At 34.7% G+C, this 45,837-nt stretch carries 51 protein-coding genes and 3 pseudogenes; 44 read left to right on the top strand and 10 right to left on the bottom strand.

What is annotated here, in order from left to right; genetic code table 11:
• The 3 genes and pseudogenes from U860_RS34340 to U860_RS0126810 all read left to right on the top strand — a co-directional run.
• A pseudogene (locus tag U860_RS34340) lies at positions 1–157 on the top strand (RpiR family transcriptional regulator); the annotation flags it as partial.
• 549 nt (positions 158–706) lie between these two features.
• Positions 707–1,750, top strand: coding sequence for an alcohol dehydrogenase AdhP (adhP, locus tag U860_RS0126815; protein WP_025150942.1), 1,044 nt, complete (start codon positions 707–709; stop codon positions 1,748–1,750).
• Positions 1,751–1,773: 23 nt separating this feature from the next.
• Positions 1,774–2,304 (top strand): annotated as a pseudogene (locus tag U860_RS0126810) (6-phosphogluconate dehydrogenase (decarboxylating)); the annotation flags it as partial.
• Positions 2,305–2,393: 89 nt separating this feature from the next.
• Here U860_RS0126810 and U860_RS0126805 read toward each other — a convergent pair.
• Positions 2,394–3,068: a DUF2711 family protein gene (locus tag U860_RS0126805; RefSeq protein ID WP_025150941.1), complete on the bottom strand. Its 675-nt coding sequence runs from the start codon at positions 3,066–3,068 to the stop codon at positions 2,394–2,396.
• Between the two features lie 273 nt (positions 3,069–3,341).
• Between U860_RS0126805 and U860_RS0126800 the strand changes: the two genes are divergently transcribed.
• From U860_RS0126800 to U860_RS0126745, 12 genes and pseudogenes are all read left to right on the top strand, one after another.
• Positions 3,342–4,508 carry a glycosyltransferase gene (locus U860_RS0126800; RefSeq protein WP_081806942.1) on the top strand — a complete coding sequence of 389 codons (1,167 nt, stop codon included), beginning with the start codon at positions 3,342–3,344 and terminating at the stop codon, positions 4,506–4,508.
• Positions 4,509–4,542: 34 nt separating this feature from the next.
• A pseudogene (locus tag U860_RS32075) lies at positions 4,543–5,696 on the top strand (glycosyltransferase family 1 protein).
• A 144-nt stretch (positions 5,697–5,840) separates the two neighbouring features.
• Positions 5,841–6,377 (top strand): NADPH-dependent FMN reductase, encoded by a 537-nt coding sequence (locus U860_RS0126790; protein ID WP_025150939.1) that lies wholly within the window; start codon positions 5,841–5,843, stop codon positions 6,375–6,377.
• Between the two features lies 1 nt (position 6,378).
• Entirely contained in the window at positions 6,379–7,608 is a 1,230-nt protein-coding gene (locus U860_RS0126785; RefSeq protein WP_025150938.1) for an MFS transporter, read from the top strand.
• 63 nt (positions 7,609–7,671) lie between these two features.
• A complete protein-coding gene (locus U860_RS0126780; protein ID WP_025150937.1) occupies positions 7,672–8,229 on the top strand; it encodes a YdcF family protein in 558 nt (185 codons plus the stop codon).
• Positions 8,230–8,332: 103 nt separating this feature from the next.
• Positions 8,333–9,280 carry an ABC transporter ATP-binding protein gene (locus U860_RS0126775; protein ID WP_025150936.1) on the top strand — a complete coding sequence of 316 codons (948 nt, stop codon included), beginning with the start codon at positions 8,333–8,335 and terminating at the stop codon, positions 9,278–9,280.
• A gap of 3 nt (positions 9,281–9,283) precedes the next feature.
• Entirely contained in the window at positions 9,284–10,795 is a 1,512-nt protein-coding gene (locus U860_RS0126770; protein WP_025150935.1) for an ABC transporter permease/substrate-binding protein, read from the top strand.
• Positions 10,796–11,008: 213 nt separating this feature from the next.
• Positions 11,009–12,436: a basic amino acid/polyamine antiporter gene (locus U860_RS0126765; RefSeq protein ID WP_025150934.1), complete on the top strand. Its 1,428-nt coding sequence runs from the start codon at positions 11,009–11,011 to the stop codon at positions 12,434–12,436.
• A 76-nt stretch (positions 12,437–12,512) separates the two neighbouring features.
• Positions 12,513–12,773, top strand: coding sequence for a hypothetical protein (locus U860_RS0126760; protein WP_002171799.1), 261 nt, complete (start codon positions 12,513–12,515; stop codon positions 12,771–12,773).
• 105 nt (positions 12,774–12,878) lie between these two features.
• Positions 12,879–14,696 (top strand): AAA family ATPase, encoded by a 1,818-nt coding sequence (locus U860_RS0126755; RefSeq protein WP_025150933.1) that lies wholly within the window; start codon positions 12,879–12,881, stop codon positions 14,694–14,696.
• Positions 14,686–16,536 (top strand): hypothetical protein, encoded by a 1,851-nt coding sequence (locus U860_RS0126750; protein ID WP_025150932.1) that lies wholly within the window; start codon positions 14,686–14,688, stop codon positions 16,534–16,536. Before U860_RS0126755 ends, U860_RS0126750 begins: the two co-directional genes overlap by 11 nt.
• 317 nt (positions 16,537–16,853) lie before the next feature.
• The gene (locus tag U860_RS0126745; RefSeq protein ID WP_002171802.1) at positions 16,854–17,450 is read left to right on the top strand and encodes a hypothetical protein; all 597 of its coding nucleotides are present in this window, start codon (positions 16,854–16,856) and stop codon (positions 17,448–17,450) included.
• 102 nt (positions 17,451–17,552) lie between these two features.
• Here the strand turns inward: U860_RS0126745 and U860_RS0126740 are convergent, their stop codons facing one another.
• Entirely contained in the window at positions 17,553–18,038 is a 486-nt protein-coding gene (locus tag U860_RS0126740; protein WP_025150931.1) for a chromosome segregation protein, read from the bottom strand.
• Positions 18,039–18,403: 365 nt separating this feature from the next.
• Here U860_RS0126740 and U860_RS0126735 point away from each other — a divergent pair, with 365 nt between their 5' ends.
• Entirely contained in the window at positions 18,404–19,759 is a 1,356-nt protein-coding gene (locus tag U860_RS0126735) for a hemolysin family protein (protein ID WP_025150930.1), read from the top strand.
• A gap of 144 nt (positions 19,760–19,903) precedes the next feature.
• A complete protein-coding gene (locus U860_RS0126730) occupies positions 19,904–21,328 on the top strand; it encodes an aldehyde dehydrogenase family protein (protein WP_025150929.1) in 1,425 nt (474 codons plus the stop codon).
• Positions 21,329–21,368: 40 nt separating this feature from the next.
• Here U860_RS0126730 and U860_RS0126725 read toward each other — a convergent pair whose 3' ends face one another.
• Positions 21,369–21,764, bottom strand: a complete 396-nt coding sequence (locus tag U860_RS0126725) for a YueI family protein (RefSeq protein ID WP_002171806.1) — start codon at positions 21,762–21,764, stop codon at positions 21,369–21,371.
• 577 nt (positions 21,765–22,341) lie between these two features.
• Between U860_RS0126725 and U860_RS0126720 the strand changes: the two genes are divergently transcribed.
• Positions 22,342–23,475, top strand: a complete 1,134-nt coding sequence (locus U860_RS0126720; RefSeq protein WP_081806938.1) for a BA2291 family sporulation histidine kinase — start codon at positions 22,342–22,344, stop codon at positions 23,473–23,475.
• Positions 23,476–23,508: 33 nt separating this feature from the next.
• On the opposite strand, the gene U860_RS0126715 is transcribed toward U860_RS0126720, so the two are convergent.
• On the bottom strand, positions 23,509–24,258 hold the full coding sequence (locus U860_RS0126715) for a DUF4397 domain-containing protein (RefSeq protein ID WP_025150927.1): 750 nt from the start codon (positions 24,256–24,258) through the stop codon (positions 23,509–23,511).
• Positions 24,259–25,066: 808 nt separating this feature from the next.
• Here U860_RS0126715 and U860_RS0126710 point away from each other — a divergent pair.
• From U860_RS0126710 to U860_RS0126665, 10 genes are all read left to right on the top strand, one after another.
• The gene (locus U860_RS0126710) at positions 25,067–26,377 is read left to right on the top strand and encodes an aspartate aminotransferase family protein (protein WP_002171809.1); all 1,311 of its coding nucleotides are present in this window, start codon (positions 25,067–25,069) and stop codon (positions 26,375–26,377) included.
• Positions 26,374–27,072 (top strand): acetate CoA-transferase subunit alpha, encoded by a 699-nt coding sequence (atoD, locus tag U860_RS0126705; protein ID WP_025150926.1) that lies wholly within the window; start codon positions 26,374–26,376, stop codon positions 27,070–27,072. The genes U860_RS0126710 and atoD overlap by 4 nt, the downstream gene beginning before the upstream one ends.
• The gene (locus tag U860_RS0126700; protein ID WP_002171811.1) at positions 27,057–27,719 is read left to right on the top strand and encodes a CoA transferase subunit B; all 663 of its coding nucleotides are present in this window, start codon (positions 27,057–27,059) and stop codon (positions 27,717–27,719) included. The genes atoD and U860_RS0126700 overlap by 16 nt, the downstream gene beginning before the upstream one ends.
• Before the next feature lie 15 nt (positions 27,720–27,734).
• On the top strand, positions 27,735–29,003 hold the full coding sequence (locus U860_RS0126695; RefSeq protein WP_002171812.1) for a peptidase: 1,269 nt from the start codon (positions 27,735–27,737) through the stop codon (positions 29,001–29,003).
• Entirely contained in the window at positions 29,000–29,857 is an 858-nt protein-coding gene (gene ablB / locus U860_RS0126690; protein ID WP_025150925.1) for a putative beta-lysine N-acetyltransferase, read from the top strand. Before U860_RS0126695 ends, ablB begins: the two co-directional genes overlap by 4 nt.
• A 264-nt stretch (positions 29,858–30,121) precedes the next feature.
• Positions 30,122–31,507, top strand: coding sequence for an arginine utilization transcriptional regulator RocR (rocR, locus tag U860_RS0126685; RefSeq protein ID WP_081806937.1), 1,386 nt, complete (start codon positions 30,122–30,124; stop codon positions 31,505–31,507).
• A 210-nt stretch (positions 31,508–31,717) separates the two neighbouring features.
• Positions 31,718–33,136: a lysine 2,3-aminomutase gene (ablA, locus tag U860_RS0126680; RefSeq protein WP_025150923.1), complete on the top strand. Its 1,419-nt coding sequence runs from the start codon at positions 31,718–31,720 to the stop codon at positions 33,134–33,136.
• The gene (locus U860_RS0126675; protein ID WP_000995763.1) at positions 33,133–33,405 is read left to right on the top strand and encodes a YokU family protein; all 273 of its coding nucleotides are present in this window, start codon (positions 33,133–33,135) and stop codon (positions 33,403–33,405) included. The genes ablA and U860_RS0126675 overlap by 4 nt, the downstream gene beginning before the upstream one ends.
• Before the next feature lie 72 nt (positions 33,406–33,477).
• Positions 33,478–33,693, top strand: a complete 216-nt coding sequence (locus U860_RS0126670; protein ID WP_025150922.1) for a YozE family protein — start codon at positions 33,478–33,480, stop codon at positions 33,691–33,693.
• Positions 33,694–33,976: 283 nt separating this feature from the next.
• Positions 33,977–34,639 (top strand): hypothetical protein, encoded by a 663-nt coding sequence (locus tag U860_RS0126665; RefSeq protein ID WP_002171817.1) that lies wholly within the window; start codon positions 33,977–33,979, stop codon positions 34,637–34,639.
• 4 nt (positions 34,640–34,643) lie between these two features.
• Here U860_RS0126665 and U860_RS34330 read toward each other — a convergent pair whose 3' ends face one another.
• Positions 34,644–34,799, bottom strand: coding sequence for a DUF3930 family protein (locus U860_RS34330; RefSeq protein WP_081806936.1), 156 nt, complete (start codon positions 34,797–34,799; stop codon positions 34,644–34,646).
• 148 nt (positions 34,800–34,947) lie between these two features.
• On the opposite strand from U860_RS34330, the gene U860_RS0126655 reads away from it, so the two are divergent.
• The 5 genes from U860_RS0126655 to U860_RS0126635 all read left to right on the top strand — a co-directional run bounded on the left by U860_RS0126655 (position 34,948) and on the right by U860_RS0126635 (position 37,690).
• Positions 34,948–35,127 (top strand): YozD family protein, encoded by a 180-nt coding sequence (locus tag U860_RS0126655; RefSeq protein ID WP_000658452.1) that lies wholly within the window; start codon positions 34,948–34,950, stop codon positions 35,125–35,127.
• Positions 35,128–35,236: 109 nt separating this feature from the next.
• Positions 35,237–35,419, top strand: a complete 183-nt coding sequence (locus U860_RS0126650) for a hypothetical protein (protein ID WP_025150921.1) — start codon at positions 35,237–35,239, stop codon at positions 35,417–35,419.
• Positions 35,419–36,240, top strand: a complete 822-nt coding sequence (locus U860_RS0126645; RefSeq protein ID WP_025150920.1) for a protein kinase — start codon at positions 35,419–35,421, stop codon at positions 36,238–36,240. The genes U860_RS0126650 and U860_RS0126645 overlap by 1 nt, the downstream gene beginning before the upstream one ends.
• Positions 36,222–36,977, top strand: coding sequence for a sporulation protein (locus U860_RS0126640; RefSeq protein ID WP_025150919.1), 756 nt, complete (start codon positions 36,222–36,224; stop codon positions 36,975–36,977). The genes U860_RS0126645 and U860_RS0126640 overlap by 19 nt, the downstream gene beginning before the upstream one ends.
• Before the next feature lie 77 nt (positions 36,978–37,054).
• Entirely contained in the window at positions 37,055–37,690 is a 636-nt protein-coding gene (locus U860_RS0126635; RefSeq protein WP_025150918.1) for a phosphatase PAP2 family protein, read from the top strand.
• On the opposite strand, the gene U860_RS0126630 is transcribed toward U860_RS0126635, so the two are convergent.
• The 5 genes from U860_RS0126630 to U860_RS0126610 all read right to left on the bottom strand — a co-directional run bounded on the left by U860_RS0126630 (position 37,680) and on the right by U860_RS0126610 (position 41,501).
• Positions 37,680–38,561, bottom strand: coding sequence for a cation diffusion facilitator family transporter (locus U860_RS0126630; RefSeq protein WP_025150917.1), 882 nt, complete (start codon positions 38,559–38,561; stop codon positions 37,680–37,682). The genes U860_RS0126635 and U860_RS0126630 overlap by 11 nt on opposite strands.
• A 429-nt stretch (positions 38,562–38,990) precedes the next feature.
• On the bottom strand, positions 38,991–39,305 hold the full coding sequence (locus tag U860_RS0126625; protein ID WP_025150916.1) for a thioredoxin family protein: 315 nt from the start codon (positions 39,303–39,305) through the stop codon (positions 38,991–38,993).
• Between the two features lie 79 nt (positions 39,306–39,384).
• Entirely contained in the window at positions 39,385–40,497 is a 1,113-nt protein-coding gene (locus tag U860_RS0126620; protein ID WP_025150915.1) for a site-specific integrase, read from the bottom strand.
• On the bottom strand, positions 40,494–40,979 hold the full coding sequence (locus U860_RS0126615) for an ImmA/IrrE family metallo-endopeptidase (RefSeq protein ID WP_025150914.1): 486 nt from the start codon (positions 40,977–40,979) through the stop codon (positions 40,494–40,496). Before U860_RS0126615 ends, U860_RS0126620 begins: the two co-directional genes overlap by 4 nt.
• 120 nt (positions 40,980–41,099) lie before the next feature.
• Positions 41,100–41,501, bottom strand: coding sequence for a helix-turn-helix transcriptional regulator (locus U860_RS0126610; protein WP_025150913.1), 402 nt, complete (start codon positions 41,499–41,501; stop codon positions 41,100–41,102).
• Between the two features lie 132 nt (positions 41,502–41,633).
• On the opposite strand from U860_RS0126610, the gene U860_RS0126605 reads away from it, so the two are divergent.
• From U860_RS0126605 to U860_RS0126555, 11 genes are all read left to right on the top strand, one after another.
• The gene (locus U860_RS0126605) at positions 41,634–41,843 is read left to right on the top strand and encodes a helix-turn-helix transcriptional regulator (protein WP_050447505.1); all 210 of its coding nucleotides are present in this window, start codon (positions 41,634–41,636) and stop codon (positions 41,841–41,843) included.
• Between the two features lie 219 nt (positions 41,844–42,062).
• Positions 42,063–42,338, top strand: coding sequence for a helix-turn-helix domain-containing protein (locus U860_RS0126600; RefSeq protein ID WP_025150911.1), 276 nt, complete (start codon positions 42,063–42,065; stop codon positions 42,336–42,338).
• Positions 42,339–42,348: 10 nt separating this feature from the next.
• The gene (locus tag U860_RS0126595) at positions 42,349–42,615 is read left to right on the top strand and encodes a helix-turn-helix domain-containing protein (RefSeq protein ID WP_025150910.1); all 267 of its coding nucleotides are present in this window, start codon (positions 42,349–42,351) and stop codon (positions 42,613–42,615) included.
• Positions 42,615–42,779 carry a hypothetical protein gene (locus U860_RS36085; RefSeq protein WP_033795492.1) on the top strand — a complete coding sequence of 55 codons (165 nt, stop codon included), beginning with the start codon at positions 42,615–42,617 and terminating at the stop codon, positions 42,777–42,779. Before U860_RS0126595 ends, U860_RS36085 begins: the two co-directional genes overlap by 1 nt.
• A gap of 29 nt (positions 42,780–42,808) precedes the next feature.
• Positions 42,809–42,985, top strand: a complete 177-nt coding sequence (locus tag U860_RS36080) for a hypothetical protein (RefSeq protein ID WP_033795491.1) — start codon at positions 42,809–42,811, stop codon at positions 42,983–42,985.
• Positions 42,986–42,989: 4 nt separating this feature from the next.
• The gene (locus U860_RS0126580; protein WP_025150909.1) at positions 42,990–43,916 is read left to right on the top strand and encodes a DnaD domain protein; all 927 of its coding nucleotides are present in this window, start codon (positions 42,990–42,992) and stop codon (positions 43,914–43,916) included.
• A gap of 3 nt (positions 43,917–43,919) precedes the next feature.
• Entirely contained in the window at positions 43,920–44,198 is a 279-nt protein-coding gene (locus U860_RS0126575) for an AbrB/MazE/SpoVT family DNA-binding domain-containing protein (protein ID WP_025150908.1), read from the top strand.
• Complete coding sequence (locus U860_RS0126570) at positions 44,191–44,550, top strand: hypothetical protein (protein WP_025150907.1); 360 nt, start codon at positions 44,191–44,193, stop codon at positions 44,548–44,550. The genes U860_RS0126575 and U860_RS0126570 overlap by 8 nt, the downstream gene beginning before the upstream one ends.
• A gap of 8 nt (positions 44,551–44,558) precedes the next feature.
• Complete coding sequence (locus U860_RS32060) at positions 44,559–44,726, top strand: DUF3954 domain-containing protein (protein ID WP_033795493.1); 168 nt, start codon at positions 44,559–44,561, stop codon at positions 44,724–44,726.
• Between the two features lie 25 nt (positions 44,727–44,751).
• Entirely contained in the window at positions 44,752–45,003 is a 252-nt protein-coding gene (locus tag U860_RS0126560) for a hypothetical protein (protein WP_025150906.1), read from the top strand.
• A gap of 19 nt (positions 45,004–45,022) precedes the next feature.
• Positions 45,023–45,478 (top strand): nucleoside triphosphate pyrophosphohydrolase family protein, encoded by a 456-nt coding sequence (locus tag U860_RS0126555; protein WP_025150905.1) that lies wholly within the window; start codon positions 45,023–45,025, stop codon positions 45,476–45,478.
• The last annotated feature ends 359 nt before the right edge of the window (positions 45,479–45,837 follow it).

Raw genomic sequence — 45,837 nt, 5'->3', positions numbered from 1 at the left:
AGTTTTTCAGTGCCCTCGTACAGAAGCGAGCTCATCACGATTAGCACAGTTAAGTTTATTAGATACTTTGTATGTAGGATTTTCGTTGCAGCGACAAGAGGAAACACTACAAAATTTACAAAGCATACGTGAAACAATTTCGATGAAGCGAATATAAAAAGCTCTTCAAATGAAGAGCTTTTTATATTGGTGAATAGTCAGTTGATATATCCTCTAGATCTACTTGTAATAATTGCACGTAGAAATATGCCACATGTTTATCTATAGCTTCTCCTTTAGTTTTATCGGTGATATCAAATCACAATTAAGCTAAGAAAAGTAAATACCCCAAGATGAACTACAAAAAATTTATTTAAAATATTTTTCTTATAGTCATAATCTCCCATCTTTAAAACCATTTATTTTTTTAACCTCAATATACTTCGCATTTGAAATCCTAAGAATAGCCTGCTAAATCCCAATGTGGATATGATAAAATTCTGAATAAAAATTTCAGTTTTTTTTAAAAAATACATCAAAAACGATTTATGTAATAATTCAAATATTGTTCAATATTTCAAAATGTGTTTGTAAAATTAAATGTTATGATGAACATGTAATGATGATTGAACACTTAAATTTGGTACAATAATTAGCCAAAACAGTGAAGACAGAAGTTGTGAGATGAACTCATTAAAACTCTAAAACACTAAAGGGGAGATCACATATGAAAGCAGTAGTGGTTAATAAAAACAGCAAAGCAAACATTGAAGTTATTGAAAAAGAATTACGTCCGTTACGCTCAGGTGAAGCGTTAGTAGATGTAGAGTATTGTGGAGTTTGCCACACTGACTTACACGTTGCGAATCATGATTTTGGTAATACAGATGGCCGCATCCTTGGTCATGAGGGTGTAGGTATTGTTACTAAAATTGCTGATGATGTTACTTCACTTAAGGTTGGTGACCGTGTAAGTATTGCATGGATGTTCCAATCTTGTGGACGTTGTGAATATTGCGTAACTGGTAGAGAAACATTCTGTCGTGAAGTTAAGAATGCTGGTTATACAGTAGATGGTGGTATGGCTGAACAATGTATTGTTACAGCTGATTATGCGGTGAAAGTGCCAGAAGGATTAGATCCTGCTCAAGCATCATCAATTACATGTGCAGGTGTAACTACATATAAAGCTATTAAAGTATCAGACATTAAACCTGGTCAACCTATTGTAATCTATGGTTGTGGTGGATTAGGTAACCTAGCTATCCAATATGCTAAGAATGTATTTGGTGCAAAGGTAATTGCAGTAGATATCAATGACGACAAATTAGCCTTAGCAAAAGAGGTTGGTGCCGATATGACTATCAATCCAATTACTCAAGGTCCTGCTGATCAGATTGTTCAAGAGGTGTTTGGTGGCGCTTATGCTGCTGTAGTAACAGCAGTTTCTAAAGTAGCCTTCAACTCAGCAGTTGATGCAGTACGTGCTTGCGGTAAAGTAGTTGCGGTAGGTTTACCAGTAGAAACTATGGACTTAAACATTCCACGACTTGTACTAGACGGAATTGAAGTAGTTGGTTCTCTAGTTGGTACTCGTAAGGACCTAGAGGAGGCATTTATGTTCGGTGCAGAAGGCAAAGTAGTGCCGGTTGTTCAAACTTGTCCACTAGATGAAGTACAAGATGTATTCGAAGAAATGGAACAAGGTAGGATTCAGGGGCGTATGGTAATCGATTTTAAACAGCATAAGTGTAATTGCGATTGTAAATAATTTAATTTGTTTAAATCATCGTCGGTGTAGAAGGAGCAAGATACGGTGCTTGCTTAATGGTTGGTGGAGAAAAAGAAATTTATGATCAATTAGAACCTTTACTTAAAGATTTAGCAGTAGAGAACGGTTATTCTTATGCAGGCCGCGAGGGAAGTGGTCATTTCTTAAAAATGGTTCATAACGGTATTGAATATGGAATGATGCAAGCGATTGCTGAAGGATTTGAAGTTTTAGATAAAAGTGATTTTGATTTTAATTATGAAGATGTTGCGAAAGTGTGGGCAAATGGATCAGTTATCCGTGGTTGGTTAATGGACTTAACTGAAAAAGCATTTGCAGATGACCTGAAACTTGATGGTATTAAAGGTGTAATGAACTCTTCAGGAGAAGGGAAATGGACTGTTGAAACTGCGCTTGAACTACAAGCAGCGGCACCAGTTATCGCAATGTCATTATTTATGCGCTACCGTTCTCAAGAAGATGATACATTCCATGGGAAAGTTGTTTCAGCTCTTCGTAATCAATTCGGTGGACATGAGGTTGTTAAAAAATAGGGAATGGTTTTAATGAAGAAACTTGTGCTTATGTACAAGTTTCTTTTTTATTTTAGATTTTATAAAACATAGTTTAAGATATTCCTAATTTAAAAATACCAATCAACACACGTTTTTGGGTCGCATATGACAGCTTCAACGTTCATCGATTGAACAATGTATTCTATATTTTCGTCTTTAGCTAATAACAAAGTTGTAAAGGATTCATAAATACTCATAAATGCATAATCCTTGTTTTCGTCAGTAATAATTAACTCATTATAGCTAAGGTCCCAAATATCTAAGGGGGTAGTATCATTTACCTGTAATAATCCGTTGTTATCAAGGGTTAGTTCAGAGAAATATAGATTTTTTGCACCTTTAGAACCGAGGAGCTTAAGTAAAGTATTTAATAAAAATATAGACGTATGATCTTCTGTTGGATAATAAAGATCTTGTTTAAAGCTTGAATTTAGCTTTTCAGCTAAGTCCTCTCTTTTATATTCTTCTGTAAAGGCACTAATGGAGGTTAACAAGGCTATAGCTAGTTCTGCGTATGAATTTAATCCACTATGAGACATAATTTCCTTCCAAGAAGCGGATTTCCCATCATGAATGATTTCTTCAGCACTTGGATATATGTGTTGATAGTGTCTTTTTCTCACTGACTTTTCCCACCCTGAAGGCATTTGGACAAAAGAGTGAAGCAATATCGCTGCAGATTTAAAGTTGCTTGGTAGTTGTTCTAAAATTGTAGAGTTGTCATCTAACCAAATGTAATCCAACAAAATAAAACCTCCTCTCAAACAATGAAATATAATGAGTTCCATTTTATACGGATTGTATCAAATATACAGTGAAGCATCAAAGATGTCCCAACATAAAAATAAGAATAAATAAAATGAAGTTTTCATAAATAGTAAAAGGGTGATTACGTCATGAGTATAGTTAAGCGATGGTGTTACATATGAAAAGAGCGTGTTATTAAAATATGAGGTGGTCAAGTGGTAAATGCGAAGGAGAACAATGAAAGAACAGACAAAAAATTATGCCTTTGTATGATTGTGAAAAATGAATCGAGGATAATGGAGAGGTGTTTAAATGCAACAAAATCCATTGTAGACTTTGTTTCTATTTGTGATACCGGATCGACAGATAATACACCTGAAATTATTGAAAATTGGTGTAAAGAAAGTAGGATACCAGGGACGGTCCATCATGAACCATTCAAGAACTTTGGTTATAATAGAAGTTTAGCAGTTTCGTTAGCTCAAAAAGCATATCCAGAAGCAGATTATTTATTAATACTTGATGCGGACATGATTTTAGAAGTTGAACCAACTTTTGATAAAAGTAGTTTAACTGAAGATCATTATCTTACACTGCAATATGATATTCATATTAAATATTGGCTTACACGTCTTTTAAAGGCTTCTTTACCGTGGAAATCTGTAGGAGTTACTCATGAGTACTGGGATATTGATCGTTCTAAAGTTGGAGCGGGTTACAATATAAGAGTAGCTAGGTTAGATACTCTTATCGTTAATGATCCTGGAGATGGTGGAAGTAAAAGTGATAAATTTGAAAGAGATGAGAGATTGTTGTTACAAGGGATAAATGATCCAGAAACGACTCCAGATTTGCACATAAGATATTTATTTTATTTAGCTCAAACTTATTATCATTTAAATCAATTTGAAGATTCGATTAAGTGGTATAAAAAAAGAGTGGAAGCAGGAGGATGGACTGAAGAGGTATTCTATTCGCTATTGCGAATAGGATTTTGTTATGAATATTTAGCGAATGGTTCATCATACAAAAAACATGAATTAACAGATAGTGAGGAAAAAGAACATGCCAAGGAGCAAGAAGAACAATATTTAGCGTTAGCTATTTTTTATTTTCAAAAAGCATGGGAATACAGACCAACTCGAGCCGAACCTTTATACCAACTTGCAAAATTGTATCGACTACGATCACAAAATAATATCGCTTTGATGTATGCACTACAAGGGAAAGAAATTCCTTTTCCAACAGAGGATCTTTTATTTGTAGATTACCATGTATATGATTACTTATTTGACTATGAAATTTCTATAAGTGGTTACTATATACCTCATAAAAAACATTTAGGTGCACAATCACAAAAGTATCTTGAATCGAAAAAAGAAGAGTTACCAGTGCATATAGCGGGTATGGTAGAGAATAATGCGAAATTTTATTAAATAAATTTTGGATTAAAGGAGTAGTGGAGTAATCATGGAATTAATACGATGGGCGATTGAACTAGGGGAAGCGGTGCATGGTAATACGTCAGAAGAATTAATCCCACTACTAGATTATTATTACGATCGTGATCATTTAAAAGCGTATTTTATCGCAAACCTTCTATTAGACATGGATATATCGAAAGAACATCGGGAAAGAGTTGAATTAAAAAGATGCATAGCTGCTTATTATGCCGGATTGCATAAAGCATCAAAAAAATATGCGAATCAGTTGTTAGCTGAACATCCTGAAGTAGAGTTATATAAAAATAATTTAAGATTAATGGAAGCTTATTTGAATAAAGAATATGATTATTGCCTATTTATATGTCCGAATACGTATGGTAGTTTCATAGATGTTGTACGAGCTTTGAAATGGCGATTGGAGCAGGAGGGAAATACCGTTATTCTATCAGAAACAATATTAGAAAATGCAAAGAAGACGATTGTTTTCGGAGCGCATACATATGCATTTAACCCGAATGCCCTTCCGAAAGACGCAATAATTTATAATTTAGAGCAGCTATATGAAGGAAGCCCTTATGCACATCCGCTTTATTTAATATTATTAAAAGATAGGGAGATTTGGGATTACAGTAAACAAAATATAGAATGGTTAATACAAAAAGGGTAGGAAAAGAGATTAAATATGTAGGAATGAACTACGCCCCAACTTTGGAAATAAAGAAAGATGCATTTGAAGATGAAATTTCTGAAGATATTGATATCCTGTTTATAGGTGCTCTTAATCTGAGACGGCAAGTTATTTTCGATCAATTAAAAGTAGTTGCTCCACATTTAAATATTGTTTTTAAAAATAACGCATGGGGAATTGTTAGAAATGAGTTGATTGCAAGGTCTAAAATAATATTAAATATTCATTTTTATTTATCAGGAATTCTTGAAACACCCCGGGTTTCTTATGCTGTTGCAAATAAGAAGTTTATTATTTCGGAAAATAGTAATCCAGAGGACGAGATAGAGTGGCCTGGAATTGTATTCACACCATACGAAAAAATTGTAGAAAACGTAATGAAATATATAGAATTGCCAGAAGAGCGAACAAAATTAGCTGAAAAAGCGTTTAATCATTTTGAAGCTAAAGAAAGCATACTTACACTAAATCATAAAGGTGAAAAAAACTAATTTTGTGAGGCTCATACGAAAGTATGAGTTCTTTTTTATTTCTCATACTATTTTATGAAAGTTTTTCCCTCTTTTTGCTGTATTTTGTATAGAAATTTCTGATAATATATAAGTATAACTTGAAAACAAAGGGGAGAAATAATTATGAAGCTAGTCGTAATTAACGGTACACCAAGAAAATTTGGAAGAACGCGTGTTATTGCAAGATATATCGCAGAGCAATTTGAAGGGGAGTTATACGATTTAGCAGTAGAGGAATTGCCTTTATATAATGGAGAAGAATCACAACGTGAATTAGAAGCAGTAAAAAAATTAAAAGCTTTAGTGAAAGCAGCAGACGGTGTAGTACTATGTACACCAGAATATCATAATGCGATGAGCGGAGCACTGAAAAATTCGTTAGATTACTTAAGTAGCAGTGAATTCATCCATAAACCGGTGGCATTACTAGCGGTTGCAGGAGGCGGTAAAGGAGGAATTAACGCATTAAATAGTATGCGCACTGTTGCTAGAGGTGTTTACGCAAATGCAATACCAAAACAAGTTGTACTTGATGGATTACATGTACAAGATGGTGAACTTGGAGAAGATGCAAAACCATTAATTCATGATTTAGTTAAAGAATTAAAAGCATATATGGGCGTATATAAAGAGGTGAAAAAACAACTAGGAGTTGAGTGATATGTCATCTCTTTATAAAGATTCTCGTTTGTATTACATTCTAGGGGCCAATAGTTTATCTGCTATTGGTTCCGGGATTGTAATGATAACGATCCCATGGTTGTTAATTAAAGAGAGTGGAGGAGAGACAACATTCGGTTATGTTTCGATCATTTCAACTCTTATTATGTTTTTATTAACACCGTTTATCGGGCAAAGTATTGATCGTTTTTCAAGAAAATCTTTATTGTTATGTAACGAAGGTATCGGGATAGCCGTTATAGGAATGATGGCTATATGGGGATTTGCTGGGCAACCTTATCATTCTATTCACTATATTCTTATTTATATAGCAGGGTCATTCTACTATCTATTATTTTATCCAACAATATTTGCGTTTAACCAAGAGATATTTCAAGCAGAACATTATAAAAGTTTAAGTGGAACGATGGAAATACAAGGACAGTTAACACAAGTTATTTCAGGAGCGGCTGCTAGCTTTCTAATTGAGATCATTTCTTTGAAATGGATCTTGTTAGTAGATATGTTAACTTTTGCAGGAGCATTCTTCCTTTTCTTATGTATACCGTACGTAAAGAAAAAAGAAGTAAAAAGGAAAGTAACATTTAAGAAGCAATTGTTCGAAGGGATTCACTTTATGAAAAAACGTCCTAAGCTCTTTTGGTTTTTACTTGCGACTTATATGCCGTTTATCGGTGTCATGATGGCAAATTATTTAATCCCGGTATATATTTCAGATATACTAAAAGCCAGTGCCTCTGTATACGCAATAGAAGGTATGATGTACGGTGTCGGAGCGGTTCTTGCAGGAATAAGTATTCCAATTATGATGAAATATATAAAGACAGAAGTTTCAATCGTCATGACGATGCTCATATATGTAATTTCAATTACCGCAATGATTATTGAACCGTCCATTATGTTAGTATATGGAATTGCCATTTTTCATGCAATTGGAAACGCTGGTACAAGAGTGGCGAGAAATGTATTGATGATGGAGGAAATCCCAAATGAAGTAATGGGCCGTGTAGATAGCTTATTTCGCTTAATTGGTACAGGAATACGAATTGTATTATTAATGCTGTTTACAGTCGGTGTATCTAAAGCTGGGGTAATGCTCTCGTTTTACGTATTAAGCTGTATATTGATTCTTTCATTAGGAATCGCTATTTATTATGTGCTATCACAACGTAAAGTAGGGACGAATGTTCCTAATAAATCAATCGTTTAAAAAGTACTTCTGCCTCCCTTTCTTTTTTTATATAATAAAAAGAAAGGGAGTGCAAACTTATTTATGAACAAATGGATCTTGCTTATAATTTTAATACTACCGCCGCTATACATCATTTATATGACGTTTCGAATGAATAAAGTTGCTCGTGAAAAATTGAGTAATCACTCTCCATACGTTCTTATATTAGGTGCAAAGTTATTTGGAGATAGACCGTCTTTATCACTCCAAAACCGTTTAGATGTAGCGTTGGAGTATTTATATTCTCATCCTGAGGTGAAAGTAATTGTTTCAGGTGGTCAAGGGGAGGATGAAGATATACCGGAAGCTCACAGTATGAGAAACTATTTAATGGTACACGGTATAGATGAGAGTCGTATTTTTATGGAAGACCACTCTACAAATACGTATGAAAATTTAAAGTTTAGTATGGATTTATTTGATGTAAAACATGCGGTAGTTGTAAGTAATACGTATCATTTATATCGAACGAAAATAATTGCAAAGCGTTTAGGCATGAAGATGGAGGCATTAGCTGCTGAAACACCGAGACGTTCTAAGAAAAAAATGTATGTGCGTGAATATGTTGCTATTATGAAAACAATATTGTTCGACCGTTAGAGCTCAAATATGAGCTCTTTTTTTTATAGAATAATGCGTATCATTTGAAAAGAGTTCCATATTCCATCAAAATAAAGAAAACAACAATAAAGGAGTTGTGTTTGTGATTCAGTTTAATCATGTGTCAAAATCGTATGAAGATGGCGCAAAAGCAGTGGATTCATTGCATATAGAAATTAAAAAGGGAGAATTTTTTGTTCTCATTGGTCCGAGTGGTTGTGGGAAAACAACGACAATGAAGATGATTAATCGTTTAATTGAAACGACGGAAGGGTCAATTTTAATCGATGGAAAAGATATTCAACAATATAATATAAACGAACTGCGTTGGAATATTGGGTATGTGTTGCAGCAGATTGCTTTGTTTCCACATATGACAATTGCCGAAAATATTGCAGTTGTCCCTGAAATGAGAAAATGGAGCAAAAAGAAAATACAAGAGCGTGTCGATGAACTGCTACATATGGTTGGATTAGATCCGGATGTATATCGCGACCGTATGCCCGATGAATTATCAGGAGGGCAAAAGCAGCGTGTTGGTGTTGTTAGGGCATTAGCTGCTAATCCCAAAATCGTTCTTATGGATGAACCATTTAGTGCGTTAGATCCATTAAGCAGGGAACAACTCCAGAAGGATATTGTACAATTGCAAAAAAAGATTCAAAAAACGATAGTGTTTGTAACTCATGATATGCAAGAGGCATTATCACTGGGTGATCGCATTTGTATTATGAGAGAAGGAAAAGTTGTTCAATTAGATACACCAGAAGGTATTATACATAATCCGAAAAATGAGTTTGTAGAGGAGTTCATTGGAAATCGTGGACGCACTTGGTATGAGGGGAAGCATGTAGAAGATATATTGCCGCTAGACAATAGCATACGAGTAGAAGGGAATGCTTTATCTTTAAATTCTCCTTTACAAGAAGCACTAGTTCGCTTACAAGTTGAAGAGTCAGTGTCAGTTGAAGAAAATGGTGAATATGTTGGTGCGTTAACAAGCCGCCATATAATAAATTACATAGTTGAACAAATGAAGGAGAGAGGCTAAACAGTGACTGACTTTATTCAAACGTTCCAAGAACGAAAAGTAGAATTGCTAAGTGCGTTAAGTGAGCATTTACAAATATCGCTTATTTCATTATTTTTTGCAGTAATCATTGCGGTTCCGCTTGGTATTTTATTAACGAGAAAAGAACGAATGGCTGAATTTATAATAGGGACTTCTGCTGTTATGCAGACAGTGCCATCACTTGCTTTACTTGGACTTTTAATTCCATTAGTAGGAATCGGAAAACTACCAGCTATTATCGCATTAGTTGTGTATGCACTATTACCTATTCTACGAAATACATATACAGGAATACGGGAATTAGATGAATCTCTTATAGAAGCGGCGAGAGCTATGGGGATGAATAGCTGGAGAAGATTATGGAAGGTAGAGCTTCCTCTTGCATTACCAATTATTATGGCTGGTATTCGTACAGCGATGGTCTTAATTGTTGGAACGGCTACATTAGCAGCTTTAATAGGTGCTGGTGGACTCGGTAAGCTCATACTACTCGGTATCGACCGGAATGATCATGCACTTATCATTTTAGGGGCCTTACCAGCTGCGTTACTCGCTTTATTCTTTGATATAGTACTTCGTATGCTTGAAAGTCCAAAACGCTCTCCTAAGCGTGTTATATTGACGATATGTATCGTAATCGTAGTTGTCGTTTCACCATTTCTTTGGAATACACAAAAGAAAGATATTGTTATTGCTGGTAAACTAGGATCTGAACCAGAAATTTTAATTCAAATGTATAAGCAGCTAATTGAACAGGATACAGATTTACACGTAGAATTAAAACCAGGTCTTGGGAAAACAGCATTTGTATTTGAAGCGTTAAAGTCAGGAGAAGTAGATATATACCCTGAATTTTCGGGAACAGCTTTATCTACTTTTGTGAAAGAAGAACCGAAAAGTACAAATCGCGATGAAGTATATGAACAGGCTCGCATCGGAATGGAAAAGAAATATAATATGGTCATGTTACAACCGATGGAGTATAACAATACATACGCACTAGCAATGCCGAAAAAAATGGCAGATCAATATAATATAAATACAATTTCTGATTTAGGAAATATTGCACAGGATGCGAAAGCGGGATTTACATTAGAATTTGCTGATCGTGAAGATGGTTATAAAGGCATGCAAAAATTATATGATTATAAGTTTTCAAATATTAAAACGATGGAACCGAAATTACGTTATAGTGCAATTCAATCGGGTGATGTGAACGTAATCGATGCATATTCAACTGATAGTGAATTGGAGCAATATGGACTTAAAGTACTAAAAGATGATAAAGGATTATTCCCGCCTTATCAAGGAGCACCATTATTAAGAAAAGAGACGTTACAGAAATATCCGGAACTTGAAAATGTATTGAATAAATTAGCTGGAAAGATTACAGATGAAGAAATGCGAAAAATGAATTATGAAGTAAATGTGAATGGAAAAAGTAGTGAAGGAGTAGCAAAACAATTTTTACAAAAAGAGAATTTACTTCGTTAATTTTACAAGAAATATACAATTTTATATGTTTGAAATGACCGTTCATTACAAAATGAGCGGTTTTTTTGTGCATACTTATACATTTTTTCAAAAAAGTATTCCATTTTTCTTCATTTTCTTTTAGAATAAGTAATGTTTTCCTGAAAAAATATAAGAGAAACGTCTATTAGAGAAAAAGGTGACTTTAATAGTTGAACGAACATAACACCTAGAATGACAGATGGGGTGGTACAAATAGAAAAGAAGTTAGGATTTTTTCCGTTAATCGCATTAGTAGTTGGAACGATGGTTGGTGGTGGTGTTTTTAGTTTACCGCATGATTTAGCAGTAGGAGCAAATAGTGGTGCAACGATAATTGGTTGGTGTATTACAGCGATGGGAATGATTCCACTTGCGCTCGTATATCAAACGTTAGCAAGACAAAAACCGGAGCTTGAGGGCGGAATTTATAGTTATGCACGAACTGGATTCGGTGAATATATTGGTTTTAACAGTGCGTGGGGCTACTGGCTGGCAGGAATTTTAGGAAATGTCGCAACAATTATGTTATTGTTTAGCACATTAGGTTATTTCTTCCCAATTTTTAAAGGAGGAAATAATATTGCGTCCATCGTTGGTGCCTCCCTTTTATTATGGACACTTCATTTTCTTATTTTATTTGGAATTCGTGAAGCTTCCATTATGAATGTTATCGCAACAATTGGGAAATTAGTTCCGATCTTGTTATTTATTGTTGTGATGGTAACGGCATTTCGCTGGGATACATTTACACATGACTTTTGGGGAGAAGGAACAATCTCAGTTTCCTCTGTACTTGGTCAAGTGAAAAATACAATGCTTGTAACTCTTTGGGTATTCATTGGGGTTGAAGGAGCAGTTGTATTATCAGGAAGAGCTAAAAATAGCAGAGACGTTGGAAAAGCGACAGTACTTGGATTGATTTTAGTTATGTCTATTTATATTTTAATTTCTGTACTATCAATGGGAGCCATGACGAGAAATGAACTTTCTGTTTTAGAAACTCCTTCAATGGGACATGTATTAGAACATGTTGTTGGACCATGGGGGGCAGTTGCGATTAACATCGGATTAGTTGCTTCACTTGTAGGCACATTAATTGGTTGGCTTTTACTTGTTTCTGAAATTTCTCACGTAGCAGGAAAAGACGGAGTGTTTCCGAAAGTCTTTACGAAAACAAATAAGAAGCAAACGCCGCATATGGCATTATGGATTTCAAATGTCGTTGCCCAAATTATATTTATAATCGTTCTGTTTTCAGAATCGACATATCAAATTATGTATTTTATTGCGTCAACATCAATTTTATTACCGTATTTATTATCAGCCCTATTTCAATTGAAATTAGTCATTACGAAAGAGCTGAAAGCTGCGAGAGTAAAAAATGGCTTGTTAGCTTTAATTGCTTCTGTATATTCTGTATGGCTCATATATGCAGCTGGTTTAAAGAATTTATTGCTTGTTTCAATCGTATATGGTATTGGGATTATTGTGTACATGTTTGCAAGAAAAGAACAAGGGAATCGTTGTTTTACAGGTAAAGAGAGATATGTTATGTGGGGAATTGTTATTGCAGCTATCACATCACTTTATATGCTAGTGACAGGAAATATAAAAATGTAAAAGTCCTTTTAATTTAAAGGGCTTTTTTCTTTGGTTAGAGAATATTTAATACATAAGATATTCAGGAGGGATGAAAATGGAAGAAAAAGAACAGTTGTCTAGAATTATGGATTTAGCTAGTGATTTAAGGAAAGTACTAGTGCAAGAGTCTTTTTTTAATCATCATCCTGAACTACGAGGAGTGATTGAAAATTTAGCGAGTTCTGTAGAGAATTTGGCGGAGTTGCAGCAAAATAAAGATGAAAATGCCGAAGATCGATTACGGTACGTGCTTGCTAAAATGAAAATTGCTCATAATGCCATTTTACAAGAAAAAAAAGCATTTCCTTCTCATTAATATACGTTTTATTTTTGAACCTGACGGATGACGTTAGGTTTTTTATTTCTAATTTTGGTAGTAGTTCATACACTAAGAATAGTATGAAAAAAGAAGGTGACTACGGTGAAATTACATAAAGCTCTTCATCCAAGTTTTATAAAGCGAATGTATTATATGAGGTTTATTGGGAAATTTGCAAAAGCGGAGGGAGAGAAAAACGGGGAGAATTTCTATGTACAATGCCTTTCGCCAATACCATTAACGTTACAAGAGCTATTTACAACTGAAAACTATTTGTTTGAAGGATTATGCAGCAATAAAAAGAATAAAAAAATCTTTTCAGATTTAAAGAAGCGAAAATTAGAAAAGCAATTAGTAATGTTTCGTCTTTATTATGATAGAGGAAATTTATTTCTGGAGTTAATATGCACAGAAGAGCCGCGAGAAATAGCAACTGCATATAAACTGATTCCAACACCAAAAGTATCTAATTATAGAAAAGGTGAGTCTTTGGAACGGAAGCTTAGCAATGGTTATTTATCATTTCTTATGCCGAAATTACCAAAAGACTTTGAGTCTCCTGAATTATTATGGCATGAAGGAAGGCTATATGGAAATTTATCATTAAAATCAACAATAAGTTCAATTGCGTATTTTGAACAAAGAAAAGAATGTAAATATATTGAAATAAATGATTGGGGAAAACATGTAGAAATAGCAGTAGAAGATCATTTATATTTTGTAAGTGAGAATGTGTATGAGCAATTAAAAAAACGAATTGCTGAAGAAGGTAAGCTAGTTGAAGTAGAGGATATAAAAGTACAAAAGGAGGATTGGGAATGGGATGAGCGTGAATCCTCTTTTTTACAGTATGTACAAAGCGTAGTTCGTAATAAAAGGTTATATTTGGATGAAACGGATATTTATAATTTTCATATTAGTGTTAAAACAAATTTGTTAACGATTCTTGGTGGTATACCAGGTGTTGGGAAATCGCGCTTTGTGCAAGCTTATGCAGAAGCACTTGGCTTACATTATGGTGAAGAATTAGTTTGGATTCCTATTTTACCATCGTATCAAGAACCACATGATTTACTCGGATATCTTCATCCGAATGGTACTTTTATTGAAAGCGAAACGAAGTTAGTTCGGACGTTATTGAAAGCGAAAGAAAATCCAAATCAATTATATATAGTTGTGTTTGATGAAATGAACATGTCACATATTGAGCTTTGGTTTACTCCATTTTTATCTGTTCTTCAACTTGAGAAGAAAAATCGTATTTTGAATTTATATGAGAAAGTACTGGAAACAGAAAATCCCATTCCGCCTACAGTTGAAATTGGGGAGAACGTTATTTTCATTGGTACTGTAAATTTTGACGAAACGACGAAAGAGCTCTCAGATCGATTATTAGATCGAACAAATTTGATTACACTACAAAAGATTCCATTTTGTGAGATGAGTTTAGAAAAGGAGAAAGTTGTACAGCAACCACCGCTGAAAGTAACGACGGGAGAATTTCGAATAAATTGGTTTAGGAATAAAGAAATGACCGAGGTGTTTTCTGAAGAGGAATTGGAGTTATTGGATAAGTTACATGATGTTTTGTCATCACACGATGCATCAAAAGGGATTTCTTTTCGATGTGCAAGTGCAATTGCTTCGTATTTGCAAAATATACCGTTCCAAAATAATCAATCTTATATGATTAGCAGAGAAGAAGCCTTTGATTTGCAAATAAAGCAACGTGTATTAACAAAATTAAGGGGGACAGAAATGACGATTGGCCCTCTGCTTTCTGAAGAAGCGAAAAGAGGAGCAACATTGATACCGCTTTTACAGTCTTCGCTTGCAAATCGTGTATCAACATTTGAGCATTCTTTAGCGTATATAAGGCAAAAGCGTAGAGAACTGGAGTTGTATGGATATGCAAAATGAGGAGCGTTATGAAACAGCAATTGTCGATACGAAAGAAACGCTCCCGTTTGTATTAAAGCTAATCATTGGAACGGAGGGGAAAGGAGATTTTATCCTTTTAAATCGGCTTTGTACGTCTACTACAGCATTAGTTCAATGTATTTATAAAGTACAAGAATTAAAACCACTAAGATTACATTTCCATTATCAAAATCCGATGGATATTACATTCATATGGAATAAAGTATATGAGGGACAAAAGAATATAAAAGAGCCACAATATGATTTAAATGAAAAAAAACAAAGAGTATTATTGTATGAACATGGAAAAACTGAATTTTTTTATCCGTGGCGCTGTGGCTTATATCATTTTGAAGTGCGCATAGAAGACAAAACGTATTATGGTGCGTTTCAAGTCGTTCCTAAAAATTTTTTTGATGACCAATTTGGAATGATCCAAAATTATGTGAAATCAATTTTGAATGAGTTGATTTTAGATAGAGGTTATTATAAAAAAACTTTTTCAGCACTTAGTGATATTGAGGATTCTTCTTACTTAGTATTACTAAGGAAGTTGCCGCAAAAAATGAAAAAAATAAAACAAATTTTTACGAAAGTAGAATCGAATGCGAAGTTTGTTCACGAATATGAATGGGAAATGGAGGAACGGAGGACGACGAGAAAAAGTGCCATTATGGCAGAAAGAAAACTTTATACGAAATATTATAATCGCAAATTTATAGAACAAAAAAATAGTAAAGAAAATGCATTTCTTAAATTTAAAACGATGCTATTCTATAATTATTTACTTGAAGCAGAAATTTTTTTACGTAAAACTATTGAAATACTAGAAGGAGCAAAGAAAAAAAAATTAGACGAATTTCAATCTGTTAAAACAATTATGAAAACGATTGAACGAAATGGATCAGTGACGGATAGGGAAAAACAAAAATATAAAAATATACATTTGTTGAAAGAAGCAGATTTGCGAAAAAATTCTGTGAAAATACAAGAATATAAAATTTTAGCACATATCGTACATGAAAGCGTGCAATACTTTCAAAATTTGTTATATTCTTCATTTTGGAGGGAAGTTTCTGAAACAGCCAATATTAATTCTCACTCTTTATCTATACCACATCAACAATTAATCCATCATTTAGAATTGTTACCACAACATACTGGGCAATCTCCATCTTTATTATTCGTATATAAGCCAACATTTCTAGTGTATGAGTATTACGCTTTTTTTATCGTTATTTCTATATTAGAACAAATCGGATTTGAATATAAGAATCCTATCCGTGAACAAATACAAGAACATTTTTATTTAGATGGATTACAAGATGGAACGACAGTTGTTTTACATCAAGATGAGATAAAGGTGCACGTCGCGTTTAATGATTTAATTGAAACACATCCACTTATTGCATTAAGTAAGGGAAGTAATTTTTATAATGGAGAGGACACAAAAAAGCCAGATATTCGTTTAGATTGTTATGTAAAGGAAGAAGAGAAGTATGTATACAAATCATCTATTATTGTCGAAGTGAAATATAGTCCTATGTACAATATTTTTCAGCCTGTCGGTAATACAAAAGCAACGGAGCAAATGTATAAGTACTGGTCTATTAAATATGTAGAAGAACAGAATGGAAAACAAATTTTTCAGAGAAGGGCGATTTATGAAGTGATTTGTGTATATCCAGGTAGCCATATGCACAGTAAAAAAATTGAATCTGGTTGTGGAGTGTTTTTACAACTATATCCATATAAAACGAAACAAGGAGAAGAGAAATTGGCTGGGAAGCATGGGATGATTCAAATTTTTGAGAAATGGTTAAAAAGTAATGAAATGTAAAAGAAATCCTTTTTTTAAAAAGGATTTCTTTAGGTTAAGAAGAATTATATGCAGTAAGGAAAGACATGTGAGACGGTTCGAACTGAAAAATTATCAGCATCTTTCAACAGAGGAATTGGATCTATTTATGTGTGCGATAGTACGTGGAAGTAAGAAATGATGCATGTGAGATAAAAGGTTATTAGTAGGAATTTAATTCATTTTGCAGAATATAATAAGACGTAAATATTTTTAGTTGCATACGAAGATTTGTTCTTATATGATATATAGTGAAAGCGTTATCAAAAACAGAGCGGCGATGGGAAAGGCGGGTAAATATGTTCCAGCGTGTTCAAACAAAGGAAGAACATTTTTGGTTCGAGCAACTGTGGGGAGATTTTTGTGAGGAAAGAAACTTAATGTTTGTAGAACGTAATTTAAATCCATCACGATTTTTATTAATAGAAGATGAACATCATATTGGTACTGTAGAATGTATTAAGTATACGGTACCTGAACAATCAAATTCTGAGTTTTTCTATCCGTTTTCTAAAAATGATTTGGTGAAAGATTTGAAAAATGTGTATGAAATAGGAAAGTTAAGCATTGCGAAAACGTCTCGGGGGAGAGGGCATTTCAAAAGGTTAACAGCTATTTTATTTATGCATGCGTTAGAGACGAAAGCTGAATGGTATATTGCAGCAGTTACAAAAAGAATGTATATGTATTTACTTACACTCGGTTTTCCAATTGAACCGATTGATAATCCATTCCAGTTTCATGATACTTTACAAGGTGTACCAGTACGAATTCATGCTCGAAAAGGGGCTACACATTTGTATTCTTTGAAAGAATTCCGTGATATTATTCAAGGGAATGCTCATGCACAGGCACTTATTGCAGAATACAGTAAAAATATTATGTTAACAAAATAAAACTATATGAATATGTATAGTTTTAAGAAGGGTGTCTAATCACGGACATCTTTCTTTATACAAAAAAGTAGACCCTTATTCTTGTAATAAGGGTCTACAAGGTTATAGTCCAAATATACTAAAAATCATTTTACGACGCTTTGGTTTCTTTTCTCTTACATATGTTGTTTTTGCATCAGGAGTAATATATATTGGTTCTTCTTTCTTTAGGGCACCTTCTAGATTTTGAATTCGCTCTAACATTTCCTCCATTTCGCGGCGATGTTGTAATAGTTGGTATGTAACGACATCATTTGCTTTATCTTGCATTTGCTCTTCCATTCGATCTAGTCTTCTCGTAATTGTGTTTAGTTGAGCTGCTAATTGTTCAAAATCATTTGACGATGTTAATTGAGTAGGTGGAGTGTTATGAGATTGATCTGCTTGAGAACGATGAAATTCTAACATTTGATCTAAATCACCTTGTGTGAAAATAAAATGACCATATTTATTTTTTCCTATCGTAAGATTTAATTGTTGTGCAATCCGGACGACAGCCTTTGGGCTAACACCTAATTTCTTTGCGATAAATGGTGTTTTATATTCCAAAATAATCCCTCCTATATATATCCTGTTGAATGATTTCGAGTTATATAGTAAGTTCCCTTCAGGAGTGACAAAAGAAGTGTGGAATCGGCAAAGAAAGTGTTTTTTCACGAAATTTAGCTGTTTAGCATATACGATTTACATAAATTTATTTTTCATTTATCAAAAAATTGAAATTATTATAGTTTGACGGTGATAAGCTAATTAGATTATCATAATTATAAATATCTTTTTTATGTATGCATATAATATATAAAAAGGTGGTTGCTAATGTGGAATTTTATTAGAGTATAAGAATGCTTACTTCACTTGAATAAATTTAAGTAGGAGGTGGCTTCCTTGCTTACATTGTAAGTAAGGAAAAGTATTTGGATATATATAGTATAAGTATAGTGATTGTTTTAATTGCCTTAACGGCATTTTTCGTTGCAGCAGAATTTGCAATTGTTAAAGTGAGGAGTTCTCGAATTGATTATTTAATTGCAGAGGGAAATAATCGCGCAATATCTGTCAAAACAGTCATTACAAACTTAGACGAATATTTATCAGCTTGTCAGTTAGGAATAACCGTAACAGCTCTTGGGATTGGGTGGTCAGGTAAACCTGCGCTTAAGCATATGTTTGATATGTTTTTTGCGAATTGGAACATCCCTACTCAACTCGCAGACATTTTTGCTGTAACTTTAGTGTTTTTGTTTATCACTTTTTTTCATGTAGTAGTAGGAGAGTTGGCTCCAAAAACATTCGCGATTCAAAAAGCAGAACAAGTGAGTTTTTTTGTTGCTAAGCCGCTTATTTTGTTTTATCGTATTGCATTTCCATTCATTTGGCTTTTAAATGGATCAGCTCGGTTAATTACGAAGTTTTTTGGGTTGAAGCCACCAAAAGGACATGACGAAGTGCATTCAGAAGAGGAATTGCGATTATTAGTTTCAGAAAGTTACAAAAATGGAGAAATTAATCAATCTGAATATAAATATGTAAATAAAATTTTTGAATTTGATGATCGTATTGCGAAAGAAATAATGGTACCACGAACCGAGATGAATATATTAAACAAAGAAATGCCTGCTGAAGAGGCTTTGCAAAAAATGTCTCATGAAAAATATACGAGGTATCCGGTTGTTGATGGCGATAAGGACCATGTAATAGGTTTTGTGAATTTTAAAGATATTTTTACAGATTTTGTGAAGCATCGAGCTGTTAATGAAAAGACAGTAGAGCAATATGTTAGACCAATTATTCTAGTTATTGAATCAATCCCAATACATGATTTGTTTTTAAAAATGCAAAGAGAAAGAACACATATCGCCATATTAATTGATGAATATGGTGGTACATCAGGGCTTGTTACCGTTGAAGATATTTTAGAAGAAATTGTAGGGGATATTCAAGATGAGTTCGATACTGATGAACAGCCGGAAATTCAACAAGTTAGTGAGACGAAAACAATTTTAGAGGGAAAAGTACTTGTTAGTGAAGTTAATGCATTATTAGGTCTGACTATTGACGATGATGATGTCGATACGATCGGTGGTTGGATCCTAACAAAAAATATTGAGATTTCCGAAGGTGACACCATTGAAATTGAAAATTATAAGTTTTGTGTGAAAGAATTAGATGGACACTATATTAAGAGGTTAGAAGTAACGAAACAATCAGAACCGATCGTTATTGTAGGAGATGAAAAAAAGATTTCGCTACAAGAACAAATTAGTTCGTAAACTCTGCTTTGTAGCAGAGTTTTTTTTGAGCAAAATGTTTTTTGGTAAATTTGGGCTATGATACAATTATATAAGTCAGACCTTTCACTAGGTGAAATAAATGCAATATATTATTGTATACAAATATTCGGAAGGAGAACCATTATGAAAAAGAATTTATATATAAATGGAGAATGGAAATCAGTAGGGACGTATAAACCGTTGTATGCACCATATTCTGAAGAAACATTAGCGAAAATTGCGCAAGGAACAGAAGAGGATGTTAAGGAAGCAATTACTTCAGCTAAAAATGCAATGAAAGAAATGAAAAAATTATCAGCATACGATCGCGCAACTATTTTAGAAAAGGTTGCACAAAAAATGGATGAGAGAAGAGAAGAGTTTGCAGAGATTATTGCAAAAGAAGCTGCAAAACCGATTCGTGCTGCAAGGGGAGAGGTAGATCGCACTGTTCAAACATATAAGTTTGCAGCAGAAGAAGCAAAGCGTATATATGGTGAGACATTACCATTAGACGCTGCACCAGGTGCAGATGGGCGTATTGCATATACAATCCGAAAGTCAATAGGGGTTATCGGTGCTATTACACCATTTAATTTCCCGCTAAATTTAGTAGCGCATAAAGTAGGTCCTGCAATTGCTGCTGGAAATACAATTGTGTTAAAGCCAGCTGATCAAACGCCATTATCGTCTTACGCATTAGTTGAATTATTTGAAGAAGCAGGATTACCAAATGGTGCCTTCAACATTATATCTGGACCAGGCTCAATTGTAGGAGAAGCAATAGTAAAGAGCGATGATGTCGCTTCTATTACTTTTACAGGAAGCCCAAAAGTTGGAATTGGTATTAAGGAAAAAGCTGGATTAAAGCGAGTGACGTTAGAATTAGGGTCAAACGCTGCAGTTATTATTGATGAAGACGTGGAGTTAACGGATGAGATTATTGAACGTGTAAAATGGGGAGCTTTTGTTAACAATGGGCAAGTTTGTATTTCGGTACAACGTGTATTTGTACATGAAAAGAAAATGGATGAATTTCTTACGAAGTTAAAAAAAGCGATGGAGACGGTAGTTGTAGGTGATCCGCTCCATGAAGATACAGATGTATCTGCTCTCATTTCGAAAAAAGATGTAGAGCGAATTGAATTATGGGTGCAAGAAGCTATAAAGGAAGGAGCAAATGTTTTATACGGTGGTAAAAAGCGTGATGCAAGGATATTTGAACCAACGGTATTAACAAATGTTCCAGAACATGTGTCTGTACAGTGTCAAGAAGTATTCGGCCCACTTATGACTGTAAATACATTTAAAGAATTTGATGAGGCTTTAGAGCAAGTAAATAATTCGCGCTACGGTCTACAAGCTGGTTTATTTACAAATAATTTATCTAAAGCAATGCGTGCCATTGATGAATTAGAAGTCGGTGGTGTCATGATTAATGATATTCCAACATTCAGAGTAGATCATATGCCTTATGGTGGTGTGAAAGAGAGTGGTACGGGACGTGAAGGAATTAAATATGCAATAGAAGAAATGACAGAAATGAAATTAGTTTGTATTAAAAAATAAAGTAAAAGGTACACTTGATGAAACAAGTGTACCTTTTATATTACTTCATTTCTTGTTTGAAAATATCATCTTCAACATAAATTTGTTCTTTATCTACAGCAGTGCTATGAGATAGTACTAAACCGATTGGTGTTTCTGTGCCTTTATTTTGAACAATTGTAAAAGGAACATTTTTTTCATTTGCTAATTTAATGTATTTTGATAAATGTGGGTAAGCAATGCTACCATTTAGGAATAGTTGTAATGATTGAGAAGTACGCATAATGCTACCCGTTACTTCTGTATACACATTACTTTGCATTACTTGACCGATTGTTAAAGCGACTTCTACGCGCTCACGTAATGTAGTTAAGTACATATTACGTTCTTCTGGTTTGTTTTGCTTTTGGCCATAAATGCCCTCTTGAAGATAGTCTTCCACATTTTTATTTACCATATTTTTCACACCTTTCACTTCCTATTGTACGCAAGAATTAAAAAGGATGCAAAAAAAGTCGTTTTGAATGCGAAAAAATTAAAAAGTGAGAAGGAAAAAGGGATATATGAATACAAAGTAGTGAACTACTTGCCACTTAGCAAAGCTTGAAGTGGGAGCTTCTCAGTTCCACGACGAAAGCAACCTTTCATCTCCCTGAGCTTTACTTCGGAGTGTTCCAACCCTAGATGTCCAACGCTTGGACGCTCTTTTGGTACGGTTGATATTTTACGCAGGAACCGAATGGCTTGGTTTTCGCACTCTATTTTCTTCCTGCAACCTCATATATCAAGTTATCAAAGAACTTCATATAGCTAGTTTATCAAAAGTTTTTGGCTATGCCAAACCGAAATTCATCTCCCACCTACCGTTGGACTAGCGCCCTTCACACGCTTGAGGAAGGAGAATTCTTTCGATAAATTCGTTAAATAAGGAAGGAAAAAAATTTTATCAACAGAAATTAACAAAATGTGACAATAATCTATTAACGAAATGTATTTTTTGTGTTAATATTCAAAATATAAAGGGTATTCGTCGTATGGAAATGGAGGGAATGGAGGTTTTTCCAATCGATAAGGATATTAAAGAAGTATTTTGTTCGCACTTGAAAAACAACAGGCACCAATTCGTAGAGAACTGGAAAAACAAAATGATAATTTCCGAAAAAGATCCATTTAAACACGAAGTAGTTCAAAATGGAGAGAATTTATTAGAGTTAATTATCGAACTTATTATGGAAGATAAAGACATTAATTATCTTCAGCCATTATGTGAAAAAATTGCCATTGAGCGTGCAGGGGCAGATGCGAATATTGGAGATTTTGTCTACAATGCAAATGTGGGAAGAAATGAACTTTTTGAAGCAATGTGCGAATTGGATGTAAGCGCTCGTGAACTGAAACCGATTATGGCCAAAATACATACTTGTTTTGACAAATTAATTTATTATACCGTTTTAAAATACTCAGAAATTATATCGAGAAATTTAGAAGAAAAACAGCAATATATAAATGAAACACATAAAGAAAGGCTTACGATTTTAGGGCAAATGTCGGCTAGTTTTGTGCATGAATTTCGTAATCCACTAACTTCAATTATGGGATTTGTAAAGTTATTAAAGACGGATCATCCTAATCTATCGTATTTAGATATTATTTCGCATGAATTAGATCAATTAAATTTTAGGATTTCGCAATTTTTACTTGTATCGAAAAAAGAAATGTGGAATGAATCTGAACGATTTTGGCTTAATGACTTGTTTCAAGATATTATACAGTTCTTGTATCCGAGTTTAGTGAATGCAAATGTTTCAATTGAAAAGAATTTGCCGTACCCAATTCCGCTCGTTGGATATCGGAGTGAAGTGAGACAAGTATTTTTAAATATTTTAATGAACTCGATTGATGCTCTTGAATCAATGAAAGAAGAGCGGAAAATTATCATTGATGTATTTGAAGAGGATACAACTATTCGCATTGTTATAAAAAATAATGGGCCTATGATTCCAGCAGAAAATGTAGAAACCATTTTTGAGCCATTTGTAACTACTAAAAAGCTAGGAACTGGTATTGGACTTTTCGTATGTAAACAAATAGTAGAAAAACATAACGGATCCATATTGTGTCGTTCGAATAATGATTGGACAGAATTTCAAATTGCCTTCCAAAAATAAACAGTCTACACCATACGAATGGTGTAGACTGTTTTAATTTGTAAGCATAACGGCCTCTAACTTTGGATCCTCAGTTGAATAACCTACTATTGAAATTGTGTGAATTGTATTTGGTTCAACGTTGAATTTAGGTATGGTTAAAAGTACTTTTTTTGTATCAGCAAGTGAAACTTCAATATCCGCTGTACCGGGGCTAACTTGTAAAAAATCTGTTATTTGTTTAAAGAGTACATTTTCAAATAAATGATCACCATCTTTTAAATCTACATTTACAACTGGGGTGTCTGGGGAAAGATGTGCAAACCGTATTTTTGCTTGACCAGATGGTAAATGAGTATTATCAAGAATAGGTTGTAATTGGAGATGATTATCGCTATTGATCGCTGCAAGAGTATAAGTGTGATTCCCCATTATTGGTACTAATGCTGAGAAGATTGGAGTTTCGTTTCCGACAGGGATAATATCAATACGGTATTTTCCTTGCACTAAAGATAAATAAGGACTGAATTGTTTAAAAGAAATATTTTTAATCACCTTTTGTCCGTTTACTATAATATCAACAGCTGGTGTATTGGGAGCTGAGTGGAAAATTCTCATATGTGACGGTAAAGTCGCTTCTTGTGAATCTCTTTTTTCATATGCCTGTACAAGTTTTGTAATCGCATCATAGTATTTCATATATAGTTCTACATACTTTTTAGGATTACGGTATTGATAGTAACGGGCGAGCTGTTCGTAACGTGTAGCCTCTTGTCCATATTTTTCAATTTCAGATTGAGCCATGAACATTCCTCCTTTATCATCATTACAATTATATGCGGAGCGGGAAATGGGTTATGCGAAAAACTTGCTTTTCTAAATGAGAAAAGTTAAAATAGGGATTTTTTTATTTATAGGCAAACACACATACAAAGTGATAATTGTCTTACATAATTTATAAAGGAAAGGTAGTTTGACTTTGATGGAAGGAGTGGCACCTTGGATGTGGATATCCCGATAGTTATTTGGAATGTAGTTATGGAGGATTACGTGCTTTAGGCTGTAGTACGAATTATGGATTTGCACAATGAGTATTTCTATAAATCTTAGTAATTGTTGTTGGATAAGGTAATAACGGATAAAAGAGCGTCGTGCCGAACTGATTAATGTGGTTAATCGGTTCTTTTTTTATTGTACTAAACAGCTGATATTAAATGTTTAAGTAAGAGTGGTTGTTATCCATGTGGCTAAGTGTATTGTCGAATTTTGTTTAAAAATATGCAATATAAAGTAATGGAATAGGAAGGAGAATAACAGGAGTTCCGTCGAAGTTTACACAATGTCAGCAAATGAGGGAAGCTGACATTATATTAAGAGAATAATTGTTTAGTTGTTTATTTTATATAAGGGAGGGTAATGAAAGCGTATAGGCAAGGGTTGGTCTTTGATTTAAGTTCTGAATTTTCTGTTTTATACTAATATTTAGCACTCATTTGTATATTTTATAATAGTTTTTTGATATGTTCACTGCTTTTGCAGAGAATTCTTTTTTATGAAAGAAACGTCAATTTTCTTCATATATATATACAAATTGGAGAAATGGGGGAGCGCTATGCGCGATTACTTAATTAAGCCACTTGTTGGTCAGCCGTATCCAATGATCTCACATGGAAAAGGTGTGTACTTATATGATCAAAATGGAAATAAATATTTTGATGGTTCGTCAGGAGCGATTACGGCAGGTATCGGACATGGCGTAGCAGAGATTGCGGAGGTAATTAAAAAGCAGGCAGAGGAAATTGCTTTCGTTTATAGATCACAGTTTACGAGTGAACCAGCTGAAAAGTTGGCGAAGAAGTTAAGTGACTTAAGTGTAGGCGATTTGAACTGGAGCTTTTTTGTGAATAGTGGTACGGAAGCGAATGAAACAGCTATGAAAATCGCAATTCAGCATTTTCAGGAGCGTGGTATTCAAGGGAAACATAAAATTTTGTCACGGTGGATGAGCTATCACGGTATTACAATGGGAGCTTTATCTATGTCTGGGCACCCGCTGCGCAGACAACGTTTCGTGTCTATTTTGGAAGATTACCCAACTGTTCCAGCTCCATATTGTTTTAGATGTCCTGTCCAAAAGGTGTATCCAACTTGTCAGCTTTCTTGTGCGACTGAACTAGAAAGAGCAATTGATCGAATTGGTGCAGAGCATATTGCAGCTTTTATCGCTGAACCGATTATCGGAGCAGCTGGGGGCGCGGTTGTCCCACCGAAAGAATATTATAAAGTAATTAAAGATATTTGTAGTCATTACGATATTTTATTTATTGCAGATGAAGTAATGACTGGGCTCGGTCGTACTGGTGCATGGTTTGCGATGGAGCACTGGGGTGTAGAGCCGGATATTATGACGCTTGGTAAGGGATTAGGAGCGGGTTATACACCGATGGCAGCGACAATTGTAAGTGACCGCGTTATGGAGCCGATTTTACGAGGATCACGTTCTGTTATGAGCGGGCATACGCTAAGTGCAAATCCATTGTCTGCGGCGACAGCTTTAGCTGTTATTGAATATATGGAGAAACATAATCTACCTGAAAAAACAGCGGAAAAGGGAGAATATTTAATAAAAGGGTTACAGAAAGTTCAGCAACAATCGACAATCATTGCCGATGTGCGCGGGAAAGGGTTGCTGATTGGAATAGAATTGCAACCGTTTACAAAGGCGTCGGAGCTCATTTCAGTTGCAGCTAAAAATGGACTTCTCTTATACCAAGCTGTTTCAGGGCAAGCAGGAAAAGAGGATAGTGCACTGCTTGTGGCACCACCAATGACAACTACATATTCCGAATTAGATGAATTACTTTCAATTTTTGCAAAGAGTGTGGAAGAGATGATGCAAAAAGGAGGGCATAGTATCGCATGACAACTATTACAAATACATTTGGTAAATTAAAAGAAATAGAGGAAGTAATTTCTTTGTTCCATGATGATATGACATTAATGTTTGGGGGATTTGGAGGGATCGGATCCCCTCCATCTTTAATCCAGGCTATTTTAGAAAAAGGAGTTACGAATTTAAATTTAATAGGAAATGATACTGGATTTCCCGATGTAGGAATCGGTCGTCTTGTTACGAATGAAAGAGTTAAATCTTTAGTTACTTCTCATATTGGATCAAATCCAAATGCGGGAAGACAGTTAAATGAAGGAAGATTACAAATTGAGTTTTCTCCACAAGGAACTTTAGCAGAGCGCATTCGTGCTGGCGGCGTAGGGCTTGGTGGTATATTAGTCGATGTTGGTGTTGATACGATTGTAGAAGAAGGCAAACGCACAGTTGAAATGAATGGAAAGACATATTTAGTTGAAACAGCATTAACAGCTGAAGTTGCAATTGTATATGCGAAAAAAGCGGACCCGTTTGGCAATCTTGTATTTGATAAAAGCGCTCGTAATATGAATCCTCATGTAGCCATGGCTGGGGATATAACGATTGTAGAAGCAGAAGAAATTGTTCCACTTGGAAGTCTAGATCCAGAGGAAATTGTCGTTCCAGGTGTATTCGTAAATTATATCGTGCCATCGGAAGGAGTGCATTGGAAATGGGTATGGGCGTAGAAGTGAGAGATAAGATTGCAAGACGTGCAGCGAAAGAAATTCAAAATGGCATGATTGTAAATTTAGGTATTGGGATTCCATCGCTTGTACCGAATCATTTACCAAAAGATATGAATGTTATGTTTCATGCAGAAAACGGCATTGTAGGTATGGGACCAACGCCTAGTAAAGGGAATGAAGATGAGAATTTATGTAACGCAGCAGGTTTACCAACGTCTCTTATTACAGGAGCGAGTTATTTCGATAGCTGCACAGCATTTGGTATGATTCGAAAAGGGTTACTTGATGTAACGATTCTTGGCTCATTACAAGTAAGTGAAAATGGTGATTTAGCGAACTGGATTGTACCGGGAAAACGTGTTCCAGGTATTGGGGGAGCAATGGATTTAGCACAAAAAGCGAAACGGGTCGTTGTTGTGATGAATCATGTCGATAAATATGGAAATGCAAAAATTGTTTCAGAGTGTACATTGCCATTAACTTCAAAAAAATGTGTAGATTTAATTATTACAGATATGGCTGTTATGGAAGTGACTACGAGTGGACTCGTTTTACAAGAATTAATGGGACCATATACAGTAGAAGATGTAAAACGACATACAGCGGCTGATTTTCATATAAGCTCAAATTTACTAGTAATTGAATGAGGGGAGTTGTAATCTATGGAGCAATTAAAAAAACAAGTTTGTGATTATATTGAGAGTCATGAAGAAGAAAGTGTAAAATTTTTAAAGCGATTAATTCAAGAAAAGAGCGTATCTGGTGATGAAAGTGGTGCGCAGGCAATTGTTATTGAAAAATTGCGTGAGTTAGGTCTAGACCTCGATATTTGGGAGCCTTCGTTTACAAAAATGAAAGATCATCCTTATTTTGTATCACCGCGCACAAGTTTTTCAGACAGCCCGAACATTGTAGCAACTTTAAAAGGTAGTGGTGATGGGAAATCTATGATTTTAAATGGACATATTGATGTTGTACCAGAAGGGGATGTAAATCAGTGGGACCATCATCCTTATAGTGGTGAGAAAATAGGGAATCGTATATATGGCCGTGGAACGACGGATATGAAGGGTGGCAATGTCGCACTTATGCTTGCGATGGAAGCAATTATTGAGTCTCGTATTGAATTAAAAGGCGATATCCATTTTCAAAGTGTTATAGAAGAAGAGAGTGGTGGTGCGGGTACTTTAGCAGCTATTTTACGTGGATATAAGGCAGATGGCGTTATTATTCCAGAGCCAACAAATATGAAGTTTTTCCCGAAACAACAAGGTTCAATGTGGTTTCGCCTACATGTAAAAGGAAAAGCAGCACACGGTGGTACACGTTATGAAGGAGTAAGTGCAATTGAAAAAAGTATGTTTGTTGTAGAGCATTTGAGAAAATTAGAAGAGAAGAGGAATGGTCGAATTACAGATCCGTTATTTAAAGGAATTCCGATTCCAATTCCAATTAATATTGGAAAAATTGAAGGTGGTAGCTGGCCAAGTTCTGTTCCTGATTCGTTAATTTTAGAAGGAAGATGTGGTATTGCGCCGAATGAGACTATAGAGGCAGCAAAAGAAGAATTTGAAAGCTGGATCGGTGAATTAAATGATGTGGACAGTTGGTTTGTGGAAAATCCAGTAGAAGTGGAATGGTTTGGAGCGAGATGGGTCCCTGGTGAGCTTGATGAAGAGCATGAGCTTATTAAGACGCTTCAACATAACTTTGTTGAAATTGAAGGGAACGAACCGATTATAGAAGCATCTCCATGGGGAACAGATGGAGGTTTGTTCACACAAATCGCTAATGTACCAACGATAGTATTTGGCCCAGGAGAGACGAAAGTAGCACACTATCCAAACGAATATATAGAAGTTGATAAAATGATTGCTGCCGCAAAAATTATTGCATGTACATTACTAGATTGGTGTGAGGTGAAAAAATGAAATACTATGAATCTTTTAGAGAACAGACGAAGCACTATACAGTAGAAGGAGTTTTAGACTATTTTAATAAACGTATTAGAGTAGACCACTATACAGGAAATGTTGAAAGTATTATACAAACAATCGATGAATTAGCAGAGAAGCATTCTTTCACTAAATGTATTATAAAAGGAAAGGGAGAGCATGTTTCAACATGGCTCTCTTTCGGTTTCTTATTAGAAGCAACAATACCTCACTATTTTCAAGGACACGATGCGTACTTCTTCGTGAAATATCATAATGAGGAAAGACGAAATAGTATTCATTGGACTGAAGAAGATACTATTTTAAGCGGTGTAAAAGCAAAAGAAGTAAAGGAAAAAGAAATCCCAGAGAAGTTTGTGTTAAGAAAAGCGACCGAAGAAGACGCAGTAGAATTAGCAACCGTCTTTGGAAAGGTATTTGAAGTTTATCCAACACCTTTAAATGAAGCGAGTTATGTAAAGCAGACGATGAAGGAAGACGATACAATTTACTACGTATATGAATTCGACGGACAAATTATTAGTACAGCGTCTGCTGAAATGAATGTGAAAGAAGGAAATGCAGAATTAACGAATTGTGCTACCTTACCTGAATATCGAAAACATGGGTTTATGAAAAGTTTACTAATTAAGTTAGAGGAAGAGCTCCAAGAAAAATCTATTTTTTGTTCCTATACAATTGCTCGTTCGCTTTCTTTCGGTATGAATGCAGCCTTTCATCAACTAGGCTATAGGTACACAGGAAGACTTGCGAATAATTGTTACATTTTTGATAAGTTGGAAGATATGAATATATGGGTAAAAGATTTATCCCGCATTACCGGGCAGTAAGACTCCCACCTCAAAATTCGGAGAATGAGAGGGAGTTAGGTGGGAGATCAACTGCCCGTAAACGCCCGATTGGTTCAACTAATAATCAGTGGGGGATGAACACCCCCCACTGATTAAAGTTTCACTTTATCTAATTATAAATAGGTAAAAGAAATATAAATAATCATAATAAAAATAATAGAACGGAATCGTCATGCTTATAATCGCACAGAGGGATGCCAAAAATTCGGCATTGAATTTGCTGAATTTTTGGCAAAAGGGGGGATGACATTGCTAGCAGTTTCGACACAGGAAGTCATTGAAGCGATTTTGGGCAGTATAGATGAGGCCATACATGCAGTAGATGAAAATGGGATTACAATCTTTTATAATACAGTTGCCGCAAAACATGATGGATCTAAAATTGAGAATGTGCTAGGAAAGCATTTATTAGAAGCATTCCCGTCATTATCAAGAGAAACAAGTACATTGATGAAAGTATTAAACACAAAAAAGCCAATCATACATCAAGTTCAACATTACCAAAATTTAAATGGGGAAGACGTTTGTACGGTAAATACGACGTTACCTATTTTGATAGATGGAAATATTGCTGGTGCTGTAGAAATTGCGAAAGATTATTCTACAATTCAAAAGCTTACTGATACGATTGTAGATCTACAATCGAAAATAAAACGATCGACTAGCAAAAAAACGGTGAAAAAGCATGTTGCATTCGAGACAATTGTAACTGATGATTCCCGTTTTAAACAGACGAAAGAGTTAGCACAAAAAGTAGCGCCAACCGATGCGAATGTTTTAATATATGGTGAAACTGGAACGGGGAAAGAGCTATTTGTGCAAGCGATTCATGAAGCTTCTAAACGAAAAAATAAGCCGTTTATTGCACAAAACTGTGCAGCTTTGCCGGAGTCGTTATTAGAAAGTTTGCTGTTTGGCACGACAAAAGGCAGTTATACAGGGGCAATTGAACGGGCTGGATTATTTGAACTTGTGGATGGAGGGACATTATTTTTAGATGAACTTAATTCAATGCCGCTTGATTTACAAGCGAAAATGCTACGTGTATTAGAGGATGGGGTTATTCGCCGCATAGGTGATAATAAGACGAGAAAAGTAGATGTTCGTGTTATTACGGCGATGAATCAGCCACCAGAAGTATGTTTAAGAGAAAATAAAATTCGTACTGATCTATACTATCGATTAAATGTGTTTTCGTTATATATCCCACCGCTTCGCGAAAGAACTGAAGATGTATTGTTATTAGCGTCTTATTTTTTGAAAGAATATAATAAAAGTTATAAAAAAGGAGTACTTCAAATTGATAAGGAAGCAAAGGAAAGATTACAAGCTTATCAATGGCCCGGAAATGTTCGTGAATTAAAACATACGATAGAACATGCTGTCATTATTGCGGAAGGAAGTTCATTAACAGCTAATTGTTTACCGCGTACATTTCGGAAAGAGAAAACTCCGAAGAAGAAAAGTATATTACCGCTTAGGGAAGCTCTTCATCAAACAGAAAAAGAATTAATAGATCAAGCGTTAATTGAAACGGAAGGGAATATTTTGCAAGCAGCCAAAATGTTAGGAATTCCGCGTCAAACGCTTCAATATAAACTGAGCAAGTACGACAAAACCGCCGAATAATCGGCGGTTTTTGTGTGTTTGCACCAATAAAAGAGCGTTTACATATATAAAAAGTAATGAATATGATATTATATATCGTTTTAGTACAGCACTTAAAAATATTTTTTTCCTTATGTAATAGGGTACTTCTCACATTTACCTATCAAGAATATAAAGTTGGCATAATTATTGCTTATATAAAGGATGAGCGTATAAAAAGGGGGAATAGCAATGTTACATGATGTATACAAACCAAATCGTCACTGGAAGGATATCGAATTATGGAAAGATGTTACAGAAGAGCAATGGAATGATTGGGTTTGGCAATTAACGAATACGATCAAAACTTTAGATGACTTAAAGAAAGTGATTAATTTAACACCTGAAGAAGAAGAAGGTGTTAAAATTTCAACGAAAACGATCCCGTTAAACATTACACCGTACTATGCTTGGCTAATGAATCCTGATGACCCACGCTGTCCGATTCGGATGCAATCAGTACCGATTTCGGAAGAGTTATATAAAACAAAATATGATTTAGAAGATCCTCTTCATGAAGATGAAGATTCACCAGTTCCAGGATTAACGCATCGTTATCCAGACCGCGTTTTATTCTTAGTAACAAATCAATGTTCTATGTATTGTCGTTACTGTACACGCCGTCGCTTTAGTGGACAAATTGGAATGGGTGTACCGAAGAAACAATTAGATGATGCGATTGCTTATATTCGTGAAACACCACAAGTACGAGATGTATTAATCTCTGGTGGTGATGGTCTTCTAATTAACGATAAAATTTTAGAATATGTATTAAAAAATTTACGAGAGATTCCACATGTGGAAATTATTCGTATTGGAACGAGAGCACCGGTTGTATTCCCGCAGCGTATTACAGAGAACTTATGTAATATTATTAAAAAATACCATCCAGTATGGTTAAATACACACTTCAATACTTCAATTGAAATTACAGAAGAATCGAAAAAATCATGTGAAATGCTTGCAAATGCAGGTGTTCCAATTGGAAACCAAGCGGTAATTTTAGCTGGAATTAATGACAGCGTTCCAATTATGAAAAAACTTATGCATGATTTAGTAAAAATTCGTGTTCGTCCATATTACATTTATCAATGTGATTTATCAGAAGGTATCGGTCATTTCCGTGCTCCTGTTTCTAAAGGTCTTGAAATTATTGAAGGCTTACGTGGACATACATCTGGTTATGCGGTACCAACGTTCGTTGTTGATGCACCTGGCGGAGGCGGAAAAATTGCGTTACAGCCAAACTATTTAATTTCACAAAGTGCGGATAAAGTTGTTCTTCGTAACTTTGAAGGTGTTATTACGACGTATCCAGAGCCAGAAAATTATATTCCAGGAAGAGCAGAAGGCTACTTTAAAGAAATTTATCCGACTTATGAAGAGAAACGTTCTGACGTTGGTATTGCAGGTCTAATGAGCGATAAGAAATTTAACCTTGTTCCAGATGACTTACAGCGTATGAATCGTCGTAAAGATTACGAAGATAATGAAACTCATGCATCTTTAAAAGATAAACGTGATAAGCGTGACCAACTAAAAGATAAAAAGTATCAAGCACAAGTGGCTAAGTTAGAAGATGACAAAAAAACTGAGGGTGATGCAGTATGAATTGTATGTGGTGTGACAGTACAGAAGCGAAAGAAAGCTTGAATACTGTATATTGGGAATTACCAGATGGTACGAAAGCCATTGAAATCCAAGAGACACCATGTATTTCTTGTTCCTCATGTGGTATGGACTATCAATCAGACCATACTGTAAAAGAAATTGAAGATCAGTTGTTTTTAATTTATACGAAAGACTTGCCAAAACAACTAACATATGAAGAGTTGATGGGAAGGCCACGATTATTAAAAAGGAATTATTTCGACTTTTAACCAGCTTTTATGCTGGTTTTTTTCTTTTTTGCCTTGTATAATGTACCCAAGTTAGAAAGGTAGGGAATATTTTTGAAAAAGACATTTTACCATTATATGATGAAGCACCGTGCAGCTTTATTTAGAAATGAAATATCAGATTTAGCAGAGGCGATGTATGATGATTTAAGTTTTCCGAAGCAATCTGAAGACTATGATGAAATTAGTTCATACTTAGAGTTAAGTGGAATGCTAGAAAGTATGTCTATATTTGATGAAGCATGGGATTTATACATGCAAGAGAGATAACGATATTGAAGTGTTATGTAAATGAAAACATAAGGAATACATTACTTTTAGGAAGTGAGGTATTCCTTATGTTTTTTTATTTATAATACGTCTTTTTGTTAGGACATAAATGATTAATGAAAGCTAGTATAAATACTAGCTTTTTTGAGTTAAATACAAATTCTACTTGTTTATATTTTTTTATCGAAAAAATTTCTGAATATAAGCTTCTGTGATAAGCGTTTTTATGTAGGTTGCATATACTGTTATCAAAATCACGACGTCAAAAAAAGGAGAGATATAGATGGCAAGAAAAAAACAACCTAAATATAACGTAGGGGACATAGTCGTGATTACGCTATATGGAACCGTTGGGAAAATTACAAATATGAAGATTTTAGATGGTGTTTATGTATACGAAGTAAATAATCATGATGGATTTTATGTAGAGCAAACTCTGCAGCATGTAACGGAGCAAGAAATGAAAAAGGGCGACACAGAGTGGATTGAATTAAATTATAACTTTACGTTTGGTGATCTCGTGCAAGTAACTGGATATGATAAAGATGTTTTTCGTATTGTTGGTTTTCGTACAGAAGTCTGGAGATATAAAAATGATGCATGGGAAGATACAATATATGAATTGTCACGAATTACTGATGGTGAATGGTTAGAGGCTGATGAGTCAGATTTAACATTACTTGCCAATGCTCAAACGGCAAATGCAATTTTGAAGAAAATGAAACAAGATAAAGCTGGTATGAATAAATTAGATTTGGGAAAATTGAAATCAATTAACAATTCGAAAAAAGTGAGTGTTAAGACGAATCGCCAAGAAATTATTGATGGGTTATTAGATATTTATAATGATTATCAATTATTATTCGATACATTTAAAGATGAAGAATATAAAATTGTAATGGATGTTGTTCATAATTATTTAGTTAAATTGACAGAGAAAAAATAGTTAACTAGAAAGAGAGAATAAATTGAACAACAACATATGCAGTGTAAGGTATGCCTACAACTATTAAAAAAATAAAAAGCCCTTTAATAAGAGAGTCTGCCCATTTATCTTCATGCATGAACTCTTCTTTTGTTTGCTCTACTTCATATTGGTATTCCATTATTATTTCCCCCTTTGAATAGCTTGTACTAACATCGTATGCACCTCGTCCACATGATATGACCTATAAAAAAGAAAAACTATTTTTCTAATCTCATATACATAATTTTGAGATTTTTTCATAAAACAGAAATAAAGGAGTGATGCTCATGAAGGAAATTGAAGTCGTAATTGATACGGAAGAGATTGCGGAGTTTTTTTATGAGCAACTAATTGAAAGAGGATACGTTCCAAAAAGAGAAGAAATCGAGGACCTGGCAGATATTACATTTGAGTATTTATTAGAGAAATGCATGATTGATGAAGTATTTGATGAAGAGGAAGATTGAAAGTAACGGCGGGCTCAACTCGTCGTTTTTTACTCTTTACAAACTTGTCACAAATATAGATAAGAATTATTGGTATAATTAAAAAAAAATTTATTCAAGAGGTGAAGGGATGTTCAAAAAAATTGTTGATTCTATATTAGGAAAGAAAAAATATCGTTCGTATTCGAGTAGTGATTATCGCCATGGAGGGCGCTCTTATTCAAGTAGCGACTATAAACGACGTTCGTCTGGTTATGGGCACCAGCATTATAAAAGAAAACGCAAAAGCCGTAGCTTCTTTTCAAGTAGCTGATGAAATGGCGTCGTGTACTAGCTTTATTTGATAGACCACTGCGAAAAAATACAATTGTTGCAGAGCGTTATAACATTGAATCAGTAATTGGAATGGGTAGCTATGGGGTTACATACGTCGTTAATGATTTGCAAATAAATAGAAATAAAGTCTTAAAACAATTGAGGCAAAGTAAACAAAGATATGAGTCTGGTAGAAAATCATTTGAACAAGAGAAATTGATTTTACAAACATTAAATCATGCGACAATTCCTAGTCTACATGATCATTTCATATGGAAGAAAAAGAACTTTTTTGTGATGGAGTATATGCCAGGTAAGAATTTTGAAGATTATATTTTCTTAGAGGGTCATATATACAAAGAACGTGAAGTTTTTGAAATTTTATATGAAATATTAGGGATTGTTTCGTATTTTCATAGTAAAGGTATTATTCACCGAGATTTACGCATTCCGAATATATTAATGAAAGAAAATCAAATTAGTATTATTGATTTTGGATTGGCTAAATTTAAAGGTGAAGGTGATGAACGAGCTACCATTTATGAAGGTGAACAAGCTTTGATGCGAGAAGTTCAGTTTCGTAGCGATTTTTATGCGCTCGGTCATTTCGCGTTATTTTTATTGTATGCTGATTATGAATCTACTGAAAAACATGAAAAACCATGGTTTGAAGAGTTAGTGTTGGAAGAATATAATCGTGAAACACTTATGCGAATGTTACAAATAAAAACGCCGTATTATGAGAATGTACAAGATTTGAAAAAAGATGTAGCTTACGCTTTAGAAAGGATGGAGACCCCATGTTTCAAAAGTTTTTAGCAAGCGTTGGTATTGGTAATGCAAAAGTAGATACTGTTCTTGAAAAAGATGAACATATAGTTGGAGAAGAGATTGTAGGGAAGGTTCATATAACTGGAGGATCAGTTAGCCAACAAATTGAAAGCATTTACTTAACGTTATCGACATCGTATGTACGAGAAGTCGATGATAAAAAAGTAACGGCAACATATGATTTAGAGCGAGTTCGTTTAACAGATCCATTTTCTGTAGAGCCAAATGAAAAAATAGAAATTCCATTTTCGTTTCCAATGCCAATTGAAGCACCACTTACACTTGGTATGAAAAAGGTTTGGGTTCATACGGGTCTTGATATTAAAAGAAGTATTGATCCTAGTGACCGTGATTATATTCAGGTGCTGCCAAATGCACTATTAAATAGTGTTTTAGATAGTGTAAATCAATTAGGTTTTAAAGCGCGTCATATAGAATGTGAAGAATTGCCGTATCGTTTACGTAATCAAGTTCCATTTGCGCAAGAATTTGAGTTCATTCCAGTCTCAGGTGAGCATTATGGAAAATTAGATGAATTAGAATTATTAATCTTGCCACGTGCTCACAACCGATTAGAAATTATTATGGAAGTAGATAGAAAATCACGTGGATTAGCTGGTTTATTCGCAGAAGCGCTAGATTTTGATGAGAAGGTTATTTGCTTTACAGTAACAAGCGAAGATATTCCGACGATGCAGCAAAAAATTAACAATTATATTTTTTAATAAACTATGCATAAAAAAGAAATGGTGAGGAAAACTAAAACAACCGCTCCATTTTTTTGCATAGTGAGGTTATGTATGTGAAACGATATCGACATTTATACTTGTTAAGTTGTACACTACTCATTTGTTTTGTCGCACTATCACTTTCGTATCATACCGCTTGTATTGAAAAATTTGATAATGTAGTCGCACACTTTATTCAAAGTTTTCGAAACGATTATTTGACAACCTATTTTACTTGGGTGTCCTTCATCGGTTCAAAAAGAATATATTTCCCGTTACTCATTATACTCGTAATGTATTTTCTTGTTAGAAAAAAAATATTAAGTGCATTGCTTCTAACAATTAATTATTACGGATCTCGTTATTTGAACAGTATGCTCAAATTATGGTACGAACGAGCAAGACCTGATGTGTCACAGCTTGTTACAGCAACTGGATATAGCTTTCCGAGCGGTCATACGATGAATGCTACTGCCTTTTTAGGATTTATTGCATACGTCACAATTACAGAAGATCGTATTACATTGCATAAAAAGTTGTTGATTATTTTTATAGCAAGCTTTGTTGTATTATCTATTTCAGTTAGCCGAATTTACCTTGGTGTTCACTATCCATCTGACATACTAGCAGGGTGGGCAGCGGGCGGTAGCTGGCTCGTTTTATGTGTTATATTTCATAAGGCGTTCATTAAAAAAGAACCTATGTCATAATAGGTTCTTTTTGCATGGGCTCCACATGAATGTGAGCATGGTAAATTTCGAATTTTTTTCGAAGCATATCTTCAATATTGTCAGTAATGCAATGGCTTTCGCTAACATCCATTTGAGCATCTACCTCAATTGTAATATCTACATACGTTTGATTCCCATACATACGAGCGCGAATATCTACAATATGTTCTACACCTGAAATATGCCCTACAGCATCAGCATATTCATCCATTTTATCAGGATCAATGCCATCCGTTAGCATATGGGAAGCTTCTACGAAAATTTCCCATGCAGTCTTACAAATAATAAGACCAACAATTAAAGCAGCAATGGGGTCTAAAATAGGCATTTTGAACTGTGATCCGACTATACCTACTACTGTACCAATACTTACGAGTGCATCGGATAAATTATCTTTTGCAGCGGCTTCTAACGACTTACTCTTTGTTTGAATTGCAATCTTTTTCGTATACTTATATACGCCGTACATAACGACAGCAGAAAATAAAGCAACCCAAGCAGCAAGTACATTAGGTGCTGCTTGTTTCGGATTGAAAAACGATTGAATTGCACTAATGACAACTTCTAATCCGACTGTTGCCATAATAAAAGAAGCAACAAGTGATGCGATTTGTTCTGCACGTGAATGCCCATATGGATGATCTGGATCACGAGGCTTACGAGAAATTTTTAGACCGATTAATATAGCTAAAGAAGCACCGATATCCGTTAAGTTATTCAAACCGTCAGCACGTAATGCGCTAGAGAGGGTAATATAACTGATGATGATTTTCATAGAGGATAAACATATGTATGCCATAATGCTGACAATAGCACCTTTATCAGCTTCTTTATGAGAAAGAGAATCCATTTTAATCACTCACCTTCCTACAAGGAATTTCTTTCTATAAATAGAGTATCAAATGAAAGTCGTGTGGGTCTATACAAACATTGTTGACGTTTTATAGCTTTTTAAGTAGGGGATAACAAAGTTTCGCTAAGGAAAAATATGTTGAAAAGTACAAAGTGGAAAGTTGTTAAACAATTAACGATGAATAGGGCATAAGGAAGGAGTGGTGCCAATAATGATTCGTATTAATACCATTCGTATATATTTTTCTCAAAATGATGGTTTGTAATTCCCCGGAGGAAGAATATATAAGAAATGATAAAAAATGATTTCTTGAAGTAGAAGAGGAGAAAAGCATTAATATATGTTCATTTGCATGAAAAATACGAAAGAACATTGTGAAAACAAATAAAAAACCTCTGAAAAATTATCCAGAGGTTTTTTTGTTTCTTAGTAAGCTTCTAAAAACTCAGTAACTTGCTCTTCAGTTTTTGCATTTGCACTATGTAAGTGGCCTAGCTTTTCGCCATTTTGGTATACAAGTAAGCTTGGAATACCCATTACTTGATACTCTTCAGCAATACTTGGTAACTCATCTTTATTAATAGAATACCATTCAAATTTATTGAACTCTTCCATTACATCTCCGATAAAGTTGTCCATACGCACGCAATCCGGGCACCATGTAGTAAAGAACTTAACAACTACTGGCTCCTCGCTTGCGATGATGTCTTTGAATTCCTTGTCAGACTTGATTTCTCTCATGTTTTTGACTCCTTCCATTGTCACACGGATAAGCTAGTATTTTTATGCAAAATCCGTAATTGCAAACATTTTGCAAACATTAGTGTTTTTGAAATAGATTGTTTGCAAAATCTTCGACTGCTTTTTCTTGTAGGCCTGGTACAACATGTGAGTAGGTGTCCAATGTGATGCCTACTCTTTTATGTCCTAATCGTTCACTGACAATCTTCGGATGAATACCTTGTTTCAACATTAATGTTGCATGGGTATGTCTCAGATCGTGGAACCGAATATCAGGAACCCCACTTTTCTTTATAAGCTTTTTCCAGAGCTGTGTCAAACTTCTGAAATTACAAGGGTTACCATTATAAGTAGGGCAGACCAAATCATAATTATTATACCCATCGCCATACCGTTCTTTTTCTTCATATATTTTCTGAAGATGTTCCTGAAGTGCCTGTAGGGTAATTTCAGGTAGAACAATTAATCTCTTTCCTGTAGATGTTTTAGGTTCATGAAATTCTTTGGTGATATGAGGGAGGGAACGATTAACAGATAAAGTTCTTCTCTCAAAATCAATATCCTTCCATTGTAGCCCTAAGATTTCCCCTTTACGCATGCCGCAAGTGATAGCTAATAGGTATGCAACATAGTACCTGCTATCTTTTGCATTGTCTAAAAAGCAGAGTATATGTTCTTCTGACCATGTATTTACAGTTTTTTCTTCACCTTTAGGAGGGCTTACTACATCAGCTACATTCTTTTTCACAATTTCGTGTCTCATAGCATAAGCAAGCGCGGTACGAATAATTTGGTGAATACTTCGAACTGTAACAGGCTTCATAGATTCAGATAGATCACCATAGAACTTTTCAAGATCTACACCTTTTAATTTTTGCATTGGAATGTTTCCGAGTTTTGGTATAATATGATTGTTAATATGTTTTCGATAGTTGTAGTACGTGGTTTCTCGAAGGTTTATCTTTCTTGCTTCAAGGTATTGAAGGAAAAACTCACGTACTCTCATTTTTATGGGCTCAATATATGAGCCTTCTTCTATTTCTACGATTCTTTTAGCCATGTCGACTTGTGCTTCTTTTTTCGTTTTATATCCAGAAAACCATTTTTGGCGCCTTTTTCCCGTTTCAGGATTAGGGCCAATGTCTATTATTATTGCCCACTTGGAACCTCTTTTTCGAATATGTCCTTTCATGTTAAACACTCCTTGATTTGTATTTTCCTTTGAATTTGTGTAAGACGCTGCTTACATAATTCAGGAGTAACTTGAAATACTTCAGACATATCAGCGACCATAGTATCCTTTGCAGGATTAATATATTTTAGCATATGAAAGGGGATAGCTGCATATTTGGTAAAACGTACCGCATCCCATTCTTGCAATTCACGAAAAGCATTAGGCATAATCCCTTGTATGCCAGTGTGGCGCAGGATATGGCATAATTCATGGAAAAATACTTCCTTTTGTTTTTCTTTAGATAAGCGTGAATCAATAACAATCATTTTTAAATAATTATTTGCTATGTAGTATGAGTCAATGTCATCTTTTAAAAGTATGATATTACAGAGTTGAGCGATTTTTTCAATACATAAGTCATTTGGTTTTAAAATCCCAAGCTGTTGATAAAATGTAGTTATCCAATCTTCTAGTAGGGTAGTTTGATACGACCAGTCCATGAATTTCACCTCATTGTTAAAAAAGGAACGTTTGTTCTTGTTTTACTGTAAAAATAAAAGCCCGTGAAGTGGGCTTTTTGTACTTTTTGGATATTTAATATTGTAATGGTTTTGTTTAAGCTACTTTTGTTTATTTTGTATCGCTTTAAATACAACATAATCAAAGTGCTTTTTTATTTCCTCAACATCCTCTGGCGAAAGATTTTTCCACTTTTCAATATCGAAAAATCCCATATTATCTATACCGAGTTGCTGTATGTATTTGGAGATTTCTGTGATGGAGTCATATTCATCTGGGGTTTTCGAATAATTACCTTCTTCATCCGTTTCGCCAAGTAAATACGAAACTGAAACATCATATTTCTCCGCTAACTTTCTTACGCTTTCCAATGAAGGCTCATTGCGCCCTTGTTCATAATAACCGTATGCACTTTCAGATATATCAAGATATTCTGCGACATCACGTTGTTTTAGGTTATGTAGCTTTCTTAATCTTTTCAATCGTTCTTTAATGTAAGACATAAGTACTCCTTTCTTAGGGGTATTTACATTTATTATACAACTTACAGTTGGGTGAATGAAAAAAAATAAAAAATACAACTAAAAATTGTTTTTTGTGTTTACAAACAACTAAAAGTTGTGTATGAGAAAGAAGTGATTCAAAAGCGATCTAAGTTAACTCAACTCAGAAAAGGTAAAAAATTATTCCAAAAAGATATAGTTTTAATATTAAAAGAGGACTATGGAGTTCGGATTACCGAAAGTTACTATGGAATGATTGAACAAGGTGTTAGAACACCTTGTTTAGAGGTTGCCCTAGCTATATCAAAGGTATTCGATAAATGTCCTGAATATATTTTTTAAAATTAAAAACCCAACAAAATGTTGTTTTCGGAGGGGAGCAAATGAATCAACTTCAGGAATAGTATCGCATTATACATCTTCAAACGAAATTAATGGATATTATCTATGCGTTAGACAATGATCCAAATTATACAAAAGAAGATGCAGTCCAAGAGTTGTTGGAATTGATACAAAATTTAGATTGTGAAAAGTCACATATTCAAGAAATGAGGTGAATGAATGACCATCGAAGAACAAATCCAACAAGCCGTAACAAAAGCAATCCAACCATTAATAGAACTTCTTCAAAACCAACAGTCACAATTCGTTAACAAAAAGCCGTTACTTACATTAGAAGAAGCGATGGAGATTTTAGGGGTCGGTAAGAACAGAATGTATGAAATTGTTAAAACCGAAGGATTTCCAGCATTTCGTGAAGGTAAACGATGGATGATTGTTACTCATAAGTTTTATGAGTGGATGGAAAAGCAAGCAGGAAACAAAGAGATGATGTAGGGGGGCATGTATGAACTTAGAGGAATCGTTAAAAGAAATTATTCGTGAAGTTGTGAGAGAAGAGATCAGAGCGGCGTTAGCTGAATTCCATCAAAAATCACAACCAAATAAAGTAATGCGAGTGAAAGAAGCGGCTGCTTATCTCAACATTGCAGTTTGTAGAATGTATGAATTAGCAAAACATCCGCAGTTTCCAGTGATAAGAGAAGGGCGAAAATTACTTTTCTTACAAAAGGATTTGGAAGCGTGGCTTGAAGCGCAAAAGGAGGTGATTTAGTGGGAAATCCAATATTGTTAGCGATATTTGGGGTGTTAATTGCATGCGTTGTATGGCTGTATTACATCACTTACGAACCAATAAAAAAATGGGCTTGGAGTGATGTAGAAGAAAATAAAAAGACCCATGGCAGTGAGGCCTTTAACAAAAAACAAGTGTTATAAGTATACCACGGAAAGTAGGGAAATAGTACATGGATTTAATTGAATATCAAGTGCTATTACCTAATAAGTTCTGGGAATTAGCAAAAAGCAAAGAAGAATTAAAACAGATGATAAAGCAATATTTCAGTGTTGGTTATCCGCATTATGAAATTAAACGAATTATCAAAAGTGGACAAGCCCATATTGTGATTTGTACTAGGAGGTAAAAAGATGGCGATATTCAGACAAGTACACACTTCATTTTGGAATGATGTGAAGGTTCAAGAAGACTTTACACCAGAAGATAAGTACTTTTTCTTATATTTATTAACTAATCCACAAACGAAACAGATCGGTGTATATCAAATAACAAAAAAACAAATGGCCTTTGAAACAGGGTATTCACACGAGACTATAAAGGCTTTGATGCAACGTTTTGAAGACTATCACAAGCTAATAAAATACGATAATGAAACTAGAGAATTAGTCATTTTTAATTGGGGTAAATACAACCTAAAAAAAGCTGGGAAACCAGTTGAGGATTTAATAGAGAAAGAATTAAAAGATGTGAAAAATATATCGTTGTTAATTCCAATCTGTAAACATATAGAGCAAAAATCCATGAAGAAGCTTATTGAAACATTCATTGACGACTCGTATAACGATACGTTAACGGACCGTGGCAAGAGTCGGGGACAAGAAGAAGAAAAAGAAAAACCACTAGTAGAAAATCTCGCAATCGATTTTTATATGAAAAATTTTGGACATATATCTCCATTCATGGGAGAAGAAATTAATCAATGGATAGATGATCTTAACCAATCATTAGTAGTTGAAGCAATGAAAATCACCTTAGAAAACAATAAACGTAATTGGTCTTATACAAAAGGAATTCTAAAAGATTGGCATCAACAAGGCTTTAAAAGAATTCAAGATGTAGAAGCAGCACAAGCAGAATTCCGAAGACAACAACAAAGTAAAAAGCGTACTGGTAAAGGTTATGCCAAACAAACGGAAGCTGTACCAGAATGGTTACATCAGCGAGAAGAACTTGAACCAATACAACAACCACAGCAAGTTCGAAGTGATGATCTTGAAGACAATCAGAAACGTTTGGATGAGATATTAAGCAAATATAAAAATACTAAAGGGGAGTAAGGTATGAAAAACACAGGTGTTGCAAGAAAAGTGGACGAGCTAGGCCGTGTAGTAATTCCAGTAGAGTTACGCAGAACTTTGGGGATTGCTGAAGGAACGGCACTCGACTTTCATGTTGATGGGGAAAACATCGTTTTAAGGAAACAGGAAAAGTCATGCTTTGTAATTGGTGAAGTTTCCGAATCAAACATGGAATTGCTGGGCGGCCGAATGTTTTTGAGTAAGGAAGGGGCAACAGAATTACTGGACTTTCTTGAAAAGAGTGGGATGGCACATGCCTAAGCAGTTAAATATTTTCGATGTAGAGTCAGCAATTTGTGAGTTTGATGTAAGGAAAGCAAATATGAAGAAAGGAACTGGACGCGTTACATATGCTGATGTACGTGTCCGAGTTCCAAGGAATGCAAAGGGTACGGATGAATTACCGCGCACAACTAAACAAGATGATCGTTATGACATCTTTGAACAATATGCAATGGCAATTTGGAGATTTCAAAGAGCTGTAAATAAGCTTTTTAACTGGGAAACAGCGGAAGAATTGTGTAAGGCAGCAAGGGATAAAAAAGAAATAATTCCAGTAAGGGTTTATTTAGGAAGTGGTTTTAAACCGGATGTTGTCGAGTACATGAAGTGAGAAAAGGTATGAAAAAGATAGAAATTGATGTTACAAGTAATAAGCTCTATATAGTTAAGGATGGAAATGTTACAGCGGTTAATCCACCAGTGAGCGGATTTGGTGAGCAAGTTGCAGTTTGGGTTAACGGTAAAGTTGATCGCGTGGATACTAAGTTTACTGAAAAGATAAAATAATCATTTTTAGAAGGTAGGTTCGCTTATGAGCGTAGCAAGAAATCATGAAGCGATGAAGGAATCACGTTTGAAAATATACATCGCTTTAGAAGAAGCTAACTTCATTTGGGATGAAAGGGACGTTATACGTTTTCGTGAAATGTGGAGTCAAGGTATGAGTTTACCGAAGATGGCAAAAACGTTAAGGAGACACCAAGCAGAGGTGGCGCTCCTCGTAATAGATCAGGCTGATAAGTATATGATTGAAAATCGTCCGATAGGATTAGGGATTTGCTAAATAGGAAGGGGAAATCAAAATGAAAGCAATGGAAAACGGTGTATATGCAGCAACTAAATTAATCAGTAAATCAAAGGGAGGACAAGCTGTAATGAATATCAATCAAATTTGTGAATTAGATCAATACCAAGAAGCGACATTACGTACATGGAATACAAATAACGATTTCGGTGGATGCATTTTAAATGCAGCATTAGGGCTTACGGGGGAAGCTGGTGAGGTTGCTGATATTGTAAAAAAAGCTATTTTTCATGGTCATGGTTTTGATCCGGCTCATTGTCCAGGAGAAGAAGAAGGAAATACTCATAAAATCGCTTTAGAGTTAGGGGATATCTTGTACTACATTTCAATCATGTCTTATGAAATTGGATATACCTTAGAAGATATTGCTCAAATGAACATTGCCAAACTAGCAAAAAGGTATCCAGACGGGTTTAGCAGGGAAGCTAGCCAAAAGCGCGTTGATGTGAAGTAAGACAAAATTTGAATTTTATTAAGAAATGGGACTAAAAGCATTGCTAACTAGATGGGAAAAAGAGCATCATCACTGAAATAAAAAGGCCCTGCACACAGGGCATCTAAAAAGATAAAAGATACCTTAGCAATTACAACGATTAGGGAGACGTATTAGCTAAGGTATCTGGATGGATGGTTACATACTAAGTATGCAATCAAGAGCATTGTTGAATGTATTGGGTTATTCAACATGTTAAGAATAACACGAAATTTCTGTTAATCCATCTGGTGAATTTGTCCAAAAAGGTGCTTCTATAAAAGTTTTTCACCTAATGAATGGATTCATGGATCTTAACGAAAGCGTTATTTGCGCGACAC

The sequence above is a fragment of the Bacillus sp. H1a genome (assembly GCF_000633475.1).
Classification (GTDB): Bacteria; Bacillota; Bacilli; order Bacillales; family Bacillaceae_G; genus Bacillus_A; species Bacillus_A paramycoides.
The sequence above is the reverse complement of the archived record's forward strand: the minus strand, read 5'-3'. Positions and strand labels throughout refer to the sequence as shown.

Excerpts from the sequence above, each read along its gene's own strand:
- ablB (WP_025150925.1), top strand. The coding sequence starts at position 29,000 with ATGAAATACTATGAATCTTTTAGAGAACAGACGAAGCACTATACAGTA.
- U860_RS0126785 (WP_025150938.1), top strand. The coding sequence starts at position 6,379 with ATGTCATCTCTTTATAAAGATTCTCGTTTGTATTACATTCTAGGGGCC.
- U860_RS0126600 (WP_025150911.1), top strand. The coding sequence starts at position 42,063 with ATGACCATCGAAGAACAAATCCAACAAGCCGTAACAAAAGCAATCCAA.
- U860_RS0126560 (WP_025150906.1), top strand. The coding sequence starts at position 44,752 with ATGAGCGTAGCAAGAAATCATGAAGCGATGAAGGAATCACGTTTGAAA.
- U860_RS0126665 (WP_002171817.1), top strand. The coding sequence starts at position 33,977 with ATGGCAAGAAAAAAACAACCTAAATATAACGTAGGGGACATAGTCGTG.
- U860_RS0126615 (WP_025150914.1), bottom strand. The coding sequence starts at position 40,979 with ATGGACTGGTCGTATCAAACTACCCTACTAGAAGATTGGATAACTACA.
- U860_RS0126645 (WP_025150920.1), top strand. The coding sequence starts at position 35,419 with ATGAAATGGCGTCGTGTACTAGCTTTATTTGATAGACCACTGCGAAAA.
- U860_RS0126580 (WP_025150909.1), top strand. The coding sequence starts at position 42,990 with ATGGCGATATTCAGACAAGTACACACTTCATTTTGGAATGATGTGAAG.
- U860_RS0126730 (WP_025150929.1), top strand. The coding sequence starts at position 19,904 with ATGAAAAAGAATTTATATATAAATGGAGAATGGAAATCAGTAGGGACG.
- U860_RS0126625 (WP_025150916.1), bottom strand. The coding sequence starts at position 39,305 with ATGAGAGAAATCAAGTCTGACAAGGAATTCAAAGACATCATCGCAAGC.
- U860_RS0126695 (WP_002171812.1), top strand. The coding sequence starts at position 27,735 with ATGGAGCAATTAAAAAAACAAGTTTGTGATTATATTGAGAGTCATGAA.
- U860_RS0126745 (WP_002171802.1), top strand. The coding sequence starts at position 16,854 with ATGTTCCAGCGTGTTCAAACAAAGGAAGAACATTTTTGGTTCGAGCAA.
- U860_RS0126750 (WP_025150932.1), top strand. The coding sequence starts at position 14,686 with ATGCAAAATGAGGAGCGTTATGAAACAGCAATTGTCGATACGAAAGAA.
- U860_RS0126675 (WP_000995763.1), top strand. The coding sequence starts at position 33,133 with ATGAATTGTATGTGGTGTGACAGTACAGAAGCGAAAGAAAGCTTGAAT.
- U860_RS0126720 (WP_081806938.1), top strand. The coding sequence starts at position 22,342 with ATGGAAATGGAGGGAATGGAGGTTTTTCCAATCGATAAGGATATTAAA.
- U860_RS34330 (WP_081806936.1), bottom strand. The coding sequence starts at position 34,799 with ATGGAATACCAATATGAAGTAGAGCAAACAAAAGAAGAGTTCATGCAT.
- U860_RS0126800 (WP_081806942.1), top strand. The coding sequence starts at position 3,342 with ATGATTGTGAAAAATGAATCGAGGATAATGGAGAGGTGTTTAAATGCA.
- U860_RS0126650 (WP_025150921.1), top strand. The coding sequence starts at position 35,237 with ATGTTCAAAAAAATTGTTGATTCTATATTAGGAAAGAAAAAATATCGT.
- U860_RS0126575 (WP_025150908.1), top strand. The coding sequence starts at position 43,920 with ATGAAAAACACAGGTGTTGCAAGAAAAGTGGACGAGCTAGGCCGTGTA.
- U860_RS0126640 (WP_025150919.1), top strand. The coding sequence starts at position 36,222 with ATGTTTCAAAAGTTTTTAGCAAGCGTTGGTATTGGTAATGCAAAAGTA.
- rocR (WP_081806937.1), top strand. The coding sequence starts at position 30,122 with ATGACATTGCTAGCAGTTTCGACACAGGAAGTCATTGAAGCGATTTTG.
- U860_RS0126790 (WP_025150939.1), top strand. The coding sequence starts at position 5,841 with ATGAAGCTAGTCGTAATTAACGGTACACCAAGAAAATTTGGAAGAACG.
- U860_RS0126780 (WP_025150937.1), top strand. The coding sequence starts at position 7,672 with ATGAACAAATGGATCTTGCTTATAATTTTAATACTACCGCCGCTATAC.
- U860_RS0126715 (WP_025150927.1), bottom strand. The coding sequence starts at position 24,258 with ATGGCTCAATCTGAAATTGAAAAATATGGACAAGAGGCTACACGTTAC.
- U860_RS0126620 (WP_025150915.1), bottom strand. The coding sequence starts at position 40,497 with ATGAAAGGACATATTCGAAAAAGAGGTTCCAAGTGGGCAATAATAATA.
- U860_RS0126610 (WP_025150913.1), bottom strand. The coding sequence starts at position 41,501 with ATGTCTTACATTAAAGAACGATTGAAAAGATTAAGAAAGCTACATAAC.
- U860_RS0126725 (WP_002171806.1), bottom strand. The coding sequence starts at position 21,764 with ATGGTAAATAAAAATGTGGAAGACTATCTTCAAGAGGGCATTTATGGC.
- atoD (WP_025150926.1), top strand. The coding sequence starts at position 26,374 with ATGACAACTATTACAAATACATTTGGTAAATTAAAAGAAATAGAGGAA.
- U860_RS36080 (WP_033795491.1), top strand. The coding sequence starts at position 42,809 with ATGGATTTAATTGAATATCAAGTGCTATTACCTAATAAGTTCTGGGAA.
- U860_RS0126700 (WP_002171811.1), top strand. The coding sequence starts at position 27,057 with ATGGGTATGGGCGTAGAAGTGAGAGATAAGATTGCAAGACGTGCAGCG.
- U860_RS0126655 (WP_000658452.1), top strand. The coding sequence starts at position 34,948 with ATGAAGGAAATTGAAGTCGTAATTGATACGGAAGAGATTGCGGAGTTT.
- U860_RS0126595 (WP_025150910.1), top strand. The coding sequence starts at position 42,349 with ATGAACTTAGAGGAATCGTTAAAAGAAATTATTCGTGAAGTTGTGAGA.
- U860_RS0126710 (WP_002171809.1), top strand. The coding sequence starts at position 25,067 with ATGCGCGATTACTTAATTAAGCCACTTGTTGGTCAGCCGTATCCAATG.
- ablA (WP_025150923.1), top strand. The coding sequence starts at position 31,718 with ATGTTACATGATGTATACAAACCAAATCGTCACTGGAAGGATATCGAA.
- U860_RS32060 (WP_033795493.1), top strand. The coding sequence starts at position 44,559 with ATGAAAAAGATAGAAATTGATGTTACAAGTAATAAGCTCTATATAGTT.
- adhP (WP_025150942.1), top strand. The coding sequence starts at position 707 with ATGAAAGCAGTAGTGGTTAATAAAAACAGCAAAGCAAACATTGAAGTT.
- U860_RS0126630 (WP_025150917.1), bottom strand. The coding sequence starts at position 38,561 with ATGGATTCTCTTTCTCATAAAGAAGCTGATAAAGGTGCTATTGTCAGC.
- U860_RS0126760 (WP_002171799.1), top strand. The coding sequence starts at position 12,513 with ATGGAAGAAAAAGAACAGTTGTCTAGAATTATGGATTTAGCTAGTGAT.
- U860_RS0126555 (WP_025150905.1), top strand. The coding sequence starts at position 45,023 with ATGAAAGCAATGGAAAACGGTGTATATGCAGCAACTAAATTAATCAGT.
- U860_RS0126765 (WP_025150934.1), top strand. The coding sequence starts at position 11,009 with ATGACAGATGGGGTGGTACAAATAGAAAAGAAGTTAGGATTTTTTCCG.
- U860_RS0126570 (WP_025150907.1), top strand. The coding sequence starts at position 44,191 with ATGCCTAAGCAGTTAAATATTTTCGATGTAGAGTCAGCAATTTGTGAG.